Source organism: Micromonospora sp. PTRAS2, assembly GCF_054052245.1.
The window spans coordinates 568,423-625,622 of record NZ_JBSWBU010000004.1; the positions used below are offsets into that span (position 1 = coordinate 568,423).

A 57,200-nucleotide genomic window follows, 5' to 3' on the forward strand; every position below is an offset into this window, starting at 1 on the left:
CCCGCCGGTCGACGAGCCGGCGCTCGCGTGCCGCACCGTCGACACCGAGGAACTGCTGCTGGCCCTGCCGGCGGGGCATCCGCTGGCGACCGGCCGCCGCCGGATCAGCCGGGCCGAGGTGGTGGACCTGCCGGCCGTCATGTGGCCCCGCGACAACGGCCCCGGGATGTTCGACCGGACCATCGCCCAGGTCTGGCCGCGCGGCGGCTTCCGGCTGGTCCGGCAGGAGCCCGACGACGAGCAGTTGCTGCGCGCGGTGGCGCAGGGCGACGTGATCGCGGCCGTGCCCGCCGGTCGCGCGCGGGCGCTGAAGGTGCCGGGGGTACGGCTGCGCCGGTTCACCGCGCCGACCCCCACGGTGGACGTCGGCCTCGCCTGGCCCCACCTCACCACCAACCCGGCCGTCCACGCCCTCGTGGCGCTCCTGGGCTGACTGTGCCGCCCCTTGTCGTCCCGTGGCCGCCGGGATCTTGGACAGTGGTCGTCCGTTGTGGACGATAGGTGTCCAGGATTCCGGCGCGGGGTCGGGTCGGGCGAGGGGGAGGCGGCGATGAGCGAGGACCTGGGCGGGTTCATGATCGGGTACGTGCCGGCGGGGGTCGACGGGGAGGTGTCCGACTTCGCCAGCGAGTGGGAGGGGGTGCGCTTCCGCACCCGGGTGTGGGAGCGGCAGGTGGCGGAGGGCTGGCGGGTCGACCTGCGGGTGCACGTCCTGCGCGGGAGCCGGCTGGGCACGCTCGACGCGCTGCGTGAATTCCTCGCCGACTATCACGAGCGGGACGCCGCGGCGTGGCCGCTCACCGAGTTCACCGAGGGCGACGTGACCGGCCTCGTCGGCGGCGGCGAGGCGTTCCGGCTGGTCGAGCCCGGGGTGGCCGTCGACGTGCGCGCCGAGCCGGAGCGGGTGCCCGAGTCGGAGCTGCGGGCCGTGGCGGCGGGGGTCCGACCCGTTGCCGCCGCCCCCGAGCCTGCCGCAGACTGACCACCGTCCGTGAGGTGGCCGGCGACGTGTGTGCGACGCCGGCCCGAGGTCACCCTTCGTGATGCCCCCGCGACCCCGCCAGACTTCCCGCTGTCCCTTTGCTCTGCACCCATATGCGCATCACGGTGGCCTGGCTCGACACATAGACGCAAGCGAGTCGGTGCGGGCGGGGCTGGTGGGTTACCGTGCGTGGCTGTTGCGTATCCGGGTGCAGAGCAAAGGGCTTGCGCGGGGTGTGGCCGCCGGGCGGTCGCGGCAGCGCAGCGTGACGCCCTGAGGTCGTCCCGTCCCGACGTCGTCGGCATGGGCCGCCGCTCGTGGGTCGGTGGCCGACACCGACGACGAGGGGCGTCCCGGTCGGGTGGTCGTCACCCGGGTGGGCGGGGTCAGCCGGGCAGGTCGGCCAGGCAGGTCAGCCAGAGCTGGTAGCTCACGGGCGCGCTGCCGGCGGCCTCCCGGGTCAGCCGCAGCTCCTCCAGCGCCCGGTCGGCGTCACCGCGCTCCGCCGCCGCGCGGGCCAGGTCGAACCGGTCGGTGACGAAGACCGACAGCCGCCGGAGGTGGTCCGCTGCGGACGCGACCAGGGCCCGCAGCTCGTCGGTCGAGCGCTCGTCCGCGTCGCCCCGCCCGGTGGCGACGGGTACTCCCTCGGTGGGCAGCGTGGGGATCGCGTGGACGCTGTCGTCGTCCCGTTGCGGGGGATGGCCGTGGCGGATCGCGCCGAGCCCGGCCAGGGCCGTCAGGTCGCTGAGCGCCTGGTCGCCCAGGAGCGCGGCGACCCGGTCGAGGGTGTGCCCGACCTGTTCGGGGCTGCCCTCGGCGAGCTGGTCGTCGAGCTCGGTGGTCAGGCAGGTGAGCTGTTCGGACACGCCGGCCAGGCCCTCCGCCAGGAAGGCGATCTCGTCTTCGAGCCGCTCCAACACCTCGTCGGCGGTGCTGAGAAGGCTGTCCCGCATGGCTCTCCCGGTCGTGTCGGTCCACAGTGATCGCGAAGAATCTTGACCCATCAACGGATGAAGATCGTCGATAGTATCTGTGAACTTCTGTCGGATACCCGATACGCCCAGGGTGGGTGGATGTGGGCACTCCTTCATATCCTGTCGTGTTCACCGTCGAGCAGCTCAACTCCGTGCAGCACGTCGCCTCGCGCGCCACCCGGCATGTCACCCTCAAGCAGAACCCGTTGCGCCGCGAACACCTCCAGGGCTTCGTGGGCTGCTACCTGCCGGGCAAGGACCGGTCGGAGCGCGTCGAGACCGGACGCGGCCATGGAAGTGACGGACAAGGCGCTCAAGACAGGAGCGGAGGGCGTCGATGCCGCCAAGTGCCTCGGCAACGCGACCTTCGACCTGGTCAGGAAGGCGGCAGGCAAGACTTCCAGCCTGATCACCGATCGAGCGTCCGGTCAGCGCGGGGGCGACGAGGGCTGAGCCGGCCGACCGCCGGCCTCGTGAACCACCACCGCAACCGTCATCATTGAGCCTTTTCCAGGCTGACGGCCACGAGCGGCGGCTGCCGTAAGAGCGTCCGCATGGTCAAATCGATGGCGGACACGGCATCGCAATATCCATGGTTGTCGGATTATCATGTGGCGGACCGGCGAGCCGGTCCCGCGCCGTAGCAAAATCCGAAGGGGCTCGAATGACGGCAATCGCCAACCGCCTGGATAAAGCGGTAGCTGACGTGGAAAACGCCAACATCGCACGGATTTACGATTACTATCTGGGAGGACTCTACAACTTCACCATCGACCGGCAGAAGGCGGAGCGCATCAAGCTGACGCTGCCCAGCGTCGACCTGCTGGCTCGCGGTAACCGGGAGTGGCTGCGCCGGTCCGTGCGATATCTGGTGGCGCAGGGGGTGGAGCAGTTCATCGATATCGCGGCGGGTCTGCCGACGGCCAACAATACACACGAAGTGGCGCACGCCCTCAACCCCCGCGCGCGGGTGATTTATGTGGACAACGACCCGTCGGCCGTCATCCACGGCGAGGAAATTCTTGCGAAGGAGCCGCTTGCCGCCATGGCGGAAGCCGACGGGAGGCACCCCGAGCAGGTATGGGCACACCCGGCAATCCGCGATTTGATTGATTTGTCTCAGCCGGTGGGGATCATCCTGGGTGGGCTGCTCGTGTTCGTTCCCGACGAGGATGATCCGAAGGGGCTCGTCGCGGCGTACCGGGACGCCCTGGCGCCTGGCAGTTACCTCGCGATCTCCCACCTCACCGCCGACACGGTGGACGCGGAAACAAGAGCACAGGTAGACCGGATGGTCGCCGCCTACCAAGCCGGGGTCGGCGCGACCCTCCACGTGCGGGACAAGGCGACGTTCGCGTCCTGGTTCGAAGGTATGGAACTGGTTGATCCGGGGGTGACCCTGATGGCGGACTGGCGTCCGGACCCGGGTCTGGACGTGGATGCCCAGACGCCGTCGCGGCAGCTCGGCTACGGCGCGATGGGCCGGATCGCCAGCTGATCCGTGACAGCGCGCCCGCGTTCGGCATGCTCACAGGCCGGGTAGGCGGCTTTGCGGGATGGGCCGCGCCGCCTACCCGGTCGGCGTCCGGGCCGGGACAACTCCTGGCCGTACGGAGTGCTCGCGGCGGCCCCGGAACGGCTCCGGCGAGGCGCGGAGGCCATCACTCGCGGGTGTCGTCGTCGGACAGTCGAACCTTTCACCTCGCCGTCGTCAACGCGCTCTGCGGTCTCGTAGGGCCCCATCGGGAGCACCGAGCCACGACCCATGCGCCGACGATAGGGCGATCGTCGCTGTCCGATCGGCAGTAGCCAATTGACCGGTTGGCCTGCCGCAAAGGTGGCCGTATGCCACGACGAGTGTCCTACAAGGAGTACCTGCTCGCCACCGCTCTGACCCTGGTCTGTCGGCACAAGCCCGTGTGGTCGTGGATTCGGTGGCGGTACGTCTGCGCGTGCGGCGGAGCGGATGGGAAGCCGTGAGCGCCACGCGTGATGTCGCCGATGACTCAGCTCCCTATGCGCCGACAGAAGCCTGCTGCGGGCGGGGACGCTGCTGTACGTGACCCGGGCGGCGAGCCCGCAGTTCGTCCAGCCGATCTTCTTTCGGCTGATCCGGGTGCACGCCGACCGGATCACCTACCACGGCTGGACCTGGCTCGACGGGTATCAACTCGACGCGCGGGGCGACGCGGTCGCGCGCCGGTCGATCTTCGTGCAGCCTGCCGGGCTGCGGGCGAGCAGGGAGAACGCGTTCGGCAGCCGCCCCGTCCAGGCCGCCGCCGTGACTCCGCCCGGCCGCCAGAACGGTTCGGGGTGTTCGGCCAGGTGCAGCGGTTCCAGGCCGGCAGCGAGCACCGCGTTGACGATTTCCCCGAGGGTCCACTGCCATTCCATCGCCCCGTTCCCCGGGAACGTGTCGTTGACGAAGCAATCACCGAAGTAACTCCGGTCGGCCCGGATCCGGGGCTCGTCGGCGTCCCAGCTCCACAGGGCGGCCGCCGGGTGCGCCTCGTACACGAACAGGTGACCCGCCGGCCGCAGCAGGCCGGGCGACGTCGCGCGCCCAGGCAGCCAGGTCCCGCATCCAGATCAGCGCGCCCTTGCCCGTGTAGACCAGGTCCGCGCAGCCGTCGCGCAGTGGAGCGCCGGGGAGTTCGGCCACCACGTACCGGCAGGCCAGCCCCAGTGCGGCGGCGCGCCGGTTCGCCGCGCCGGTCGTCACCGCGCTGTAGTCGACCCCGATCACCGTACGCGCGCCGGCCTCGACGATGGCCACGTCGTCGAGGCCGTGGCCGCTCTGCAGGTGCACCACCGTCGGTGCGGCGCGCAGCAGCGGTTGCGTCGTACGGCGTCGTCCACGATGGGGAGTGTCGATGCCTGCCTCAGAAATGGCGAGTGGTCTTCACCTCCTGTGAATTCCATTGCCGCCCACCCTGACTGGAGTCATGAGCCATTGTCGGAATTCCGCTGGCGAGATCCACTGTGGACGGGTAACGTGCAGCGTCGTCGTCGACTCCCGTGGATGGGATCGGTGGCATTTATCGTACCTGCGCAATTCCTCCGACGGTCGGCCGAGCCGCCCGTCCGAAACGCCGTGCCCTTATCCGTTCCCATTCGCCACCCTCTCCCGGTGGCGGTTGAGTCGAGGAGCCGCCGTGCGCGACCCGGACCCTGAACCGCAGGTCAGACCTGCCGCAGCCGACACACCGGCCGATTCCGCAACGCCCGCCGATCCCGCGTCCACCGGCGAGGGCGCGTCCCGCCTCGCGCAGCGCTTCGCCGCCCGGCCTCCCGGATATCCGAGCGTGCTGGTCTGGCTGCGCGCCGGGGTGGTGCGTGACTGGCGCGGGGTGCTGGGCGCGTTCCTGGCCACCTGGTTCTACGTGCCCGCCGCGTTGTTCCTCGGGGTGGGCGGCGCGATCGTGTTCGGCGTGGCCGGCATCATCAACGGGGGCGGCAACCTCGGCGAGGTGCTGCCGGAGCCGGTGCGGGACGCCCCGCTGGTCGGCTCGCTGCTCGACGCCTTCCTCGACCGCTCCGGCGGGGTGCTCGGCAGCTTCGTGGGCGTCGCGTTCGGCTTCCTCGCCGGCTCCCTGCTCGTGCTGGCGCTGCCCTGGCGCGAGGCGTTCGACGAGCCGGCGAACCTGTTCACCGGCCTGGCCGGGATGGTGGGCGCCGCCGCGCTGATCGGCGTGCTCTACACCCTCTACCGGGTCATGTGGGAGCCGCGCCTGCTGGCCATCTCGGGCGCACGCCGGCTCAGCCGCCGCGAGGCCGAACGGCTGCAACCCATCCTGTACGACTGCGCGCACGCCCTCGGCCTGCCCACCGTGCCCCGGCTGCTCATCGAGGACGACCCGGTGCTCACCAACGCCCGCGCGTACGCCCGGCACGTGGTCGTCACCACCGGTCTGCTCGACGAACCGAACGAGAACATCGCGGCGCTGCTCAGCCACGAACTGGTGCACTGGCGCACCGGCGACGAGGTGACCAGCGCGTTCGTCCGTGGCGTGGCGCTGCCTCTGGTGCTGGTGCACGCCGTGCCGACGTGGCTGATGCGGACCTTCCCGCACCCGGCGACCAACTTCGTGGTGTTCGTCTTCTTCTGGCCCGTGCTGCTCACCATGAAGTACGTGGTGCTGCCGCTGCACTCCCGCGACGTGCGGGCCGCCGAGTACCGGGCCGACGCGGGCGCCGTGCTCGCCGGCCACGCCCAGGGCCTGCGGGACATGCTGGAGCGGCGCAAGTCGTTCGAGACCGGGCGCAGCGGCTGGGACGAGGCGGTCTGCGCCACGCACCCGGCGTCCGAGCTGCGGCTGGACCGGCTGGAGGCGCTCACCCCGGCGGCTGCCGACGGCGTCGTCGCCGCCCCGGTGACCGCCGAGGGTCTGTTCGGGCGGCCGGGGGCGGTCGCCTCCCCACGGGCGATGCTGGTCGCCGGCGCGCTGGCCCTGGCCTGTGCCTTCGGCGGCATTCTGCTCGGGGTGACGCAGTGGGCCCTGTTCCGCCCGGCGCAGGCCGTCGACGGCTACTTCTCGGCGCTGGCCGACCACGACGCCCGGGCGGCCCTGGAGCTGCTGACCCCCGACGCGCGGTCGGCGGCCGGCGACGTCGACCGGCTCGCCGCGCTGGTCGAGGCGAAGGGCTACCAGCCGCCCGACGACGTCGACGTGCTCTCGGTCGACCGGGACGACGACGAGGCCACGGCGAAGGTGGAGTTCACCCTCGCCGGCCAGCGGGTGCCGGCCGAGCTGTCGCTGCGCCGGGAGGAGTCGGCGACCCTGGGCCTGTTCCACGGGTGGCGGCTCGTCGGCGGGCCGGTCACGCTGGGCGTCCCCGGTGGGCAGGCGGGCCTGACGGTCAACGGGGTGCCGGTCGAGACGCCCCCGGAGGGGGACACCCTCGCGCTGCTGCCCGGCGTCTACACGGTCGGCGGGCAGAGCACGGTGCTCGCGGAGACCCCGGCGCAGGCCGTCGCAGTCGTCCCCGGGATGGACAGCGCGGGTCAGGTGCGGCTGGAGCCGGTGCTGGCCCCGGGCGCGCGGGAGGCGGCCGAGGCGGAGGTGCGCCGGCACCTGGACGCCTGCGCGGCGCAGAAGGTGGCCGCCCCGGCGGGCTGCCCCTTCCGCTACTACAACGGCAGCGCGGTGAAGAAGATCGCCTGGAAGATCACCGAGTACCCGCGGATCGCGGTGGAGCTGACCGGCCCCGCCACGGCCCGGGTGTCGACCCCGTACGACGCGCAGGGGGCGGTGCTGGCGACCGGCACCACCGACGGCTACTTCGGAGCCACCCCGTTCAGCGACGACGACTCGTTCGGCGTCGAGGGCGTCCTGTCGGTGGTCGACGGCAGGATCACCTTCCTGCCCAGCGGCGAGTGAAGGAGAGCCGCCACGTGACGGAGACCTCGACGGGGGCGTCGGCGGGGGCGCGGCAGCCGGTGCGGCTGGTGCTGACGCCGCGCGCCGCCCGGCCTCCCCGGGTGCCGCTGCTGACCTGGATCCACCAGCGCCCGGAGTTCCGCGCCGGGGTGCGCGACGCCGGGGGCGGCCGGTCCGGCGGGCGGCCCGGGTTCAGCGACGCGGTGATCATCGCGGTGGTGGCGCAGGCGCTGCTGCCGGGGCTGTTCCACCTGTTGCAGAGCTGGGTCGACCAGCAGCGCACCGAGGTGAGCGTCCGGGTGCAGGCGGGGGAGTCCGAGGTGGAGATCCAGTTCAACGGCCGCACGGACGCCACGAAGCTCATCGACCAGGCCACCCGGGCGCTCCGCGAGGCGATCGAGTCCGGCGGCGGCCCCGACGCGGCGGCCTGACCGCCGGGTCGGGGCCGACAAGATCATGTCGGGGAGGTGGCGGTATCCGGGTGCCGTGGATACCGCCACCTCCCCGACATGGAGTCGATCATGAGCCCGGGTCGCCGGAATTCGCGCTGGGCGCGACATCCTGTTACTCGCGCGTAACTTTCCATTGACGTCGCTGGATCGGCGGCCCCATCATCTTTCCACGATCGATCGGAACGCCCCTCGCCTCCGCCCGGCCCGGCCGGGACACCCCCACCAGGAGGGTGCAGCCATGCTGCTCCGAACGATCCTCGCCGTCCTCGCCGCGTCCACCGCCACCGCCGCCGCCGTGCTGGCCGGACCCTCCCCGGCCGCAGCCAAGGCCGCCACCATGGGCGGGCCCGCCGCCGCAGCCCGGGCCGCCGGGCCCGCCAGCACCGCCGCGCCGGCCGGGACCCGGGCCGCCGGGCCCGCAAGCACCGCCGCCCGGGTCGCCGCTGCCGCCAACCCCGTCATCGTCGTCGCCGGGCTCAGCACCCCCGCCCTCGGCTACGAGCCGCTCGCCGCCCGGCTGCGCGCCGACGGCTTCCGGGTGTCGATCTTCCAGCTCCCCGGCCTCGGCTTCGGCGACATCGCCGACTCCGCCCGGGCCTTCTCCGCGTACGTCGACCAGGTGCGCGCCGCCACCGGAGCGGCCCGCGTCGACCTCGTCGCCCACTCCGAGGGCGGCCTGGTCTCCCGCTACCTCATCCGCAACCTCGGCGGCGGCACCAAGGTGGGCCGGTACGTTAGCCTCGGCACCCCGCACTACGGCACCTACGTCGCCGACATCGCCAAGTTCCTCGGCCTCGGCAGCTGCCTCGGCATCGTCGCCTGCCAGCAGATGGCCATCGGATCGAGCTTCCTCACCGCCCTCAACGACGGCGACGACACCCCGGGCGACGTGCGCTGGACGGCCGTGCGCACCCTCCAGGACGAGCTGGTCCGGCCCGTCGACAACGCGACCCTCGCCGACGGGGCCACCAACGTGCTCATCCAGTCGTGGTGCCCGCTGCGGCTCGTCGGGCACCTCGGCCTCGTCCTCGACGGCACCACGTACACCGTCGTCCGGGGCGCGCTCACCGACTCCCCGGTGCGCCCCGACTGCTACGCCCTCTGACCCGCCGGCGTCGGGCGCGTCCGACCACGACGGTGGGCTCAGGCGGCCTTCGCGAGGGCCGCGTACTCGTCGTCGGTGAGCTGCACCTGCGCGGCGGCCACGTTCTCCTCCAGGTGCGCCACCGACGACGTACCCGGGATGGGGAGCACGACCGGCGAGCGCCGCAACAGCCAGGCGAGCGCGAGCTGCGCGGGCGTCGCGCCGTGGTCGGTGGAGATCGCGTCCAGCGGGCCGCCCGGCTTCGCCAGGTTGCCGGTGGCGATCGGGAACCACGGGATGAACGCCAGGTCGTTGCGCTCGCAGTGGTCGAGCACGTCCTCGGCGCTGCGGTCGGCCAGGTTGTAGAGGTTCTGCACCGACACGATCGGCGTGATCTGGCGGGCCTGCTCGATCTGCGCGACGGTCACCTCGGACAGCCCGATGTGCCGGATCTTGCCCTCCTGCTTGAGCAGCGCCAGCTCGCCGAGCTGGTCGGCCAGCGGCACCAACGAGTCGATGCGGTGCAGCTGGTAGAGCCCGATGGACTCCAGGCCCAGGTGGCGCAGGCTCAGCTCGCACTGCTGGCGCAGGTACTCCGGCCGGCCCACCGGCCGCCAGTCGCCCGGCCCGGAGCGGGTCAGCCCGGCCTTGGTCGCGATGACCAGGTCGTCGGCGTACGGGTGCAGCGCCTGCCGGATCAGCAGCTCGGAGACGAACGGCCCGTACGAGTCGGCGGTGTCGATGAACGTCACGCCCAGCTCGTACGCCCGGCGCAGCACCCGCACCGCCTCCGCCGGGTCCCTCGGGTCGCCCCACACGCCCGGCCCGGTGAGCTGCATCGCCCCGTAGCCGAGTCGGTCGACCTGGAGGTCGCCGCCGATCCGGTAGGTGCCGGAGGCCTTCGCGGGCTGCCTGCCAGCGTCGTCACCCATGAGTCGAACCCCAATCCTGTGCGTGTCGTCCGGTCGATTGTGCTCCCGTACCCCGCCCGTCCGGAGTCAGTCGGCGAGGATCAGGTCGGCCGCCCGCCAGGCCAGCGCCATCACCGGCGCGTTGAGGTACCCGGACACCAGCACCGGCAGCACCGAGGCGTCCACCACCCGCAGCGTGTCGACGCCGCGTACCCGCAGCCGGGCGTCGACGACGTGCTCGTCGGACGGGCCCATGCCGCAGGTGCCGACGGCGTGGTAGCCGCAGTAGCCCAGCGCCAGCGCCGCCTCGACGATCTCCCGGTCGCCGCGCACGGCCGGGCCGGGCACCGTCTCGGCGGCGATCCGCCCGGCGATCGGCGCGGTGGCGAACAGCTCCCGCATCCGGCGGAACGCGTCCACGAGGACCCGCCGGTCGTGCGAGGTGGCGAAGTAGTTGGCCACGATCCGCGGCGGCGTGCCCGGGTCGGCCGAGGAGATGGCGAGGCTGCCCTCGCTGTCCGGCCGGGTGACCGTGCACAGCCCCATCATCCCCGCCTCGGTCTCCAGCTCCAGCGCGTGGCCCGGCCGGGGCGGGGCCGCCGAGAACGGCGCGATCAGCAACTGGGCGTCCGGGTGGTCGACCTGCGGCGTGGACCGGATGTGCGCCCCCACGTCGTGCACCGGCAGGCTCAGCGGGCCCCGCCGGGTCAGCGCGTACCGCAGCGTGGCCAGGCCCTGCCCGAGCAGGCTGCCCAGCATGTGGTTGTAACCGCCGTCGCCGACCAGCCGGAACTGCGCCGGCACCGACCGGTGCTCGCGCAGCCCGAGGCCCACCCGGGGCCGGTCGAGCAGCACGTCGACGCCGGCCCGGCGCAGCGTGTCGGCGGGCCCGATGCCCGACACCTGCAACAGTTGCGGGCTGGCGATCGCCCCGGCGGCGAGGATCACCTCCGCCGAGGCCGCGTAGTCGACGGTGCGACCGCCGCTGCCGGCCCGTACGCCGACCGCCCGGCCGCCGCGCACGAGGATCCGCCGCACGGCCGTGCCCACCGCGACGGTCAGGTTCGGCCGGTCCCGCACCGGGTGCAGGAACGCGTCGGCGGCGCTGACCCGACGGCCGTCGCGGATGGTCGCCGTGACGTACCCGATCCGCTCGTCCTCGGTGGCGTTGAGGTCGTCGGACCGGCGCCAGCCCAGCGCCTGGCCGGCGGCGATCACGTCCTCGCAGAGCGCGTCGGTGCCGGTCGCCGACGACAGCCGCAGCGGCCCGCCGGCCCCGCGCGTGGGCGACGCGCCCAGCGGATGGTCCTCCAGCCGCCGGAAGATCGGCAGCATGGTGTCCCACCCCCAGCCCGGGTTGCCGAGGCGCTCCAGGCCGTCCCAGTCGAGGCGGTCGCCCCGGCCGTAGACCATGCCGTTGACGGAGCTGGACCCGCCGACCAGCCGGCCGCGCTGCCACACCTCCCGCCGCCCCGGCGCCGCCTCGGCCGGGTAGTGCCAGGCGGTGCGCCGGTCGTCCATCAGCCTGCTGAACGCCTTGGGGATGCGCACGAACGGGCTGCGGTCCCACCCGCCGGCCTCGACCAGCAGCACCCGGGTCGCCGGGTCCGCGCTGAGCCGGTGGGCCAGCACGCATCCGGCCGCGCCCGCGCCCACCACGACGTAGTCGAACTCCTCCACGCGATCCCTCACTCACCACCGGTTACGAGAATCCCTCAGAAGGTAGTGGGTTGATCACTGTGGGGGAAGGGGCCTCCGTGGGCCGGCGTGCCGCAGCACCACCAGCGCCTGGTCGTCCTCGGAGCCAGCCCGCCCGTCCAGCAGCGCGTCGGCGACCGCCTCCACCGGGGCGTCGCGGGCCGCGTCGACCGCGCCGCACAGCGCCGCGAGCCCCGCGTCGTACGTCCGCCCGCGCCGCTCCACCAGCCCGTCGGTGTACGCCACCAGCAGGTCACCGGGCCGGAACGGCACCGTCGTCACCGCCACCGGCTCCCGCACCATGCCCAGCGGCAGCGAGCTGGCCGTCTCGACCGGCTCCGGGGCGCTGCCGGGACGCGCCAGCACCGGGTGCGGGTGGCCGACCCGGGCCACCGCCACCTCACCGGCGGCCGGGTCGACGACCAGCGCCAGGCAGGTGCCGAGGAAGCCGACGCCGATCAGGTCGGTCAGCCGGGGGAAGACCTCGCCCAGCGGCACCCCGAGCCGGATCAGCGTGTTCACGACGGTGCGCAGCTGCGCCATGTCGGCGGCGGCCTCGACCTGGTGGCCGACCACGTCGCCGACGACCACGGCCAGCCGGTCGCCGTCGAGCCGGATCAGGTCGAACCAGTCGCCGCCGAGGTGCATGCCGGTGACCGCGGGCCGGTAGCGGGTGGCGACGTCCAGGGTCGGCGGCGCGGCCCGCGCCGAGGTGCGCAGCCGCCCGGCCAGCCGGGTCACCAGGTCGTGCTCGGTGGCGGCCAGCCGGGTCCGTTCCAGGGTCTGCTCGGACAGGTCGGCGACGGTGTCCAGCAGGGCCACGTCGCTCTCGTGCAGCGGGCGTCGCCGGGGCCAGCCGAACCCGAGCGCGGCGATCGGCCGGCGCTGGGCGTCGAACAGGGGCAGCGCGACCGTGGTGACCAGGCCGTGCGCCCCCGCCATGTCGGGGCCGCCCGGGAACCGGTCGGCGAACTCGGTCCGGTCGTGGAGCACCACCCGCTCCCCGGTGCGCAGCGCGGTGGCCAGCGGACGCGGGTCGTCGACCGTCATCCCGTCGTACGCGGCGCGCAGCCCCGCCGGCACGTCCCCGCCGGCCCACAGCCGCAGCCGACGCCCCCGGCCGGGCACCGCCAGCCCCGGCAGCCGCGCCCCGAGCACGACCGGCGCTCCGGCGAGGACGACCTCGATCGCCTCCGCGGTGGAGCGGGTGGCGCTGAGCCGTGCGGCGAAGTCGGCCATCAACTGCGCCGACCCGGTCAGCTCGGCCCGCTGCAACGCCTGGCTGACCAGCCCGGCGACCGCGTCCAGCAGCGTGCGCGGCTCCTCGTCGGCGGCCACCGGGCGGGCCCAGCGCGCGTCCAGCGCGCCGAGCGCGCCGCCGTCGGCGTAGCGCAGCGGGAGGGCGACGCCGCCGTCCGCGCCCGCCCCGGCGGCCACGTCGACCGGCACGTTGTGCCGGACCGCGCGGGCCAGTGGGTCGTCGTCGGCCAGGTCCAGCCGGCCGGGCCCGCCGTCGCCGGTCACCGCCACCACGACCGCGCCCGGGTCGGCCGTCGCCACGCGCAGCCCGCTGGCCCCGAGCAGCGTCGGGACGGTGCGGTAGACCACGTCCACGATCCCCGCCCGGCCCCGGGCGAAGCTCAACGCGCCCGCCAGCCGGGCGAACGCCTCCGCCTGCCGCAGCGCGCGCCTGCGGTCGCCGCGCTCCCCGGCCACCGGGGCGTCGGGCGGCGGCTCGGCGCCGGCTGGCCGGGGCGACGGCACCGCCGGGCGTCCGCTGACCGGCGTGTTCGCGGTGACCGTCGTGAGGACCCCGCCGGGCGTGCCCGACTCGTCGATGACCGGGCTGTGGCAGAAGGTGAGCCGCCGCCTCCCGGCGCTGCCCGCGCCGTCCGGCGGCGTCCGTTGCTCCGAGCGGGTGACTGCCGCTCCGGCCAGCACGTCACGCAGCGCCGGGCCCAGCACGTCCCACGCGCCCGGCCAGACCTCCGCGCCCGGTCGGCCGAGCGCCGTGGGCCCGGCGTCGCCCAGCACCGGCAGGTACGCGTCGTTGTGCAGCACCACCAGCTTCTCGCCCCAGCACAGCATCATGGGCGCGGGGAAGCGCAGGCAGCTGGCCACGGCGGTGCGCAGGCTCTGTGGCCAGGTGTGCACGGGGCCCAGCGGGGTGGCCGCCCAGTCGTGGCCGGCGACGCGGGCGCCCGTCTCCCCGGCGGCGGCGAAGACGGCCCGCCAGTGCGCGTCGGTTCGCCGGTGCGCGTCGTCCGCCCGCCGGTCCGGTGCGGCGGCCCGTCGGGGCGCGTCGTGGTGCGGCGGCCCGACGGGTGGGGACGTCGTCCCCCCACGGCCCCCGCTCGCTGCCCCCGGCGCCTTTGCCATCTCCTCGGACCGTACCAGCGGGCCCGACCCGCCGCCCCGGGGTGATCTCGCGGCTGTCGACCGGGGCAGTTGCGCCGAGCGGCCCCGGCGGTGGGCCGGCGCGTGCGAGGCTGGCCGGGGCGGGTCCGCGGGCGGGGCGTGGGCCGGCAGCGCGGGAGGGGACGCCGTGACCGGGATGCCGCAGGTCGACTTCGCGCTCGACACGTACGAGTGCATCGTGCTCTACCCGGGCCCGTCCGGGCGGGCCCTGCCCGCCGAGACGGTCCAGCGGTTGCAGGCCGAGCACACCGAGCACATGCGCGCGTTGCAGCGGCGGGGGATCGTCCTGGTCGCCGGGTCGATCGACGGCCCCGGGCGCGAGCCCGACCCACCGATCGGCTTCGGCCTGGCCCGCACCGGCTCCGTGGACGACGTGCGCAGCGTCATGGAGGCCGACCCGGCGGTGCAGGCGGGGCTCTACGCCGTCGACGTGATGACGTTCCTCTGCCCGGCCGGCTCGGTGGAGTTCCCCCTCGCCCGCACGCAGAGCTGAACGGCGCCCCGGGCCGGCCGCTGTCGCGATCGTGACGGCGGTCACCGGCCGCGCGCTGCTAGCGTCGGCCACGGCGGCGGGGAGCGTGCCCATGGGAGGTGACACCGGGCGGTAGGATTCCCGGCGCGCGGTCGCCGATGCCCGCCGACACACGACGACTCCGGACGATGCTTCCGGTGCGGTTCCGTCCGTTTTGCTGCGCGGGCGTGACGCGTCGTCGGAAACTGTTCCGCAGTCCGAAAGGGGTCGGCCCGCAGACCGACCCGGAGGAGAGACTAGCCTGATGGGCGTGACACGCCGCGCGAAGATCGTCTGCACCCTTGGTCCCGCCACCTCGTCACCGGAGCGAATCCGGGGGCTCGTCGAAGCGGGCATGAACGTGGCGAGACTCAACTTCAGCCACGGCAGCCACGCGGACCACGAGGCGGTCTACCGACTCGTCCGCGAGGCCGCCGACGCCGCCGGCCGGCCGGTGGCCGTGCTCGCCGACCTCCAGGGTCCGAAGATCCGGCTCGGCCGGTTCGCCGACGGCCCGCACGAGTGGCGCACCGGCGACTCGGTCGTGATCACCGGGGACGACATCCTCGGCACGAAGGAGCGGGTCTCCTGCACCTACCGCAAGCTGCCGCAGGAGGTGAAGGCCGGCGACCGGCTGCTCATCGACGACGGTCGGGTGGCCGTCGAGGTCAGCGAGGTCGTCGGCAACGACATCCGCTGCCTGGTCACCGAGGGCGGCCCGGTCTCCAACAACAAGGGCGTCTCGCTGCCCAACGTGGCGGTCAGCGTCCCGGCCCTGTCGGACAAGGACGCCGAGGACCTGCGCTTCGCCCTCGGCCTGGGCGTCGACATGATCGCGTTGTCCTTCGTCCGCTCGGCGGAGGACATCAAGCTCGTCCACAACATCATGGACGAGGAGGGCGTCCGCCGCCCGGTGCTGGCCAAGGTCGAGAAGCCGGAGGCGGTCGACCACCTGGAGGCGATCGTGCTGGCCTTCGACGGCGTCATGGTCGCCCGTGGCGACCTCGGCGTCGAGCTGCCGCTGGACCAGGTCCCCCTGGTGCAGAAGCGCGCCGTGCAGCTGTGCCGGGAGAACGCCAAGCCGGTCATCGTGGCCACCCAGATGCTCGACTCCATGATCGAGAATTCGCGGCCGACCCGCGCCGAGGCGTCCGACGTGGCCAACGCGGTGCTCGACGGCGCGGACGCGGTCATGCTCTCGGGCGAGACCAGCGTCGGCAAGTACCCGGTGCTCACGGTCAGCACCATGGCCAAGATCATCACGACGACCGAGGCCGGCTCGATCGGGGTGCCCCGGCTCCAGCACGACCCGCGCACCCACGGCGGGGCGCTCACCGTCGCCGCGTCGTCGATCGCCCGGGCCATCGGCGCGAAGGCCCTCGTCGCCTTCTCGCAGACCGGCGACACCGTCAAGCGGCTCAGCCGGCTGCACTGCGACCTCCCGCTGTGGGCGTTCACCCCGGTGCCCGAGGTGCGCAGCCAGCTCGCCCTCTGCTGGGGCGTCGAGACGTTCCTGATGCCGTTCGTCGAGCACACCGACGACATGTTCCGCCAGGTCGACCAGGCGCTGCTCGGCCTCGACCGGGCCAACCCCGGCGACTACGTGGTCATCGTCGCCGGCAGCCCGCCGGGCACCCCCGGCTCCACCAACACCCTGCGCGTGCACCAGCTCGGCTCGCTGGTCGACGCGGCCTCCGCGCGGGCGTTGCAGTGACCGACGGGGCGACCGTCGGCCAGGCGGCCGTCGACCAGCTGCTGGAGGTCCTCGACCTCGAACACACCGGCGCGATGGCCTTCCGGGGGATGAGCCCCCCGGTCGGCCCGCAACGGGTGTACGGGGGTCAGGTCGCCGGTCAGGCCCTGGTCGCCGCCGGCCGCACGGTCGCCCCCGAACGGTTCGTCCACTCCCTGCACGGCTACTTCGTCCGCCCCGGCGACCCGGCCGAGCCGATCGCATACCAGGTGGAGAACGTCCGCGACGGCCGGTCGTTCTCCGTACGCCGGTCGGTGGCGCTCCAGCACGACAAGCCGATCTTCTTCATGTCGGCGTCGTTCCAGCGGCACGAGGAGGAGGGGCTCGACCACCACGCCCCCACCCCGCCCGACGTGCCGGCCCCCGACGACGTGCCCACCATGAGCGACCGCCTCGCCCGCTACCCCGAGCGGCTCGGCATCTGGGGGCAGATCCCCCGCCCCATCGACGTGCGCTACGTCGGCGAGCCCGGCTGGGTCCGCCCCGGCGACCGCCCCGCCGACCCCCACCAGCGGGTGTGGATGCGCATCGACGGCAAGCTCCCCGACGACCCGCTGCTGCACGCCTGCGCCCTGACGTACGCCTCCGACCTGACCCTGCTGGACTCGGTGCTGTCGGTGCACGGCGAGGTCTGGGGCCCCGGCGGCGTGGTCGGCGCGAGCCTCGACCACGCCCTGTGGTTCCACCGGCCGTTCCGGGCCGACGAGTGGTTCCTCTACGACTGCTGGAGCCCGTCGGCCTCCGGCGCCCGCGGGCTGGCCACCGGCCGGATGTTCACCACCGACGGCCGGCACATCGCCAGCGCCGTGCAGGAGGGCCTGCTGCGCCGCGTCGGCGGCTGAACAGAGGCGGCGGCTGACCGGGGAGGCCCCGGCCGCCGGCCTCAGAAGCTGCTGACCAGCTTCACGAACGCCTCGTCGATCGTCGCCGGGTCGGTGGCGTCGAACGCCTTGCCGGCGCTGGCCCCGGCGATCCGGTCCAGCGCGGCCAGGTCGGACTCCCGGTCGAACGCCACGCAGAAGACCTTCACCGGCCGGTCCGGGTCCAGCTCGATGTCGGCGAGCAGCCGGCCGAGGTCGTTGTCCTTCGGATACTCGTTCTTGCCGTCGGTGAGCACCACCACCGCGTTGATCCGGTCGGGGTCGTAGTCGGCGAGCAGCCGGCGGTGCGCGGCGCGGACCGTCGCGTACAACGCGGTGTTGCCGCCCACCCGCAGCCCGGTGAGCCGGCGCGCGAACGCGGCCCGGTCGTACGGGCCCAGCCGGACCTCCTCGCTGTACGGCTTCCCCGGCCGCTGCGGCGTCTCCGACGAGAACGACCACAGCGCCACCCGGTCGGCGGAGTTGAGCAGGCCGACGCCCCGGTCGACGGCGGTGGTGGCCACCTGGAACCGGGTGCGGCTGCCCACCTTGGCGTTCATCGAGCCGGAGGTGTCCACGGCGAGCAGGATGTTCGCCTTCTTGCGCAGCGTGCCCCAGCCGCGCAGGATCGCGTCGACCACCTCGGGCGCCGGCGGGTCGAAGTAGGTCAGCTGCCCGTCCGTGCCGCCCCGGACGGCGGCGACCAGCGCGTCCGACGCCCGCCGCTCGTGGTCGCGGAAGCCGAGGTCGGCGAAGCTGCGCTGCTGCGGGTCGTCCTGGAGGAAGGCCAGGAAGTCCTGGGCCGCCGCCTGCTGCGCCGCATCGGCCGAGGGCAGCACGACGTACGGGTGGTCGAGGTTGAACGTGCCCTCGCTCGGGTGCACCGCCACCAGCGGCACCCGCGGCTTCTGCCCCGGGGTGGGGCTGAGCTGCCCCTCGTTGTACTGGTAGACCAGCTCCTCCTGGACCACGACCGCGCTCATGTCCCGGGCCCGCGCGTCCCCGGCCGCGCCCGCAGCGGCCCCACCCAGGTCCGCCTCGGCGAGGTCGCGCAGCAGGTCCACCGAGTCGTCGCTGTAGTGCGAGACGTTCGCCTCGATCCGGCGCACGAACTGGGTCACCGCGGGCTTCGCCAGGTCGGCCTTCGTCAGGTCGCTGGAACGCCGCACCGCCGCGTAGTAGGTGGCGATGGTGGCCGCCAGCCCCGACGTGGACAGGTTCGGGTTGTCCTTGCCGAAGGTGAACCGGCCCCACTCGGGCCGCCCGAAGGCCGCCCAGCCGGCGTCGCCGGAGAGCCCGAGGACGTCCGCCCAGCCGAGCTTGCCGCGCTGGCGCACCAGCTCGCCCTTCTCCAGGGGCATCGCGATGACCAGCGGGCTGTTGGCGATCGACGGGTACCGGTCGGGGGTCTGCGCCGCCCGGCCCGCCTGCTCGTCGAGCAGCCGCAGCCGGCCCGTCCACAGCGACGACGTGGGCAGCCACACCTGCGGAGCCGGGACGCCCGGCTGCCGGCCGGACCAGTTCCCCGCCGCCAGGGCCTCCATCGCCTTGCCCGAGTTGAGCCCGTGCACGGTCACCTCGGCGCAGCGCCCGCCGAAGCGCCGATCGGCGGCGTTGTACCGGGCGGCTAGCTGGGCGACCAGGTCGGCCTTCTCCGTCGAGGAGTTCACCTCCAGCGCCACGCACCCGGAGCGGTCCGGGCCGGGGGCCGGCCGCACGATCACGTACGCCGCGGCGATGACCGCGAGCCCGGCGACGACGGCCACGGTGTACGGTAGCCACGGCCGGGCGGAACGCTGGCCGGCGGTCATCGGCTCCTCCAGGGGTGCGGGTCGGGCGGGGACATCGGCGTCGCGCCGGTGCCCTCCCCAGGCGGGGCGGCCGGCGGCAGCGCCGTGGCGAGCAGCAGGCGCACGCCGTAGACCACGACGAACGTGACCGCCCCGACGCCGGCGGCGGTGCCCACGGCGGTGGACGCGACGTACCCCACGGCGCCGCCGGTCGCGCCGAGGAAGATCGCCGCCGAGACGCCCCACGCGTCGGTGGCCTCCCGGCGCAGCCGCCGCGGCCAGCGCTCGGGCCGCACCCCGTGCGCCACCGGCGGGTACGCCGCCGCGGGCCCACCCGGCGGCTGGACCGGCTGCCACGCCGTCGCGGGCGGTGCCTGCCACGCCGTCGGGGGCGGTGGCTGCCAGGCCGTCGGGGCGGGCGCCGCCGGCTGGCGGGGGACCGGCTGGGTGGCCGCCGCGTCGGTGCCCTGCTGCAGGGCCGCCCGGATCGGCACGGGCGCGCCGCCGCGCGGGCCGTGCCCCAGCAGCCGCAGCAGGACCTGTTCGGCCGGCGGCCGGGCCCGGTGGTCCTTGGCCAGGCATTCGGCGACCAGCTCCGCCAGCGGGCCGGAGAAGCCGGTCAGGTCCGGCGGGTCGTGCAGCACCCGGTGCAGCACCGCCGCGACCGCCCCGGTGCCGAACGGCGGGCGGCCCGTCGCCGCGTACGCGACGGTGGCGGCCCAGGCGAACACGTCACTGGCGGGGCCCACCTCGTCGTCGCGGAACCGCTCCGGCGCCATGTACGCGGCGGTGCCCATGACCCCGCCGGTCACCGTGCCGGTGACGTCGAGCGCCCGGGCGATGCCGAAGTCGATCACCCGGGGGCCGTCCGCGCCGAGGACCACGTTGTCCGGCTTGAGGTCGCAGTGCACCACGCCGGCCTGGTGGATCGCGGTGAGCGCGGTGGCGGTGCCCACGGCCAGCCGGTGCAGCACGTTGTCGGCGACCGGGCCCCGCTCGTGGACGTACCGGTGCAGGGTCGGGCCCTCGATGTACTCGCTCACCACGTACGGCGGGTCGTCGTCGACGTCGGCGAAGATGATCTGCGCGGTGCAGAACGGCGCGACCCGGCGGGCGGCGTCGATCTCCTTGGCGAACCGGGCCCGGGCGCGCGGGTCGGGTGGCGCGGAGAGGTCGAGCATCTTGACGGCGACCAGCCGGCCCTGCCGGTCGCGGCCCAGGTAGACCACGCCCTGGCCGCCCGAGCCGAGCCGGCCGAGCAGCTCGTAGGGGCCGGCCCGATCCGGGTCCCGTGGGCCGAGCGGAGTGGTCTCCGGCATCGCTGTTGCTGCCCCCATCGCCCCTGGCGGTCCCGACCGCGGGGTGACCCCGGCGGCCGGCGTCGATCCGTCGACACCGGTATGGTGCCACGCCCGCGCCAGCGTGGAGCCCGGCCGGTCGGTCGGCGGCCCGGCCCGTGGGACAGCCCCGGCGGGCCCGGTTCCCCCGTTCGGCTGAGGGCCGGCAGCCCGGCCGGTCGGGCGGGCGACTAACCTGACCGGCATGCGTCTCTCCGCCCGGGTCGACTACGCCCTCCGCGCGGCTGCCGAGCTGGCGGCGGTCGCCGACGGTGCGGGGGCCGCGCGGTCCCGCCCGGTGACCGCCGAGCAGATCGCCAAGTCCCAGGAGATCCCGCCCAAGTTCCTGGAGAGCATCCTGTTGCAGCTGCGCCGGGGCGGCATCGTGCACGCCCAGCGTGGCCCCGAGGGCGGCTACTGGCTGGCCCGGCCCGCCGCCGAGATCTCCCTCGCCGAGGTGATCCGGGTGATCGACGGGCCGCTGGCGCACGTGCGCGGGCAGCGCCCGGAGCAGCTCGGCTACCGGGGGGCCGCCCGCGCGTTGCAGGACGTGTGGATCGCCCTGCGGGCCAGCGAGCGGGAGATCCTCGAACTGGTCACCGTCGCCGACGTGGCCAACGGCACCCTGCCCGAGCGGGTCAGCGAACTGGCCGCCGACCCGGGCGCCTGGAGCTGACCCGCAACCCCACCCGCCGCAAGCGTCCCGACATTTAACCGATAGGGACTTGACCCGAGGCCGTCTCGTGCCGCATTGTCGACCAAGTCGATAGGAGATGCCGAAAAGTCAGGGGGCGCTCGTGCGCAAGCTGTTGGTCCTCGCCCTCGTCGGGCTCGTCGCGCAACTGGTCGACGGCTCGCTCGGCATGGCCTACGGGTTGACCTCGTCGACCCTGCTGCTGGTGGCCGGGGTCGCCCCGGCCGCCGCGTCGGCGTCGGTGCACCTCGCCGAGATCGGCACCACGCTCGCCGCCGGGGTGGCCCACTGGCGGTTCGGCAACGTCGACTGGCGGGTGGTCGCCCGCATCGCGCTGCCCGGCGCGGTGGGCGCGTTCGCCGGCGCCACCTTCCTCAGCTCGATCTCCACCGAGGCCGCGGCGCCCTGGATGGCCGCGATCCTGTTCACCCTCGGCGCGTACCTGCTGGTGCGCTTCTCCCGGCCGCTGCGCGCCAGCCGCGCCGCCGGGCCGCTGCGCGCCCGCTTCCTCGGCCCGCTCGGCCTGGTCGCCGGCTTCGTCGACGCCACCGGCGGCGGCGGGTGGGGCCCGGTCGCCACCCCGGCGCTGCTGGTCTCCGGCCGGATGGAACCCCGCAAGGTCATCGGCTCGGTCGACACCTCCGAGTTCGTCGTCGCGGGCGCGGCCAGCGCCGGCTTCCTGATCGGCCTCGGCACCGAGGGCTTCCTGCTGCCGACCGTCGCCGCGCTGCTCATCGGCGGCCTCATCGCCGCACCGATCGCCGCCTGGCTGGTCCGCATCGTCCCCGCCCAGCTGCTCGGCGCCGTCATCGGCGGCGTCATCGTGCTCACCAACGCCCGCACCCTGGTGCGCGCTGGCGGGCTGCCCGGCGGCGCCCAGTGGACGGTCTACGCGTTGCTGGCGGCCGGCTGGATCGCCGCCGTCGTGTTGGCCGTCCGCGCGCTGCGCCGCACCCGCCGCGCCCGCGCCACGGTCGAGGCGGCCCTCGCCGACCAGCCCGCCACGGCTCAGCCGGCTCAGTCGACCCCCGACCAGCCCGCCCCCGACGAGCCCGCCGCCGCCCCGGTGGCCGGCTGACCGCTCACCCCGCCGCCGACGCGACCAGCTCCCAGGCGTCGTCCACGTGGGCCTGCGTGGTCAGCGGCGAGCCGATCGCCAGGCGCAGGGTGAACCGGCCGGCGACCCGGGTGTGGGTGAGGAACACCCGGCCGGTGGCGTTGACCCGCTCCAGCAGCCCGGCGCTCGCCTCGTCGCCGGCGGCGAGGCGGAAACAGACCAGCGAGAACGGGTGCGGCGCGGCGAGGACGAACCGGTCGTCGGCGCGGACCCGGGCGGCGAACCGGTCGGCGAGCGCCACGTGCGAGCGGACGTGCGCCCGTAGCCCCTCCACCCCGTACCAGCGCAGCACGAACCACAGCTTCAGGGCACGGAACCGGCGGCCCAGCGGCACCTGCCAGTCCCGGTAGTCGACGACCGCCCCGGAGTCGCTCGCCGCGTTGCGCAGGAACTCCGGCAGCACCGTCAACGCCTCCACCAGCTCCGCCGAGTCGGCCACCCAGAACGCGTCGCAGTCGAAGCCGGTGAGCAGCCACTTGTGCGGGTCGAAGCAGTACGAGTCGGCGTACTCCAGGCCGGCGTGCGACCAGCGCAGCTCCGGGCAGACCGCCGCCGCGCCCGCGTACGCGGCGTCGACGTGCAGCCAGACGCCGTACTCCGCGCAGATCGCCCCGATCTGCGGCACGGGGTCGACGGCGGTGGTGGAGGTGGTGCCGATCGTGGCCACCACGATCGCCGGCACGTCGCCGGCCGCGACGTCGGCCCGGATCGCCGCCCGCAGCGCGTCGGGGTCCATGGCGAGGGTCTGCGGGTCGGCGGCGACAACCCGCACCCCGTCGCGGCCCAGCCCCGCGATGCGGGCCGCCTTCTCGATCGACGAGTGCCCCTCGGTGGAGGTGTACGCCCGGTAGCGGCGGTCGACGCCCACCTGTCGCCAGCGGCCCCCGCTGGCCCGGTGCAGCGCGGCGAGGGTGGCCACCAGCGTCGCCGACGACGCCGAGTCCTGGATCACCCCGCCGCCGGGACCGGTGGAGCGGAACCGCTCGGGCAGGCCGAGCAGCCCCGCCAGCCAGTCCAGCATCACCGTCTCCAGCTCGGTGCAGGCCGGCGCGGAGGCCCAGAGCATGCCCTGCACCCCCAGCCCCGAGCTGACCAGGTCGCCCAGGACGCTGGGGCCGGAGGTGTTGGCGGGGAAGTAGCCGAAGAAGCCCGGGTGCTGCCAGTGGGTCAGCCGGGGCGCGACCAGCGCGTCCAGGTCGGCCAGCAGCGCGGCGACCGGCTCGCCGTGCGCGGTCGGCCCGGCCGGCAGCGCGGCGGCCAGCGCGCCGGGCGGGTCCTGCGAGGTCACCGGGCGCTGCCCGAGGGTGGCCCAGTAGTCCGCGATCCAGTCGACCACCGCGTGCCCGGCGCGGCGGAACTCCTCGGGGCCCATGTGCTCAGCCATCCGACGAGTCGACCAAGTCAGCCGGGTGGGCGCAAGGGACCGGGACGTTGTTGCGGTGGGGAAAGCGGTGTCCTAGCATCCCAGGGGCGCGAAGCCGAACCATGGACGTCGATGCGATGTCCGATCACCGCCGCCAGCGCGGCGGACGCAACCCGGCGGCCAAGGGCAGGCCACCGGGGCCGACGCGTCGCCGCGCCCGCCCGACCTCCCCCGGAGGCACCCTCGTGCACCTGACCGCATCCCGCCGCACCCTCCTGGCCGCCGCCGTCGCGGCCACCACCCTCGCCGCCGGCGCCCTCGGCACCGTGGCCGCCTCGGCCGCCGCCGCCGGCTGCCGCGTCGACTACAAGATCAGCAGCCAGTGGGGCGGCGGCTTCGGCGCCGACGTCACCGTCACCAACCTCGGCGACCCGATCAACGGCTGGGCCCTCACCTGGTCCTACACCGCCGGCCAGCAGGTCACCCAGGCGTGGAACGCCACCGTCACCCAGTCCGGCACCCAGGTCACCGCCCGCGACGCCGGCTACAACGCGGCGCTCGGCACCAACGGCACCGCGAACTTCGGCTTCAACGCCTCCTGGAACGACAGCAGCAACCCCGTGCCGGCGAGCTTCGCCCTCAACGGTACGACCTGCACCGGCGGCACCACCCCCACCACCGCGCCCCCGACGAGCGCCCCACCCACGACCCCGCCCCCGACCACGCCGCCACCCACCACCCCGCCGCCCACGACCCCGCCCGCCGGGGCCAAGCAGATGGAGAACCTCGACCGGGGGCTGATCAGCGTCCGCTCCGGCAGCGGCAACCTCGTCTCCTGGCGGCTGCTGGGCACCGAGACCTCCGGGGTGTCGTTCAACCTCTACCGCGGCTCCACCAAGGTCAACGCCAGCCCGATCACCGGCGCCACCAACTACCTCGACGCCGGGGCAGCGGCCGGCTCCGCGTACACCGTGCGGGCCGTCGTCGGCGGCGCCGAGCAGGCGGCGTCCGCGCCCGCGCTCCAGTTCGCCAACGGCTACCTCGACGTGCCCCTGCAGGTCCCGCCGGGTGGCACCACCCCCACCGGGGAGGCCTACACCTACTCGGCCAACGACGCCAGCGTCGGCGACCTCGACGGCGACGGCGACTACGAGATCGTCCTCAAGTGGGACCCGTCCAACAGCAAGGACAACTCGCAGTCCGGCTACACCGGCAACGTCTACGTCGACGCGTACACCCTCACCGGCACCCGGCTGTGGCGCGTCGACCTCGGCCGCAACATCCGCGCCGGCGCCCACTACACCCAGTTCCAGGTGTACGACTACGACGGCGACGGCGACGCCGAGGTGGCCATGAAGACCGCCGACGGCACCCGCTCCGGCACCGGCCAGGTCATCGGCTCGTCGTCGGCCGACTACCGCAACTCCAGCGGGTACGTCCTGTCCGGCCCCGAGTTCCTCACCATGTTCGACGGCCGCACCGGCGCCGCGGTGTCCACCGTCAACTACGACCCGCCGCGCGGCACCGTCTCCTCCTGGGGCGACAGCTACGGCAACCGCGTCGACCGGTTCCTCGCCGCGACCGCGTACCTCGACGGCCAGCGCCCCTCGCTGATCATGGCCCGGGGCTACTACACCCGCGCCGTCATCGCCGCCTGGGACTTCCGCAACGGCGCCCTCACCAAGCGGTGGACGTTCGACTCCAACGCCTCCGGCAACTCCGCCGCCGCCGGGCAGGGCAACCACAACCTGTCCGTCGCCGACGTCGACGCCGACGGCCGGCAGGAGATCGTCTACGGGGCCGCCACCATCGACGACAACGGCCGCCTGCTGCACTCCACCAACAACGGCCACGGCGACGCCCTGCACGTCGGCGACCTCGACCCGAGCCGCTCCGGCCTGGAGGTCTTCAAGGTCGACGAGGACGGCAGCAAGCCCAGCTCCTACTTCGCCGACGCCCGCACCGGCCAGGTCATCTGGTCCACCCCCGCCTCCGGCGACAACGGCCGCGGCGTCTCCGGCGACATCTGGGCCGGCAGCCCCGGCGCCGAGTCCTGGTCGTCGGCGGTGAGCTACCTGGCCAACACCAAGGGCCAGAACGTCGGCCGCAAGCCGTCGTCGGCGAACTTCCTCGCCTGGTGGGACGCCGACCCGGTGCGCGAGCTCCTCGACGGCACGAAGATCGACAAGTACGGCACCTCCGGCGACACCCGGCTGCTCACCGGCAGCGACGTCGCCTCCAACAACAGCACCAAGTCCACCCCGGCGCTCTCCGGCGACATCCTCGGCGACTGGCGGGAAGAAGTGATCTGGCGCACCAGCGACAGCCGCGCCCTGCGCATCTACAGCACCCCGACCCAGACCAGCACCCGGATCCACACCCTCATGCACGACCCGCAGTACCGCGCCGCGATCGCCTGGCAGAACACGGCCTACAACCAGCCGCCGCACCCGGGCTTCTTCATCGGAGACGGCATGGGGACCCCGCCCACGCCCAACATCTACCTGCGCTGACCGCGCTTAGGTAAGGTGGCAGGCACCGGGCCGCAGCCGCGGAATCCGCACAGCTCCGGCCCGGTGCACCACACCGCAGCACCCCCGACCCGTCCCGACCGGGGAGTGCCGTACCACCACCGGAACCAAAGTTACGCGGCGACCGCAACGCACCGGTGACGCCGGTATGAAGATCGTGTTTCGGGCGTTTCCAACCGGGTTCGGGTCGCCGGGTTCACCCCTGCCGGCGCAACCCGCCCGCCACCTTCTCGGCGACCAGTTCGAACGAGCGCACCCGGTCCGCCCCGTCGTACACCATCGACGTCAGCATCAACTCGTCCGCGCCGGTCCGCGCCAGCAACTCCGTCAACTGCCGGCCCACCGTCTCCGGCGAGCCCATCGCCTGCCCCTCCCGCCGCTGCACGACGAACTCCCGCTCCGCCGCCGTGTACGGGTACGCCGCCGCCTCCTCCGGCGACGCCAGCGGCTGCGGCCGCCCCGAGCGCAGCTTCAGGAACGCCAGCGCCGACGGCCCCGCCAGCCACTGCGCCCGCTCGTCGGTCTCCGCGCAGATCGCGTTCACCGCCACCATCGCGTACGGCTCCGACAGCCACCGCGACGGCCGGAAGTGCTGCCGGTACAGCGCCAACGCCGGCAGCGTGTGCTGCGCGCTGAAGTGATGCGCGAACGAGAACGGCAACCCCAGCAGCCCCGCGAGCTGCGCGCTGAACCCGCTGGAGCCCAGCAGCCACACCTGCGGCTGCTCGCCCCGCCCCGGCGTCGCCACGATCGGCCCCGCATGCTCGCCGGTGAAGTAGCCCATCAGGTCCGCCAGCTCCCGGGGGAACCCCTCGGCCGACAGCCCCTCCATCGTCCGGCGCAACGCCAGCGCCGTCACCTGGTCGGTCCCCGGCGCCCGGCCGATGCCCAGGTCGATCCGGCCCGGATGCAGCGCCTCCAGCGTGCCGAACTGCTCGGCCACCACCAGCGGCGCGTGGTTGGGCAGCATCACCCCGCCCGAGCCCAGCCGGATGGTGCTCGTGTGCGCGGCCAGGTGCGCGATCAGCACCGCCGGCGCGGAGCTCGCGATCGCCGGCATGTTGTGGTGCTCGGCCACCCAGAACCGCCGGTAGCCCAGCTCCTCGGCCCGCCGGGCCAGGTCGGTGGTGTGCCGCAGGGCCTCGCCGGCCGTGGAGCCGGCCGCGACCGGGGCGACATCAAGGACTGACAGGGGTACGTCGATCACGCGAGGAACCAACCCCGCCGGCACCCGGTTTGTTCCCGCCCGCCCCGTCGCCCGGTCGGTCCCCACCCGCCCCGGCACCCGGAATCCGCCCACCCGCCCCGGCCCGCAGCAGCCCGAGCACGAGCAGACCCGCGCCGATCCCCACCCCGGCCGCCACCGCGAAGCTCGCCCGCAGCCCGCCCACCGCCGCCGCCCGCGTCGCCCCCGCCAGCAGCTCCCGCCCCTCCGGCGGCACCGCACCCAGCAGGCCCGACACGCGCCCGCCGGCGACGGCGTGCGCGACCCCCGCCGCGTCGGCGACCCCCCGCGCCTGCAGGACGCCCCGCGCCCCCGCCGCGAAGACGCTGCCCAGCGCGGCGATGCCGAAGGCGAACCCGAGCTGCCGGCAGGTGTTCACCGCGCCGGCCGCCATCCCGCCCCGCGCCGCCGGCACCAGCGACATCGCCACCGCGCCCAGCGCCGGCGTCGCCAGCCCCACCCCCACGCCGATCACCGCCCCGCCCGGCACCAGCGCCGGCCAGCCCGCCGCCCCGCGCACCAGCACCGCCGTCACCGCGCTGCCCACCCCCACGCACAACAGCCCGCCGCCGATCACCAGGCCCGGACGCCGGCCGTGCAGCGCCCGCCCCGACACCGCCGACACCACGAACGCCACCACCGACATCGGCAGCCCGGTCAGGCCCGCGCCGACCGGACCCAGCCCCAGCACCGACTGCAACCAGATCATCGAGTACGCCAACGGCGCGAACGCCGCGAACGTCAACAGCAGCCCCGCCAGCAGCACCGCCACGAACGCCCGGTCCCGCAGCAACGCCAGGTCGAACATCGGCTGCCGGACCCGCCACTCCACCACGGCGAACCCCGCCAGCAGCACCGCCGCCGCGCCCGCCGCCGCCCACACCACGGCATCCGACCAGCCCGCCTCGGCCGCGCGGATCAGCGCGTACGTCGCGCAGCCCGCCGCCACGGCGAACACCACCACCCCGCCGACGTCCACCCGCCCACCCACCGCCGGACGGCCCGCCGGGAGCGTCCGCGCCCCCAGCCCGAGCGCCACCGCGCTGACCGGCAGGTTCACGAAGAAGATCCAGTGCCACGACACGCCCTCGGTGAGCAGCCCACCCAGCACCGGCCCCACCGCCGCCGACGCCCCCGACACCGCCCCCCACACCCCGTACGCGGCACCCCGGTCCCGGCCCGCGTAGGCCCCGTCCAACAGCGCGAACGTCGTGGCGAACATGGCCGCCGCGCCGAGGCCCTGCGCCGCCCGCGCCGCGACCAGCCCCTGCGCGCCGGGCGCGAGCCCGCACGCCAGCGACGACAGCGCGAACACCACCACCCCCACCAGGTACGTCACCCGGTGCCCCACCCGGTCGGCCACCGCCCCCGCCCCGAGCACCAGCGCCGCCAGGGCCAGCGCATACGCGTCGACCACCCACTGCACCGCGCCGAACGACGCGTCCAGGTCCCGCACCATGTCCGGCAGCGCGACCGTCACCACCGTCACGTCGACCAGCAGCATGAACGTGCCCAGGCAGACCGCCGTCAGGGGAAACCATCTGCGCATGCCGACACCCGCGTCTCTCCCGGCCCCGCGCGACCGCCGGTGGGCCGGTGCGCCTCACCCCGTACAACGCGGCTGGCCCGGTGGCGTCACCGGCCCGCCGGCCGGTTGCCGCACCGACCTGCCGGCCTGTTGCCGCGCCGGCCTGCCGGCCTGTTGCCGCGCCGGCCTGCCCGACTGTTGCCGTGCCGGCCCGCCGGCCCGCCCCGGCCGGTCCCGTCCTCAGCCCGTGCCGCGCACCTGCTCGAAGATCAGGCTCGTCTGGGTGTGCTGCACCGCCGGATCCACCGCCAGATGATCGAGCACGAAGTCCCGCAACGCGTCCCCGGACGCGGCCCGCACGTGCAGCACGTAGTCCTCCGCGCCCGCCACGTGGAACACCGACACCACCCCCGGCAGCCGCACCGAGCGGGCCCGGAACGCGTCCACCGCCGCCCGCTCGTGCGCCGTCAACCGCACCGACACCAGCGCCTGCAACGGCAGGCCCACCGCCGCCGGATCCACCTCCGCGTGGAACCCCCGGATCGCCCCGCACTCCCGCAACGCCCTCGTGCGCGTCAGGCAGGTCGACGCCGCCACCCCGACCCGCTCGGCGAGGGCGTTGTTCGGCAGCCGGCCGTCCGCGGCCAACTCGGTCAGGATCGCGCGGTCGACGTCGTCCAGGGCGGCGAAGGGCCGCACATCATTCGGTGCAAGGGGCATCCACCCATCCTGCTCCGAATCTCCGCGTAACTGAAGCCTCACTCGCAGAATCTTCTACGGTTCTCTTGCCCGGCATCACTGCGATGTTCGACGCTTCCCGCCATGAGCAGCACCGTGGACACCCGATCCGTCGACACCGCCGCGGTGCACGCCGGCCGCGCCGACCTCACCGCCCTCGGCGTCCACGCCCCACCCATCGACCTGTCCACCACCAACCCGCTGCCGTCGGTCACCGACGGCGGCGAAGCCTACGAAACCCTCGCCACCGGCGGCACCCTCCCGCCCGGCGGCAGCGCCGTCTACCAGCGGCTCTGGAACCCCACCGTCGCCCGCTTCGAAACCGCCCTCGCCGAACTCGAAGGCACCCCCGCCGCCGTCGCCTTCGCCAGCGGCATGGCCGCCCTCACCGCCACCCTGCTCGCCGCCACCCGCGACGGCAACCGCCACGTCGTCGCCGTCCGCCCCCTCTACGGCGGCACCGACCACGTCCTCGCCACCGGCCTGCTCGGCACCGACGTCACCTGGGCCCGCCCCGACCAGGTCGCCGCCGCGATCCGCCCCGACACCGCCCTCGTCGTCGTCGAGACCCCCGCCAACCCCACCCTCGACCTCGTCGACATCACCGCCCTCGCCGCCGCAGCCGGCGACACCCCGCTGCTCGTCGACAACACCGTCGCCACCCCCGTGCTCCAGCGACCCGCCCGGCACGGCGCCGCCCTCGTCCTGCACAGCGCCACCAAGAGCATCGGCGGCCACGGCGACGTCCTCGCCGGCGTCGTCGCCTGCGACGAGGACTGGGCCGCCCGGCTGCGCCAGGTCCGCGCCCTCACCGGCGCGATCCTGCACCCCCTCGGCGCGTACCTGCTGCACCGCGGCCTGCAGACCCTGCCCCTGCGCGTCCGCGCCCAGTCCGCCGGGGCCGAGAAACTCGCCGCCTGGCTCGCCCGCCACCCCGCCGTCGACCGTGTGCACCACCCCGGCCTCGACGACCCCGCCGGGCTCGTCGGCCGGCAGATGACCGGCACCGGCAGCCTGCTCGCCTTCGAGGTACGCGGCGGCGCGCCCGCCGCCGCCACCGTCGCCGCCGCCTGCCGGCTGATCACCCACGCCGTCTCCCTCGGCGGCGTCGACACCCTCGTCCAGCACCCCGCCTCGCTCACCCACCGGCCCGTCACCGGCGACGCCCGACCCGCCGGCGGGCTGCTGCGCCTCTCAGTCGGCCTGGAGGACCCGGAGGACCTGCGGGCAGACCTGGAACAGGCGCTCGCCGCGCTCGGCTGACCGCTGCCGCTGCCGGACGACGACGCCCCGCCCGGCCGGTCAGGACTTCGGGCCGACGTGCCGGTCCAGCACCGCGACCGCCTCGCGCCGGGCCACGGACAGCGAGTTGGGGCGGTTCATCCGCCAGGCGACGCCGAGCAGGCCCAGCGCCCACTGGCAGAGCCCCATGATGTCGGCGGACTCGTTGCTGAACAGGTAGCGCGGGTACACGTAGCCCCTGCCGCGCATGGTCACCCGGTTGGTCACCCGGCAGCCGTCGGAGTGGAACAGGCCGCGCGCGAAGTCCCCGGGGCGGGCGGCGACGATCTCGCGTTGCCAGCCGGCCAGGACGATCGGCCGCTCGTGTTTCTTGCCCGGCCCGTGCTGCGGCAACAGGCACGGCCAGTGCAGGCCGTAGCTCTGGACCGCCACGCAGCCCTGCTTCCGGACCCGCTGCACGCTGTTGGCCAGGACCGCCCTCATGGCGGTCTCGCAGGCGTCGATCAGTCCCGGCCAGGACGTCGTGCAGTAGACGCGCAGCACCGGGATCCGCGCGGTGGTGACGAGGTGGCCGTCGCCGAGATAGAGGCCGAGGAGGTAGGCGTAGGCACCCGGATCTGTCGGATTGTCGACGCCCGGGCGGCAGCGGAAACACCGCAGGGCGCTGGCCTGCTGCCTGCTCTCGGGCCGATCCCTGCACCAGTGGCGGACCGTCGTGTAAGGCAACCCGACGCTGCGGGCGGCCTCGGCGATGCTCCAGCCGGACAGGTGGAGCGCGCGGACGCGGGCGCGGATCTCAGGCGGGTGCACCCGCTTATCTTCGAACGCCTGTATGACAATTTTTGTGCCCTCGGTGGGATTCGAACCCACACTGTATGCAGTTTGAGTGCATTGCCTGCTGCCGGTTGGGCTACGAGGGCCTTCCATGATTCGACCCTGACAGACTACCCACTACGCTAGGGACGGCGACACCCGGCACGGCGGGTGTCGGGCGCAGACTGGTGGGAGTGGCTCGTGGCCGAGACGCAGACGGATGCCGAGCGCAGGCGGGTGTTGATCGCCGAGGACGAGGCGCTCATCCGGCTCGACCTGGCCGAGATGCTCGTCGAGGAGGGCTACGAGGTCGTCGGGGAGGCCGGCGACGGCGAGACGGCCGTCCGGCTCGCCGAGGAGCTGAAGCCCGATCTGGTGATCCTCGACATCAAGATGCCGATCATGGACGGGCTGGCCGCCGCCGAGCGGATCGCCGGCGCCCGGATCGCCCCGGTGATCATCCTGACCGCGTTCAGCCAGCGGGACCTCGTGGAGCGGGCGCGGGCGGCCGGCGCGATGGCGTACCTCGTGAAGCCCTTCCAGAAGAGCGACCTGGTGCCGGCCGTGGAGATCGCCCTGTCGCGCTACTCGGAGATCGCCGCGCTGGAGGCCGAGGTCGCGGGCCTGACCGACCGGCTAGAGATCCGCAAGACGGTGGAGCGCGCCAAGGGTGCGCTGATGACGACGTACGGCATGACGGAGCCGCAGGCGTTCAAGTGGATCCAGCGCACGGCGATGGACCACCGGATGACCATGAAGGAGGTCGCCGAGCGGATCCTCGCCGAGACGGCCGGCGGCGAGGTGGCACAGCCGGCCTCCTGAGGCCCCTGATTCTTGGACGGTTGCTGTTCGCCGCGAGCGGTAACCGTCCAAGATTCGCGGCCCGTGCGGGCGTTCCCCGGCGGCGCGGGGTCCCCGGTGCTCCGGTTGATCGATACGATCGGATGCATGCCTCGTCACCGCCCGCGTCGGGCGTCGGGACCGTTGCGGGCGCTGCTCGGCGTGGTCGCCGGCCTCGCGGTGCTGCTGGCGGGCTGCCGGTCGTCCGAGCGTGCCGCGCCCGAGCCGGATGGTGCCACGCCGGCCCCGGGGAGTGCCGCGCCCGACCCGGGTTCCCTGCGCCCCGACTGGCGGGCGCTGACCCTGCCGGCGCCTCCGGGGGCCCCGGGCCGGCTGCTGTTGCGGGACGCGGCGGCGTGCGGCGGGCGCTGGTTCGTGGTGGGCGCCGTCGCCGACGCGGCGGGCGTGACCCGGCCGGCGGCGTGGTCCAGCCCGGCTCCGGCGTCGTCCCCGGCGGCACCGTCCCCGGCTGCGTCGACCGCGCAGGGCGGTGCCGGGTTCGCGTGGTCGCCGCTGCGGCTGACGCCGCGCACCGCGTACGGCGCGGAGAACGTGCTCACGGCGGTCGGCTGCCGCGACGGCCGGCTCGCGGCCGTGGGTGCGAAGAGCGGCGGGGTGCACGGCAATCCCCGGATCAGCACGTGGCGGCAGCACGCCGACGGCTCGGTGGTGGAGGTGCCGGCCGAGTTCGAGGTGTTCGGCGGCCCCGACGCGGTGAACGTGGGGCGGATCGTGGGCGGCCCGGCGGGGTGGGTGATCGCCGGCAACCGGGGCACCGGCGCGGCGGCCTGGTCGTCGGCCGACGCGGGGGAGTTCCGCCTGGTCAGCGGCGTGCCCGAGTTGGCGTCGGGCGCGGCGGGGCGCACGTGGGCGGCGGACGTGACGGCGGTGGCGTCGGGGTGGGTGCTGGTGGGGTCGGTGCGTGCCCCGGGGCGGCCGGGCGGTGACCCGGCGGTGTGGACCTCGCCGGACGGTCTCGGCTGGCGGCGGCAGGTCCTCCCGGCCGGGGACGCGCCGGGCGATCTCCAGCGGGTGGTCCGGGCGGGGGAGCGGCTGGTCGCGGTGGGCCGGCGCGGCGATGCCCTGGCGGCGTGGGTACGGGACGTGGCGGGGTGGCGACCGGGCGGGGCGTTGGGGCCGTCGGCGGCGGGCGGGTCGGGGCAGGTGGCGGGCCTGGCGGCGGTCGACGGCGGGGTGCTGGCGGTGGCGGTGGCCGCCGCGGGCTCCTCGGCGTGGTTCTCCACGGACGGTGGGGGTTGGGCGCCGGTGCGGCTGCCGGTGGCGCTGGCGGCGACGCCGGACCGGTCGGTCGCGGTGGCCGGGGCGGGTGGCGAGGTGTTGCTGCTGGTGGACGGCGGTGCCGAGGGGGCCCGGTTGTGGTCGGCGCGGCTGCCGGGCAGGCCCGGCTGAGCGTGCCACCGGTGTGTTACCGGCCGGTGTCGGATGTCCGATTTCGCCCGTGCCCCGCGGTGTGTGTTACAGCACTCCGGCGGATCTGGCCACTCAACGTAACGGTTAGGTCAACCCCGCTTTCTAGGTCTTACGGCGTGCCCTGCCTGTGGGATAACGTCCCGGCCCAGACCGGGTACGCGGTCGGTTCGTCCACCCCCCACAAGGTCCAATTCGCAAGTCGCGGCGGGTGGTTCGGGCCTTCGGACTGAGGAGGGTACGAGCCGTGAGGCAGAAGCTCGCACGGGTGCTGGGTGGCGTGGCCATCAGCGCGCTCGTTATCAGTGGCGCGGCCGCGTGTAAGGCCGACAGTGGCACGGAGGGTGGCAGCGGCGACAAGGCGGCCTGCGACCTCAAGATCGGCTTCTTCGGCCCGCTGACCGGCGACGCCGCGGGTCTCGGTATCCACATGCGCAACGGCACGAAGCTGGCGATCGACCAGTACAACAAGGACAACGCGGACTGCAAGGTCAACCTCGCGGAGTACGACTCGCAGGGCGACCCGGCCAAGGCCCCGGCGCTGGCCCAGCAGGCGGTGGGCGACACCAAGGTCGTCGGCATCGTCGGCCCGGCGTTCTCCGGCGAGTCCGAGGTGGCCGACCCGATCTTCGACGAGGCCGGCCTGCCGATCATCACCCCGTCGGCGACCCGTCCGAGCCTGAGCACCAAGAGCTGGAAGATCTTCCACCGGGGCGTCGGCAACGACACCTCGCAGGGCCCGGCCGCCGGCCGCTACATCAAGAACGTGCTGAAGGCCGAGAAGGTCTACGTCGTCGACGACCAGTCGGCGTACGGCGCGGGCCTGGTGGACGAGGTCAAGAAGGTCCTCGGCGCGGTCGCGGGCGAGGACAAGGTCCAGGTCAAGCAGACCAACTTCTCCGCGGTCGTCACCAAGATCGTCGGCAGCGGCGCGACGGTGCTGTTCTTCGGTGGCTACTACACCGAGGCGGGCCTGCTGCTCAAGCAGCTCAAGGGTGCCGGCTGGAAGGGCACGATGGTCGCCGGCGACGGCGTCAACGACGCCAACTTCATCAAGGTCGCCGGCCAGCAGGTCGCCGAGGGCACCGTGCTGACCTGCCCCTGCGCCCCGGCCACCGCGGCCAAGGGCACCTTCGTGACCGACTACAAGGCGGCCTTCGAGAACGCCGAGCCGGGCACCTACGCCGACGTGTCGTACGACATCACCAAGATCTTCCTCGAGGGCATCAAGGCCGGTAAGTCCACCCGGGCCGACCTGCTCGCCTTCGTGAAGTCCTACAACAAGGCGGGCACCGCCACCGGTGTGACGTACAAGTTCGAGTCCAACGGCGAGTTGGACCCGGCCCAGGTGCTGGTCTGGGCGTTCAAGGTCAACGCGGGCCAGGTCGTCCCGGACATCGAGATCCCGAAGGCCTGACCGGTTCGCCGGTCCCGCCAGGGACACAGACGATGCGGCCGGGAGTGGTTCCTCCCGGCCGCGTCGTTTGACCGCACAGTTGGAGCCCCCACTTGAACTTCGATGAACTGTTCGGGAACTTCCCGGCCCTGACCATCACCGGGCTGGAACAGGGCGCGATCTACGCGCTCGTCGCCCTCGGGTACACCCTCGTCTACGGCGTTCTCCGCCTGATCAACTTTGCCCACTCCGAGGTCTTCATGGTCGGTACGTTCACCGCCCTGTGGACCTGGGAGGCCCTCGGCTACGACCAGAATTCCCCCTCGCCCGCCATCGGCCCGCTGATTCTCGCGCTGGTGGCCGGCCTGGTCGTGGCGGCGGTCGCCTCGGCGGCGACCGCGGTGACCGTGGAACTGGTCGCCTACCGGCCGCTGCGCCGGCGCAACGCGCCTCCGCTGGCCTTCCTCATCACCGCGATCGGCGCGTCGTTCGTGCTGGCCGAGTCCTTCGGCATCGGCACCTCCCGGGCGCCGTTCGGCATGCCCGTGCTGGTCCCCTCGGAGACGGTCTTCACCGTGTTCGGCGCGGCCGTCACCAACATCCAGCTGCTCATCCTCGGCGTCACGCTGGTGATGATGGTCAGCCTGGACCAGTTCGTGAACCGCAGCCGGCTGGGCCGCGGCATCCGGGCCGTGGCTCAGGACGCCGACACGGCCGCCCTGATGGGCGTGAACAAGAACCGGGTGATCCTGCTGGTCTTCGTGCTCGGCGGCCTGATGGCCGGCGTCGCGGCGCTGCTGTGGAACGTCCGCTACGGCTACACGAAGTTCAACGTGGGCTTCCTGATCGGGCTCAAGGCGTTCGCGGCGGCGGTGCTCGGCGGCATCGGCAACCTGCGCGGCGCGTTGCTCGGCGGCCTGCTGCTCGGGGTGGCGGAGAACTACGCCGCCGGCCTGTTCGGCGGAGACTGGAAGGACTTCACCGGCTTCGTGCTGCTGATCGTGCTGCTGATGTTCCGGCCCACCGGCCTGCTCGGCGAATCTCTCGGGAGGGCGCGCGCATGACCGCCACCGTGGACAAGGGCCGCTCCCCGGCCCTCAAGGGCCGCTGGGCGGCGATGCCGAAGCAGGTCCGCTGGGCCGCGATCGCGGCGCTGATCGTCCTGCTCTACATCCTGCCGAACCGGTGGTTCTACGAGTACCTCGGCTTCCCCATCGGCAGCGAGTACTTCGCCTTCTACACCACCCGCTCGGACTTCGCGGGCGTGCTGTTCGACACCGCCGTGTTCGTGCTGCTGGCCGTCGGGCTCAACGTGGTGGTCGGTTTCGCCGGCCTGCTCGACCTGGGCTACTTCGGCTTCTACGCGCTCGGCGCGTACACGGTGGCGTTGCTGACCTCGCCGGAGAGCCGGCTGGGGACGAACTGGCCGTGGCTGGCGGCGGTGCCGGTCGCGGTGATGGTCGCGATGGTCTCCGGCGTCATCCTCGGCGGGCCGACGCTGCGCCTGCGCGGCGACTACCTGGCCATCGTGACCCTCGGCTTCGCCGAGATGATCCGGCTCTACGCCGCCCGCAACGAGGGCGTGATGCAGGGGCAGCGGGGCATCCCGGCGATCCCGCACCCACCGGGCACCGGCTCCGACGGCAAGCCGCTGTTCGGCGTGGTCGACGCCCGGCCCTACTACTGGCTGCTGCTGACCCTGATCCTGCTGGTGATCGTGCTGGTGCGGAACCTGGCCAACAGCCGGGTCGGCCGGGCCTGGGTGGCCACCCGCGAGGACGAGGACGCCGCCGAGGTCATGGGCGTGCCCACGTTCAAGTACAAGCTGTGGGCGTTCGCGATCGGGGCGGCGGTGGCCGGCCTCACCGGCGCGGTCTTCGCCGGCAAGCAGACGTTCATCAACTCGGACCAGTTCGTGCTGGAAAGTTCCATCCTGGTGCTCGCGGCGGTCATCCTGGGCGGCGCGGGCAACATCAAGGGCGCGATCGTCGGCGGCGCGATCACCTGGTACCTGCCGGAGTGGCTGCGCGGCGCCGGCGACCTGGTCGGGGTGGAGTTCGACGCGGCCGAATACCGCATCCTCGTGTTCGGGGTGGTCATCATCGTCATGATGATCTTCCGTCCGCAGGGCATCGTGCCCAACCGGCGGCGGGCGGCGGAGTTCGCCGACCGGCGGCAGGAGGCGGTTCCGCAGGAGAAGGTGCCCAGTGAGTGATCCGCAGATGAAGAGCGAGCGCGACGCGAGCAGCGACCGCGACATCACCGCCGACGGCCGCAGCACGGTCGGCGTGCCACCGGAGCCCGGCTCCGGCGCGCCGACGGCGGCCACCCCGGCCGGGCCCGACGCGGCGGGGCGGGAACCGCTGCTGGAGGTCGATGACGTGACGCTGCGCTTCGGTGGCGTGGTCGCCCTCGACAAGGTCAACTTCACCCTCTACAAGGGGGAGATCCTCGGCCTGATCGGCCCGAACGGCGCCGGCAAGACGACCTGCTTCAACGCGATGACGGGCGTCTACCGGCCCACCGAGGGCGAGATCCGGTTCAAGGGGCAGCGCACCAACGGCAAGCGGCGGTCGTGGATCACCAAGGCCGGCATCGCCCGGACGTTCCAGAACATCCGGCTCTTCCCCGAGATGACGGCGCTGGAGAACGTCATGGTGGGCGCGGACGTCCACCACAAGACCAGCGTCATCTCGGCCATGCTGCGGCTGCCGCGGCACTTCCGGGAGGAGCGGGAGGGCCGGGAGAAGGCGCGCGAGCTGCTGCGGTTCGTCGGCATCGAGCGGCGCGCGAACGACCTGGCCCGCAACCTGTCGTACGGCGAGCAGCGCCGCCTGGAGATCGCCCGCGCGCTGGCCACCGACCCGGCCCTGCTCTGCCTGGACGAGCCGGCCGCCGGCTTCACCCCGGCGGAGAAGGAGGAACTGCTCGGCCTGATCCGCGAGATCCGGGACAAGGGCACGACCGTGCTGCTGATCGAGCACGACATGCGGCTGGTGATGGGCGTGACCGACCGGATCGTCGTGCTGGAGTTCGGCAAGAAGATCGCCGAGGGGCTGCCGGCCGAGGTCCGGGACGACCCGAAGGTGATCGCCGCGTACCTGGGGGTGCCGACCGATGCTGCTTGAGATCAAGGACCTGACCCTGCTCTACGGCCGCATCCAGGCCCTGCACGGGATCAGCCTGGTGGTCAACGAGGGCGAGGTGGTGGCGCTCATCGGCGCCAACGGCGCCGGCAAGACGACCACGATGCGGGCGATCTCCGGGCTGCGCCCGGTGGCCCAGGGCTCGATCGTCTTCGACGGCACCGACGTCACCCGGATGCGGGCTGACCTGCGGGTCACCCGGGGCATCGGGCAGGCGCCGGAGGGCCGGGGCGTGTTCCCGGGGATGACGGTGCTGGAGAACCTGGAGATGGGGGCGTACACCCGCCGGGACAAGGCGGAGATCGCCAAGGACATGGCCATGGTGCTGGACCTGTTCCCCCGGCTGGCCGAGCGGCGCAAGCAGGCCGGCGGCACCCTGTCCGGCGGCGAGCAGCAGATGCTCGCCGTGGGGCGGGCGCTGATGGCCCGGCCCCGGCTGCTGCTGCTCGACGAGCCGTCGATGGGGCTCGCGCCGAAGCTGATCCAGCAGATCTTCGAGATCATCACCCGGATCAACGAGCAGGGCACCACGATCCTGCTGGTGGAGCAGAACGCCCAGCAGGCGCTGTCCCGCGCCCACCGGGGCTACGTGCTGGAGACCGGCCGGATCGTCAAGGAGGGCACCGGCCAGGAGCTGCTGCACGACCCGGCGGTCAAGGAGGCGTACCTCGGCGTGGCCTGACCCGCGCCGCCGGCGGCCGGTCGTCCCCCTCGCGGGCGGCCGGCCGTCGGCGTTGCCGGCCGTGCCGGGGCTGTCGTCGTCGTGTGCCGCGCGGCGGGGATGTCAGCCGTACGGGCTAGAGTCGCTGCCGTGACAGCTACGACGCCGCGCCTGCTCCTCGTCGACGGACACTCCATGGCATACCGGGCGTTCTTCGCCCTGCCGGTGGAGAACTTCTCCACCACGACGGGGCAGCCGACAAACGCCGTCTACGGCTTCACCTCGATGCTGATCAACGTGCTGCGCGACGAGCAGCCCACCCACATCGTCGTGGCCTTCGACGTCTCCCGGCAGTCCTTCCGCACGGAGAAATACGCGGAATACAAGGCGGGCCGCAGCGAGACCCCGGCCGACTTCAAGGGCCAGGTCAGCCTCGTCAAGGAGGTCCTCGCGGCGCTGCGCATCCCGGTGGTGGAGAAGGAGGGCTACGAGGCCGACGACGTCATCGCCACCCTCGCCTGCCAGGCCCGCGACCAGGGCATGTCGGTGCTGATCTCCAGCGGCGACCGGGACGCCTTCCAACTCGTCGACGACCACATCACCGTGCTCTACCCGCGCAAGGGCGTCTCCGACCTGGCCCGGATGGACGCCGCCGCGATCGAGGCGAAGTACGGCGTGGGCCCGCAGCGCTACCGCGACCTGGCGGCGCTGGTCGGCGAGACCAGCGACAACCTGCCCGGCGTGCCGGGGGTCGGCCCGAAGACCGCCGCTAAGTGGATCAACCTCTACGACGGGCTCGACGGCGTGGTGGCCCGCGCCGACGAGATCAAGGGCAAGGCCGGCGACAGCCTGCGCGAGCGGCTCGCCGACGTGATCCGCAACTACGAGATCAACTGCCTGGTCTCCGACCTGGAGCTGCCGGTCCGCCCCGAGGACGCCCGCTGGGCCGGCTGGGACCGCGAGGCCGTGCACCAGGTCTTCGACACCCTGGAGTTCCGCATCCTGCGCGACCGCCTCTACCAGTACCTGGAGGCCGTCGAGCCGGAGGCCGAGGCCGGGTTCGACCTGGCCGCCGAGCGGCTCACCGAGCCCGGGGCGGTGGTCGCCTGGCTGGAGGCACACGCCCCCGCCGGCACCCAGGTCGGCGTGGCGGTGAAGACCCCGGCCAAGCCGACCGCCCCCCGCGAGCGCTACGAGCCGCAGCTCGACGCCCTGGCCCTCGCGCTGGCCACCGGCCCGGCGGCGTGGCTCGACCCGACGGCGCTGGCCGAGGCCGACGAGCGGGCCCTCGCGGCCTGGCTGGCCGACCCGGCCCGGCCGAAGGTCCTGCACGACAGCAAGCACGCCCGGCTGGCGTTCGCCGCCCGGGGCTGGTCCCTGGCCGGCGTCGCCCGGGACACCGAGCTGGCCGCCTACCTGGCCCGCCCCGACCAGCGCTCCTACGACCTGACCGACCTGGCGCTGCGCTACCTGCACCGCGAGCTGCGGGTCGACGCCCCCGAGACCGGGCAGCTCACCTTCGAGGGGCTCGGCGACGACGGCGAGGCCGAGCAGAACCTGATGCTCCAGGCCCGGGCCACCCTCGACCTGGCCGACGCGATCGACGCCGAGCTGTCCCGCGACGGCGAGCAGTCCGCCCGGCTGATGGCGGAGGTGGAGCTGCCGCTGGCGGAGGTGCTCGCCGCGCTGCAGCGGGTCGGCATCGCCGCCGACCTGGACTACCTGCACGAGCTGGAGGCGCACTTCGCGGGCGAGGTGAAGTCCGCCGCTCAGGGCGCGTACGCCGCCGTCGGGCGGGAGTTCAACCTGGGCTCGCCCAAGCAGCTCCAGGAGCTGCTCTTCGGCGAGCTGGGGCTGCCGAAGACCAAGAAGATCAAGACCGGCTACACCACCGACGCCGACGCCCTGCAGTGGCTCTACGCGCAGAACCCGCTGCCCGTGCTGGAGCACCTGCTGCGCCACCGGGACGTGGCGAAGCTGAAGACGACCGTCGACGGCCTGCTCAAGTCGGTCTCCGAGGACGGCCGCATCCACACCACGTTCAAGCAGACCGTGGCGGCCACCGGCCGGCTCTCCTCCACCGACCCCAACCTGCAGAACATCCCGATCCGCACCGAGGAGGGCCGGCGGATCCGCCGCGCGTTCGTCGTGGGGGAGGGCTTCGAGTGCCTGCTCACCGCCGACTACAGCCAGATCGAGATGCGGATCATGGCGCACCTGTCGTCGGACGCCAAGCTGATCGAGGCGTTCAACTCCGGCCACGACTTCCACGCGGCCACCGCCTCGTCGGTGTTCGCGGTGCCGGTCGCCGAGGTCACCGCCGACCAGCGGCGCAAGATCAAGGCGATGAACTACGGCCTGGCGTACGGGCTGAGCGCGTTCGGCCTGTCCCAGCAGCTCGGCATCACCGCCGAGGAGGCGCGCGGGCTGATGGACAACTACTTCGCCGGGTTCGGCGGGGTCCGCGACTACCTCCAGGAGGTGGTGGCCCGGGCCCGGCACGACGGCTACACCTCCACCATCCTGGGCCGCCGCCGCTACCTGCCCGACCTGGTCAGCGACAACCGGCAGCGGCGGGACATGGCCGAGCGGATGGCGCTCAACGCCCCCATCCAGGGCTCGGCGGCCGACATCATCAAGGTCGCCATGCTGCGCGTCGACGCCGGCCTGCGCGAGGCCGGGCTGCGCTCGCGGATGCTGCTCCAGGTGCACGACGAGCTGGTCTTCGAGGTCGCCCCCGGCGAACGCGACGCCCTGGAGGCGCTGGTGCGCGGCCAGATGGGCGGGGCGTACCCGCTGTCGGTGCCGCTGGAGGTCTCCGTCGGCGAGGGCCGGGACTGGAACAGCGCCGACCACTGACCGGCGTCGGGCCCGGGTGGGGCCGCCTGCCGGGGCGGTCGGGCGCGGGCCCGCACACGGGCGGGTCACGGCGGCCGTGGGCGTCGTGGCAGCCGTGGGCGCGGCCCGCTCACCGGAGCGGGTCGTGGCCCCAGTTCATCAGCGACCAACGCCACTTCGTGTCCCGCACGTCGCCTGCGGGGCGCTGCGCCAGGTGCCGGTGCACGTAGCCGACGACCTTGCGCATGTGCCGGTAGTCGGCCTCCGTCAGCTCGGCGCGCTTGCGGCGCAGCAGCTCGACGATCCGCCGGCCGGACGAGTGTCCCACCGACTCCCCACCGGCCGTGCCCTTCTTCCGCCAGCCGACGTGCTTCGACTCGTCGCTCTCCAGCCATGCCGACAGCTCGCCGGGCCGCATGTTGACCGCCTCGGTGAACTCCCGGTACGTCTCTCCGTGCCGGTCCCCCTCACTCCCGCTCACGGCGCAGCACCTCCGGCCGGTGGGCGACGTCCCGCCCCGAGTCGTCGTTGCGGATGCGGTACTGCGGCTGCTCGGGGGACGCGTTCACGGCGCGCCCCCGCACGTGCGTGCGTTCGGTGAGCTTCTCCCGGACGACCCCGTACGCCCGGCCGCTGTGGCTGGCCCAGGACACGTGGTCGCCCGCGCGGAATTCCCTCTGCTCGGCCATGCGGCCTGGCTACCCGGGGCGGGTGCGGCGAAACGGGCCGGGTCAGCCGGTGAGCTCGGCGACCGGCAGCTTGATCTCGAACGGCTCGGCCAGCGCGATCAGCTCCGCGCTGTCGGCGACCAGCTCGTACTGCCGCTCGCCGCCGAGGCTGAGCCGGTCGCTGAGCCGGTACGCGTACACGTGCACCGGGTCCTGCTCGATGCGCCAGTAGAACGGGATGCCGGCGGCGGCGTACTCGGCGGGCTTGGCGAAACGATCGATCCGCCGGGTGCCGGGGGACACCACCTCCACCGCGAGGACCACGTCCTCGGGCTGGAGCAGGGACCGGTCGGCGCGTACGTCGGCGCGGCGCAGCAGCACGTCCGGCTGCCGGGTGTTCTTCGCGTCGAGCGCGACCCCGACGGCCTGCGTGACCCGCAGGTGCTCGGGGGTGTGCTGCAGGAACCATCGGGCGAGGAACAGGGAGATGTCCTGGTGGCCCAGAGTGGGGAAGGGTGTCACTCGGAGGACTCCGTCGACGAGTTCGACGCGGGGGGCGTCGTCCGGCAGGTGGGGCAGGTCTTCCAGCGTGTAGTCGGCACGCTGTTGCCGGATCGGGTCCGGGCACCAGGGGCCAGGTGGTGTCGGGATCGGCTCGGCGCTCACCCGGTCAGCGTAACGCCGCCCGTCGGTCGGGACGTCGCACCGACGGTGCGATCCGCCGGCCGGTCCTGCGGCTCGACGCGTCGGCCCCGACGAGGGCTCAGCCCGCCGGCTTCTCGGCGACGAAGATGGCGGTGCCGGGGAAGAGCCGGCCGCGCAGCGGGCTCCACTGCCCCCAGATCCCCTCGTGCCCCTCGGGCCACTCCGGCTCCACCAGGTCCACCAGCCGGAACCCGGCGCCGACCAGCTCCCTGATCCGGTCGCCGAGGGTGCGGTGCTGCTCCACGTACGTCGCCGCGCCCGTGCGGTCCTGCTCCACGTACGGGGAGCGGTCGAAGTACGAGTGCACCGCGGTGAGCCCGCCCTGCCCCGGGTCGTCCAGGAAGATCCACCGCATCGGGTGGGTCACCGAGAACACCCAGCGCCCCCCGGGGCGCAGCACCCGGAACACCTCGCGCATCACCGCCGCCGAGTCGGCCACGAACGGGATCGCCCCGAAGGCCGTGAACGCGGTGTCGAACGCCGCGTCGGCGAAGGGCAACGCGAGCGCGTCGGCCTGCACCAGCGGGATCCGTACGCCGCTGCGCCGGGCGGCGTCCGTCGCGTGCCGCAGCATGCCGGCGGAGAGGTCCAGGGCGACCGGGTGGGCCCCCTGGGTGGCCAGCCACCGGGCGGCGGCGGCCGCCCCCGCGCCCACCTCCAGCACCCGGCGCCCGGCGAGGTCGCCGAGCAGCCGCGCGTCGGCCTCGCGCAACCCCTCGGGGCACCAGACGAAGTCCACGTCGCCGAGGAACGCGCCGTGCTCCGCCTGGTAGTCGTCGGCGTCGGAGTCCCACCAGCCGCGACTGGCCCGCCGGGCGTCGGCGTCGGTCACCGGCCGACGCAGCACCCCCGGCGCCGCGTCGGGCTCCGCGCTCACGGGGAGATCGGCCAGGTCGTCGGTCACCGCGGCAGTCTAGTGGCGACCCCGACCGTCGGCCCGGCGCGGCGTGGGGCGGGCCCGGCGTGGCGCCCGGTGGGGGGCGGGGCAGGCGGCGGAGAGGCCGGGTCCCTCGCCCGTAAACCGCCGCTTCGGGTACGAAAGGTGCAGTCCGTCGCGAAAGCGGGCTGGATCACTTCTCCCGGGGCTTGCACGCTGTGGTAATGCGCACGGTAGGCTAGACGATGCGCTCGCGGGTCGCGTGCCTCGGCAGGGAGAAGGCGCGCGGTCGCGGAGTTCCAGACGGAGCCACATCAGGACCTCACTAGTGATCTTCGGTGTGCCCGGCGACGGATCCGCTGGCGCGAACAGGTCACCGCGACACCAGCCTGCTGTGACAACCCATCCGACCGGAGCAACCGCCCACATGACGAGCAGCATCGAGGCCCCCTCGAGCGCCACCCGGGTCACCCACGACGATCTCGGTTCCGAGGAGGCTTTCCTCGCCGCGATCGACGAGACCATCAAGTACTTCAACGACGGCGACATTGTCGAAGGCACCGTCGTCAAGGTCGATCGGGACGAGGTCCTGCTCGACATCGGCTACAAGACCGAGGGTGTCATCCCCTCTCGGGAGTTGTCGATCAAGCACGACGTGGACCCCGCCGAGGTCGTCTCGGTCGGTGACCACATCGAGGCCCTGGTCCTCCAGAAGGAGGACAAGGAGGGTCGTCTGATCCTCTCCAAGAAGCGGGCGCAGTACGAGCGGGCCTGGGGCACGATCGAGAAGATCAAGGACGAGGACGGCGTCGTCCGCGGCTCGGTCATCGAGGTGGTCAAGGGTGGTCTCATCCTCGACATCGGGCTGCGGGGCTTCCTGCCCGCGTCCCTGGTCGAGATGCGGCGGGTGCGTGACCTGCAGCCGTACGTCGGCCGTGAGCTCGAGGCCAAGATCATCGAGCTGGACAAGAACCGCAACAACGTGGTCCTGTCCCGCCGGGCCTGGCTGGAGCAGACGCAGTCCGAGGTGCGCACCGAGTTCCTCAACAAGCTGCAGAAGGGCCAGGTCCGCAAGGGCGTCGTGTCCTCGATCGTCAACTTCGGCGCGTTCGTCGACCTGGGCGGCGTGGACGGCCTGGTGCACGTCTCCGAGCTGTCCTGGAAGCACATCGACCACCCGTCCGAGGTCGTCGAGGTCGGCCAGGAGGTCGAGGTCGAGGTCCTGGACGTCGACCTGGACCGCGAGCGGGTCTCGCTGTCGCTGAAGGCGACCCAGGAGGACCCGTGGCGGCAGTTCGCCCGCACCCACGCGATCCAGCAGATCGTGCCGGGTAAGGTCACCAAGCTGGTGCCGTTCGGCGCCTTCGTCCGGGTGGACGACGGCATCGAGGGCCTGGTCCACATCTCCGAGCTGGCCGAGCGCCACGTGGAGATCCCGGAGCAGGTCGTCCAGGTCGGCTCCGAGGTCATGGTCAAGGTCATCGACATCGACCTGGAGCGCCGCCGGATCTCGCTGTCGCTCAAGCAGGCCAACGAGGGCTTCGTCGAGGGCGAGGAGCACTTCGACCCGACCCTCTACGGCATGGCCGCGACGTACGACGCCGAGGGCAACTACATCTACCCGGAGGGCTTCGACCCGGAGACGGGCGAGTGGCTCGAGGGGTACGACAAGCAGCGCGAGACCTGGGAGAACCAGTACGCCGAGGCCCGTCAGCGCTGGGAGGCCCACACCAAGCAGGTGCAGACCTCCCGGGCCGCCGACGCCGAGGCCGCTGCCAACCCGGCTCCGGCCGTGTCGACCGGCGGCACCACCACCTCGACCAGCACGGCCCCGAGCCGGCAGGCCGAGGAGCCGGCCGGCACCCTGGCCACCGACGAGGCGCTCGCCGCGCTGCGGGAGAAGCTCGCCGGCGGCAAGTGACCCCGTGACGACTCCCCGCCGGGTGCGTGCGACGACGCATCCGAGCCGGAGCCGCCGCTGACGACGACGGGCCCTGTCCCCGCGATCCGGTTTCCACCGGGCCGCAGGGGCGGGGCCCGTCGTCGTTTCGGCCCCACCACCCGCGCCCACCCTTCGCCAGAGGAGACGCCGACCAGAGTCGACGCTGGTCGGCCGGTGCCCCGAACGGCCCGGCATCGAGCGGGCGGGCCAGGATCCGAGCGGGCGGCTCAGTGCCCGACCGGCTCAGTGTCCGGGCGGGCGGGAGTCGGCCCGTTGGTCCGGCACCGGCCGGTTTGGCGGTGCGGGTGCCGATCCGGTTGACTGTTGCGGTGCTGATGGTGGGACTGACCGGCGGGATCGGCTCCGGCAAGAGCGCCGTCGCGGCGCGGCTGGCCGCGCTCGGCGCGGTGGTGATCGACTCCGACCGGATCGCCCGCGAGGTGGTCGCCCCGGGCAGCGAGGGGCTCAGGGAGATCGTCGCCGCCTTCGGTGACCGCGTCGTCGGCCCCGACGGTGCCCTGGACCGGGCCGCGTTGGGCGGGTTGGTCTTCGCCGACGAGGCGGCCCGCCGCCGGCTGGAGGCGATCACCCACCCCCGGGTCCGCGCGCGGACCGCCGAGCTGGCCGCCGCGGCGGCGCCCGACGCCGTCGTGGTCAACGATGTGCCGCTGCTGGTCGAGGTCGGGCTCGCTCCGACGTACCACCTGGTGGTCGTGGTGCAGACGGAGGTCGCCGTCCGGTTGGGCCGGTTGGCGCGGGACCGGGGGATGAGCCGGGCGGAGGCCGAGCGGCGGATCGCCGCGCAGGCCGACGACGCCCGCCGGGATGCGGTCGCGGACGTGGTGCTGCACAACGACGGCACCCTCGACGAGCTGCACGCCGAGGTGGACGGGCTGTGGCGTGACCGGCTGCTGCCGTACGAGGAGAACGTCCGGCTCCGCCGGGTGGCCGAATCCGACGAGACCGCCCTGACCGGCCCCGATCCGACCTGGCCGCAGCAGTACGCCCGGCTGGCCGCCCGGCTGCGGCACGTGCTCGCCCCGGCCGATCCGCGGCTCGACCACGTCGGCTCGACGGCCGTCGCCGGCCTCGCCGCCCGGGACGTCATCGACATCCAGGTGACCGTGCCGAGCCTCGCGGAGGCCGACGGCGTCCTCGCCGAGCGCCTCGCCGCGGCCGGTTTCCCGCGCATGCCCGGCCAGTGGTGGGACAGCCCCCGCCCGGCGGGCAGCGATCGGTGGGAGAAGCGGCTGCACGGCAGCGCCGACCCGGGCCGCCCGGTGCGCCTGCACCTGCGGCCGGAGGGCTCGCCCGGCTGGCGGTACGCGCTGCTGATGCGCGATCACCTGCGCGCCGACCCTGACCGGCGGGCCGCGTACCTGACGCTCAAGGGCGACCTGGCGGCCAGTGCGCCGGACGGGGGCTCCCGCAACACCACGGCCCGGGATCCGTGGTTCGACGAGGAGCACCACCGCGCCGAGGAGTGGGCCGCGCGCACCGGCTGGCGACCCTGAGCCCGCTGCCGGTGTCGCCGCTCCGGCGGCGTCAGCGTGGGGCGCGCGGCCTCGCCGGCGACGGGGACACCGGCGGCAGCGCCGGCACCGGGCCCGGCGCCAGGTCGAGCTGGGCGTACGTGCCGAGCCGGGTGCGCAGCTCCAGCCGGCGCAGCAGCCCGGACCGGTCGATCCAGCAGCGCAGCGTGCCGCGCTCCGCGTCCACCTCGATCACGTCGACCGCCCGGTCGGCGAGGCGGTCCCCGCGGATCCGGGTCGCCGGGCGGGCCGTCCGCTCCGTCGCCGCGCCGACGTGCAGCGCGGCGACCAGCAGCAGGTCGACGTCGTCCGCGTCGTCCGCGTCGTCCGCGTCGGGTGGGCGGTGTTGCCAGGCGTACCCGGTGCGCGGCGGTGGCAGCGGCGGCGGGGCGGCCGGGTCGCCGGTCGCCGGGGCCGACCAGACCCCGGCGGCGTCGTAGCGGCGTAGCGTCCGGCCGGGCCACGCGCCGGTGCCGCCGACCGACAGGTACGCCGCCTGCGCCGTCCAGCTGAGCCAGCCGGTGCCGGCCACGGCGCGGCCCGGGGCGACGGGCGCGGTGAGCGTGGCGACGGCACCGCCCTGGGCCCGCATCCGGGTCGCCAGCCGGGCCAGCCGGTCCTCCTCGGGGCCGGTGAGCGCCCGGGGCAGCCCCGCGCGGCCACCGAGCGCGGCCACCGGCCACAGCACCGGCCGGTTGGCCCGCTGCAACTCCAGCGTCACCGGTGCGCCGTCCCGCAGGCGTCCCTCCAGCCGGTGCAGCCGGGCGTCCTGGTCGACCCACCAGCGGGCGGCCCCGTCGAGCGGCGGCCCGGCTGGCGGGACCGCGGTCGGCAGGCTGATCGTGGGCGCGGACCAGGTGCCGGCCGGCGCCGCCGTGCCCGGGGCCGACGCGCTCGCCCCCGACCTGGCTGGCCTCGGCGTCGCCGGCGCACCCGGTGCCGCCCTCTCCGGCGTCGACCTGCTCGGCTCCGGTTCGCGCGGCGTCGACCCGGGCGGCCCGGCGGGATCCTCCGGGCCTGCCGCGGCGGGCCGGCCGGTCGGGGCGCTCCGGCTCGCCGTGCCGCCGGGGCGGGCCCCGCCGCTCGGCCCCGCAGGGGCCGGAAGCGCTCTGCCGGCGGCATCGCCGGGCAGGCGGGACCGGAACACGTCCGCCGGCAGCCCGCCGGCCTCGGCCGGGGCCAGCCACCGGGCGTCGTCGGCCGGGAAGCGCCCGGCCCGCTCGGGTCGGGGCGCGGCGAGCGCGAAGAGCAGGTCGACCGCGGGACGCAGGGAGCGGGCGGCGGCCGCGTCGCCCACCCGCCAGCCGTCGGTCGGCGGCACCAGCGGCGGATACGCGGGGGCGGGCACCGCGGTCGGGTCGGGCCGGGTCAGCAGCAGCTCGGGGGTCGCCTGGAGGAGCCCTCGGTCCGGGCCGGCGCCGGGCCCGCCCACGTCCAGGTAGGCCAGCGGGCGGGACCAGTCGACCCAGCCCACGACGTCGGTGCGGGCGCCGGCCTCGCCGAGGGTCAGGCGCACGCCGGAGCGTACGTCCCGGTGGTTGGTGACCCGCACGGCCGCGAGGCGCTCCGCCTCCGCCGGCGTCAGCGGCCGGGACGGCTCCGGTGCCGCCGGCACCCAGGTGAGCAGCCCGACGACCAGGCCCGCCGCCGCAGCGGCGGCGACCACGCCCAGCGCGACCACGGCGGCGCGCCGGCGCCCGCCCCCGCTGCCGCCTCCGCCCCGGCCCGCGCCGCCGCGTCCGCCGCCCGGCCGGGCGCGGTGCGCTGCGGGCCCCCGGTCGCCGCGCCGGCCCCGGGCGGGGGCGACCACGAGGGGGAGCGTCGCCGTGGGCCGGGCCGGGCCCTCGGCAAGCGGGTGCGTCGGCCGGATCGGCCGGGCGGGGCGGGGTGTCGGCCCGGGGGAGTTCTCCACGCGAGGATGAACGTGTGGCGTGCGGGACAGGTGACGCGCGCCTCGGGCGGCTGGGGGCGCTCGCGGCGGCCGGTCTGCGCCTGTGCGCGACCACGTCGGGTGCGCACGCCGGTGATGTCCGGGTGCTGCGACCCCTGTGCCGGGGGCGTGTCGACCGTCGAGGGCCGAGCCGCCGGCCCGGACGGCCGCCGCGAGCGGCCTACGGCCATACCCTAGCGCGGTGAAATCCGCCACACAATGCGAATATCGAAGCCGATCACGGACCGACGGTAGTCGTCCCGCCTTGTCGGACCCCGGGCGTACGGTGGGGTCATGGCGCTCGACATTCCCCGGCTCGACGGCCGTTTCCAGGTCGTCAGCGAGTTCCAGCCGGCCGGCGACCAGCCGGCCGCCATCGACGACCTGGAGCGCCGGGTGCGGCGCGGCGACCGCAACACCGTGCTGCTCGGCGCGACCGGCACGGGCAAGAGCGCCACCACGGCCTGGCTCGTCGAGCGGTTGCAGCGGCCCACCCTGGTGCTGGCGCCCAACAAGACGCTCTGCGCGCAGCTGGCGAAGGAGTTCGGCGAGCTGCTGCCGCACAACGCGGTGGAATACTTCGTCTCCTACTACGACTACTACCAGCCCGAGGCCTACATCCCGCAGACCGACACCTACATCGAGAAGGACTCCTCGATCAACGAGGAGGTCGAGCGGCTGCGGCACTCGGCGACCATGTCGCTGCTGACCCGTCGGGACGTGGTGGTGGTGGCCACCGTCTCGGCGATCTACGGTCTGGGCACCCCGGAGGAATACCTCGACCGCGCCGTCCGGGTCGCCGTCGGGCAGGAGCTCGACCGCGACCAGCTGCTGCGCCGCCTCGTCGACATCCAGTACACCCGCAACGACATGGCGTTCCAGCGGGGCACGTTCCGGGTCCGCGGCGACACGCTGGAGATCATCCCGGCCTACGAGGAGCTCGCCGTGCGGGTGGAGCTGTTCGGCGACGAGGTGGAGAAGCTCTACTACCTCAACCCGCTCACCGGCGACGTGGTCCGCGAGGTCGACAGCCTGATGATCTTCCCGGCCACCCACTACGCCGCCGGGCCGGAGCGGATGGAGCGGGCCACCCGCGACATCGAAACGGAGCTGGCCGAGCGCCTCGCGGAGCTGGAGCGGCAGGGCAAGCTGCTGGAGGCCCAGCGGCTGCGGATGCGCACCACCTACGACCTGGAGATGATGCGGCAGGTCGGGTTCTGCTCCGGCATCGAGAACTACTCGATGCACATCGACGGCCGGCTGCCCGGCAGCCCGCCGCACTGTCTGCTCGACTACTTCCCCGACGACTTCCTCACCGTCATCGACGAGTCGCACGTGACGATCCCGCAGATCGGCGGCATGTACGAGGGCGACGCCTCCCGCAAGCGGATGCTCATCGACCACGGCTTCCGGCTGCCCAGCGCCGCCGACAACCGGCCGCTGCGGTTCGACGAGTTCCTGGAGCGGGTGGGCCAGATGGTCTTCCTCTCCGCCACCCCCGGCTCCTGGGAGCTGGAGCAGGCCCAGGGCGAGTTCGTCGAGCAGGTGATCCGCCCCACGGGTCTGATCGACCCCGAGGTGGTGGTGAAGCCCACCAAGGGGCAGATCGACGACCTGATGCACGAGATCAAGCTGCGCACCGAGCGCGACGAGCGGGTCCTGGTCACCACGCTGACCAAGAAGATGGCCGAGGACCTCTCCGACTACCTGCTGGAGAACGGCATCCGGGTGCGGTATCTGCACTCCGAGGTCGACACGCTGCGCCGGGTCGAGCTGCTGCGCGAGCTGCGCAAGGGCGAGTACGACGTGCTGGTGGGCATCAACCTGCTCCGCGAGGGTCTGGACCTGCCCGAGGTGTCCCTCGTGGCGATCCTGGACGCCGACAAGGAGGGCTTCCTGCGCAGCGGCCGGTCGCTGATCCAGACCATCGGCCGGGCGGCCCGCAACGTCTCCGGTCAGGTGCACATGTACGCCGACAAGATCACCCCGTCGATGGCGGAGGCGATCGACGAGACCAACCGGCGCCGGGCCAAGCAGGTGGCCCACAACGAGGCGCACGGGATCAGCCCCGAGCCGCTGCGCAAGAAGATCCACGACATTCTCGACGACATCTACCGGGAGGCGGAGGACACCGAGAGTTCCCGGGTCGGTGGCGCGGCGCGGCAGCTGTCGCGGGGCAAGGCGCCGGTCAAGGAGACCCGCAGCCGCAGCCGGGCCGGCGCGGCCGGTCCGTCGCGGGAGGGGATGGCGCGGGCCGATCTGGCCCAGCTCATCCAGGAGCTCAACGACCAGATGCTGGCCGCCGCGCGGGAGTTGCAGTTCGAGTTGGCCGCCCGGATCCGCGACGAGGTCGCCGACCTCAAGAAGGAGTTGCGGGGGATGGACGCGGCCGGCGTGAAGTGACCGTCGGGCCCTTCCTGGGCCCCGGATTCCGTTGCCGTAAGCAAGCGAGGTATTGCAGCGAGTGATCGATCTGCGTACTCTCCGTCCTGGGGAGGCGGGGATGCCGTTGCCAACGAGTCCGGTGATTCGACGGGCGCGACTCGGAGCCGAGTTGCGCCAGCTACGCAGGCGGGAGGAGCTGACGCTGGAGCAGGTCTGTGACCGGCTGGGTTGGGCGTCCACCTCCAAGCTGTCCCGCATCGAGCTGGGGCAGAGCCGGCCGGATCTCGCCGACGTGCTCGACCTGCTGGACGTCTACCGGGTCGCGCCGGACGAGCGTGACGCGCTGATCGTCATCGCCCGGGACGCGGCGACGGGCCGCGGCTGGTGGAAGACGCTCGGCGGGATGGGGGAGCGGCAACGCGCCTACGCCGAGCTGGAGGCCGGGGCCGCCACCGTGGTGGAATACCAGCCCGCCGTGGTGCCCGGGCTGTTGCAGACCCCGGCGTACGCGCGGCTGCGGCTCGGGGTCGCCCGGCTGCTGCATCCCGACGTGGACGTGGAGGCCGACGTGCGGGCCCGGCTGGTCCGGCAGGAGGTGCTGCACCGGGCGGAGCCGCCCCGCTACACGGCGCTGCTGGAGCTAGCGGCCTGTGATCCGGGCGGCGTGCCCGACGGCATCTGGCGTGAGCAGCTGCGCCACCTGGTCACCCTGGCGGGCCGGCCGAACGTGACGATCCGGGTGGTCCCGCCCGGCGTGACGGCCGGCGGCGCGCACCCGCTGACCCCGTTCACCCGATACTCGTTCCCCGACCCGGCCGACCCGCGCACGGTGATGCTGGAAGCCCTGACCACCGACGTGCGGCTCGTCTCCCCGTCGGACCTCGGCTGGTACGACGCGGTGATCGACCGGCTGCTCGACGCCGCGCTCCCGGCGACGGAGACGGCGGCGTTGCTGGCCCGGCTCGCCGACGACCCGTCGTTGCCGGCCGCGGCCGACCTCGGCGGTCAGCCGTCGGTCAGGGCCCGGCCGGAGGGCGCCGTGTTGCCCCGTCCCCGCCTGCCGCAGGACTGATCGCCCCCGGGGCCGACCCGCCGCACCGCGCCGGCCGGTGCCCGCACCCCGAGCGGCGGGCGGGGTCACCGGTGCCGGTTGAAGCCACCCTCGGAGTCGATGACCTGACCGGTGATCCACCGGGCGTCGGCGGAGCACAGGAAGCGGACGAGCCGGGCGGCGTCCTCGGGGGTCCCCCAGCGGCCGCTGGGGAAGAGCCGCGCCACGAGAGCATGGTCGCCGGGCTCGGCGTACCCGGTGTCGGTGGGGCCGGGGTTGACGCAGTTGACCGTGATGCCCTTCGGCATGAGCAGCGGGCTGAGCTGGACGGTCAGGTTCTCCAGGGCCGCCTTGCTCGCCGCGTACGCGAGCTCGGTGGGCATCGGGCCCAGCCGCTGCCCGCTGGAGAAGAGCACCAGGCGGCCGCCGTCGGTGTCGCTACGGGCGGCGAACCCGGCGGCGAACGCCTCCGCCAGCAGCAGGGTGGCCCGGACGTTGACCAGCAGGTGCCGGTCGATCTCGGTGGCGTCGAGGCCGCCCAGCGGGGTCTGCGTCGAGTACGTGTGCGCCGCCACCACCGTGTCGAGGCGGCCGAACCGGTGGACGGCCTCGCCGACGAGGGCGGCCGGTGCGGCCGGGTCGAGCAGGTCGGCCCGGATGTGGGCCGCGCGGTCGCCCAGCTCGGCGAGCAGCGCCGGCACGCCCTCCGGGTCGCCGCCGTAGGGCTGCGTGTCGTCGTAGTCGGGCAGGCCGGTCAGCAGCAGCCGGTGGCCTGCCGAGGCCAGGGCGCGGGCGACCGCGGCGCCGATGCCGGCGCGCCGGCTGACGCCGGTCACGAGAGCGATGCGTTCCGTCATGGCTGACAAGCCAAGCCCGCCGAGGTGAGGACCGCCAGCGATTATCGCCGCGCGGCCACCGGGCCCGGCAACCCCGAGCCCGCCGGGACCGGTGGCCGCGCGCGCGAGCGCACCGTAGCCGGGGGGTACGACATTCTCGGCACGACGGGGCGGGGACCGGCCGGGGCTCGGGCGTCGACCGAGGCGGCGACGCCGGCTCGGACGTGCCGGTTCAGGGGCGCCGGCTCAGGCGGCCCTGGTGCCGCCGGCCACCCGGCCCGACGCCCTCCTGGTCAGGCCGGGACGTCGACGAAGTGCTCGACCAGCGGCGGGCCGGCGAAGTGCGGGCCGATCAGCCCCCGCCACTGCTGGAACCGCTCGGTCTCGCGGAAGTTCTCCTCGTGGGCGGCGACGGAATCCCACTCGACCAGCAGCACGAACCGCGTCGGCGACTCGACGCCCCGGGTCATCCGCACGGAGCGGCAGCCGGGCGTGCCGGCCAGGATCTCGTGCCCCCGCGCGTACGCGGCGGCGAAGTCGTCCTCGTGTCCGGGCGTCACGTCGATGAGCGCAACCTCAAGCACCATGCCCAGAGCCTCGCACGGTGCCGGCTGAGGCCGGGCCGCCGGGGTGGCCGTGTCCACCGCCGACGTGGAGATCCGCGCCGGCACGACTGCGGGATGGTCTCCTAGGACGCCGTACGCGCGGAGAGATCCGTCACTGGAAACCCGCTGAGAGCCCCCCGGGTGAAAGCAGGAGATGCGCGCCGGCCTCGCGATGGTGAACAATGGGTCGCGAAGGAGGGGAGTATTCCCCCGCGACGGAGTCGTCAGCACGGTCGACCGCCCCCGGCGGCGCGACCCGGCTCCGTAGGTTGTCGGCCCGCCCGCGGGTCGGCGACGGAAGAGACCTCCGACAGCCACCAGTGTCCGCGTCGCCACACCCACCCGCCCCGGCGGGCGTACGGTGTGCCCGACGCCGTGTGTCTGCCGGAGGATGGGATTGAACGTGTCCGGATTGGTGTGGGCGGGGACCCTCGTCGCACTGACAGCGGTTCTCGTCGTCGACCTGCTGATCATCGGCCGACGACCACACGAGCCGAGCGTCCGTGAGTCGAGCCTGTGGGTCGGCTTCTACGTCGGGCTGGCCCTGCTCTTCGGCGCCGGGTTGTGGGTCTTCTCCGGCCCCGGGGTGGCCGGTGAGTTCTATACCGGCTGGCTCACCGAGTACAGCCTCTCGGTGGACAACCTGTTCGTTTTCGTGATCATCATGGCCCGCTTCGGGGTGCCTCGGCAGTACCAGCAGAAGGTGCTGCTGATCGGCATCGTGCTGGCGCTGCTCATGCGCGGCGGGTTCATCGCCGCCGGTGCGGCCCTGATCACCCAGTTCTCCTGGGTCTTCTACATCTTCGGCGCGTTCCTCATCTACACGGCGGTCAACCTGGCCCGCCAGGGCGAGCCGGACGAGGACGAGTTCAGCGAGAACCTGCTGATCCGGTGGAGCCGCAAGGCGCTGCCGATCTCCAGGGACTACGACGGCGCGAAGATGACCACACACGAGGCCGGCCGCCGGCTGTTCACCCCGATGCTGATCGTCATGATCGCCATCGGCACCACCGACCTGATCTTCGCGCTGGACTCGATCCCGGCGATCTTCGGCATCACCCAGGAGCCGTACCTGGTCTTCACCGCGAACGTCTTCGCGCTGATGGGCCTGCGCCAGCTCTACTTCCTGCTCGGCGGGCTGCTGGACCGGCTGATCTACCTCAGCTACGGCCTGGCGGTGGTGCTCGGCTTCATCGGCGTCAAGCTGGTGCTGGAGGCCCTGGCCGACAACAACCTGCCGTTCGTCAACGGCGGCGAGCCGGTGGCCTGGGCCCCGCACATCCCGATCTGGCTGTCCCTGACCGTCATCCTCGGCACCCTCTCGGTGGCGACCGTGGCCAGCCTGATCAAGTCGGCCCGGGACCGGCGGCGAGAGTTGGCGTCGGCGCGCGGCTGAGCCGATCGCGGCAACGGGGGCGCTTCCGGCACCGGGAGCGCCCCCGTTGCCGTGTCGGGCGGCTCAGACCCGGTGCGCGCCGACCAGGGTGGCGGTCCGGTCGGCCGGCATCGCCTCCTCCAGGACCCGACGGTGCCGGTAGCAGGCGTGCAGGATGCGCCGGTCGGCGTCGCCGTCCGGGGCGGCGCTGACGAAGCCGATGTGGTGGATCTGTCGGCCCGGCCGGGCGAAGAAGTAGAGGTCGCCGACGCGTTCGGTGCCCAGGGGCAGCGGGGTGGTCGCGCCGGCCTGGTCGGCGGCGTCGCGGGGCAGCACCACGCCGAACCGCCGCCAGGCCAGGTGCACCAGGCCGGAGCAGTCGATCCCGTACGCCGACACCCCGCCCCACACGTAGGCCACGTCGCGCAGCCGGGCGGCGACGGTCAGCACGTCCGCCGGGGACGGGGGCGCGGTGGGCGGCGGCACGAGGTGCGCGTCGGGCAGCCAGAGCGGCCGGTCCTGGCCGGGGGCGTGCACCGGCCGCCAGCCGTCCACCGGCGGGCCGGCCGGGGTCAGTCGGGTGCTGAGGATGACCCCGGCGACGACCGGCTCGCCGGCCGGGGCGGCGTGCAGGACGGTGACGGTCGCATCGACGACCCAGGGGCCGACCGGGCCCTCCTGGCTGTCGGCCGGGGCCGGGGCGGTGTCGGCCGGGGCGGGCGCGGCGTGGGCCGGGGTGGGCGCGGCATGGGCCGGGCGCGGGGTGAGCTGGGCTGCCGGGAGCCAGCCGGGGTAGCCGCGCGGGTCGAGCCGGGCCGCCGGTTGCTCGACGGCCACGACGTGCGCCCAGCCGTCCGGGCGCAGGGCGGTGACCAGCACGCGCTCGCCGAGCAGCAGTTGACTCAGCACGCACTCGCCGACCTGCTGGTCGGCGTCCATGCCGGAGATCCAGGCGGCGACGTCGGCGGGCGCGTCGAGGGCGGGACGGTCGACGGGGCGTACCGCCTCAGGGCCGGACCAGAGGGTCGCGACCGCGACCCGGACGACGGCCTCGCGGCCCGGTTGCAGCTTCACGTCCACCCCCAGTTCGCGGCGTCCCTGTCGCGACCCTATGAAAGAAAGCGCCGCCTATCAACCGGTCGGCTGAATCTTTGCTTCAGACACGGAGTCGATGCCGAGGCCGGGCGCGTCCGGCAGCACGACGGTCGCCCCGTCGTACCGGATGCCACCCCGCACCGGCGACCAGGCCAGCCACCAGGCGGCGTCGAGGTCGGAGACGGCGCTGGTTCCGTGGGCGGCGACCAGGCTGGCCGCGGCGCCGAGCCCGACCTGACTCTCCATCATCGAGCCGACGACCGTGCCGACGCCGTGCTCGGCGGCGAGGTCCAGCAGCGTGCGGGCGGCGTGCAGGCCGCCGCACTTGGCCAGCTTGACGTTGACCATGTCGGCGGCCCGGCGGCGGATCACCTCGACCAGGTCACGCACGCCGAAGACCGACTCGTCGGCGAGGACCGGCAGGCCCACTCGGTCGCTGACCCAGGCCAGCCCGTCGAGGTCCCAGTGGGACACCGGCTGCTCCA

The 57,200-nt window shown here is 73.8% G+C and carries 47 protein-coding genes, 1 tRNA gene and 2 pseudogenes (2 of these 50 only partly in view); 28 read left to right on the forward strand and 22 right to left on the reverse strand.

From position 1 onward, the window contains the following. Both ACVMYR_RS17540 and ACVMYR_RS17545 read left to right on the forward strand, forming a co-directional pair. A protein-coding gene (locus ACVMYR_RS17540; protein ID WP_228986826.1) for a LysR family transcriptional regulator crosses the window boundary here: on the forward strand, window positions 1–433 show its 3' end. It extends 452 nt beyond the left edge of the window; only the last 433 of its 885 coding nucleotides appear in the window; the start codon falls outside the window, past its left edge; its stop codon occupies window positions 431–433. A gap of 117 nt (window positions 434–550) precedes the next feature. After that, window positions 551–982 carry a hypothetical protein gene (locus ACVMYR_RS17545; RefSeq protein ID WP_077939102.1) on the forward strand — a complete coding sequence of 144 codons (432 nt, stop codon included), beginning with the start codon at window positions 551–553 and terminating at the stop codon, window positions 980–982. A 386-nt stretch (window positions 983–1,368) separates the two neighbouring features. Here the strand turns inward: ACVMYR_RS17545 and ACVMYR_RS17550 are convergent, their stop codons facing one another. After that, entirely contained in the window at window positions 1,369–1,938 is a 570-nt protein-coding gene (locus ACVMYR_RS17550; protein ID WP_077939103.1) for a hypothetical protein, read from the reverse strand. A gap of 312 nt (window positions 1,939–2,250) precedes the next feature. On the opposite strand from ACVMYR_RS17550, the gene ACVMYR_RS17555 reads away from it, so the two are divergent. From ACVMYR_RS17555 to ACVMYR_RS17565, 3 genes and pseudogenes are all read left to right on the forward strand, one after another. Continuing rightward, window positions 2,251–2,412, forward strand: a complete 162-nt coding sequence (locus ACVMYR_RS17555) for a hypothetical protein (RefSeq protein ID WP_158229449.1) — start codon at window positions 2,251–2,253, stop codon at window positions 2,410–2,412. A gap of 211 nt (window positions 2,413–2,623) precedes the next feature. Then, window positions 2,624–3,457, forward strand: coding sequence for an SAM-dependent methyltransferase (locus ACVMYR_RS17560; RefSeq protein ID WP_158229450.1), 834 nt, complete (start codon window positions 2,624–2,626; stop codon window positions 3,455–3,457). Window positions 3,458–3,991: 534 nt separating this feature from the next. After that, window positions 3,992–4,249 (forward strand): annotated as a pseudogene (locus ACVMYR_RS17565) (hypothetical protein); the annotation flags it as partial. Window positions 4,250–4,390: 141 nt separating this feature from the next. Here the strand turns inward: ACVMYR_RS17565 and ACVMYR_RS17570 are convergent. Next, window positions 4,391–4,771, reverse strand: coding sequence for a methyltransferase domain-containing protein (locus ACVMYR_RS17570; RefSeq protein ID WP_457122228.1), 381 nt, complete (start codon window positions 4,769–4,771; stop codon window positions 4,391–4,393). A gap of 343 nt (window positions 4,772–5,114) precedes the next feature. Here ACVMYR_RS17570 and ACVMYR_RS17575 point away from each other — a divergent pair, with 343 nt between their 5' ends. From ACVMYR_RS17575 to ACVMYR_RS17585, 3 genes are all read left to right on the forward strand, one after another. Continuing rightward, window positions 5,115–7,340: a M48 family metalloprotease gene (locus ACVMYR_RS17575; RefSeq protein WP_457122229.1), complete on the forward strand. Its 2,226-nt coding sequence runs from the start codon at window positions 5,115–5,117 to the stop codon at window positions 7,338–7,340. A 14-nt stretch (window positions 7,341–7,354) separates the two neighbouring features. After that, the gene (locus tag ACVMYR_RS17580) at window positions 7,355–7,771 is read left to right on the forward strand and encodes an effector-associated constant component EACC1 (protein WP_431895173.1); all 417 of its coding nucleotides are present in this window, start codon (window positions 7,355–7,357) and stop codon (window positions 7,769–7,771) included. A 259-nt stretch (window positions 7,772–8,030) separates the two neighbouring features. Beyond that, a complete protein-coding gene (locus ACVMYR_RS17585; RefSeq protein WP_457122230.1) occupies window positions 8,031–8,897 on the forward strand; it encodes an esterase/lipase family protein in 867 nt (288 codons plus the stop codon). Window positions 8,898–8,935: 38 nt separating this feature from the next. Here the strand turns inward: ACVMYR_RS17585 and ACVMYR_RS17590 are convergent, their stop codons facing one another. The 3 genes from ACVMYR_RS17590 to ACVMYR_RS17600 all read right to left on the reverse strand — a co-directional run bounded on the left by ACVMYR_RS17590 (window position 8,936) and on the right by ACVMYR_RS17600 (window position 13,864). After that, window positions 8,936–9,808 (reverse strand): aldo/keto reductase, encoded by an 873-nt coding sequence (locus ACVMYR_RS17590; protein ID WP_077939111.1) that lies wholly within the window; start codon window positions 9,806–9,808, stop codon window positions 8,936–8,938. Between the two features lie 66 nt (window positions 9,809–9,874). After that, window positions 9,875–11,467, reverse strand: coding sequence for a GMC family oxidoreductase (locus ACVMYR_RS17595; protein ID WP_457122303.1), 1,593 nt, complete (start codon window positions 11,465–11,467; stop codon window positions 9,875–9,877). 54 nt (window positions 11,468–11,521) lie between these two features. Next, a complete protein-coding gene (locus ACVMYR_RS17600) occupies window positions 11,522–13,864 on the reverse strand; it encodes a PP2C family protein-serine/threonine phosphatase (RefSeq protein ID WP_457122231.1) in 2,343 nt (780 codons plus the stop codon). A gap of 175 nt (window positions 13,865–14,039) precedes the next feature. Here ACVMYR_RS17600 and ACVMYR_RS17605 point away from each other — a divergent pair, with 175 nt between their 5' ends. The 3 genes from ACVMYR_RS17605 (at window position 14,040) to ACVMYR_RS17615 (ending at window position 17,009) form a co-directional block, all read left to right on the forward strand. Continuing rightward, window positions 14,040–14,396 (forward strand): YciI family protein, encoded by a 357-nt coding sequence (locus ACVMYR_RS17605; RefSeq protein ID WP_043969319.1) that lies wholly within the window; start codon window positions 14,040–14,042, stop codon window positions 14,394–14,396. Between the two features lie 283 nt (window positions 14,397–14,679). Next, window positions 14,680–16,128, forward strand: a complete 1,449-nt coding sequence (gene pyk / locus ACVMYR_RS17610) for a pyruvate kinase (RefSeq protein ID WP_043967422.1) — start codon at window positions 14,680–14,682, stop codon at window positions 16,126–16,128. After that, a complete protein-coding gene (locus ACVMYR_RS17615; RefSeq protein WP_043967423.1) occupies window positions 16,125–17,009 on the forward strand; it encodes an acyl-CoA thioesterase in 885 nt (294 codons plus the stop codon). The genes pyk and ACVMYR_RS17615 overlap by 4 nt, the downstream gene beginning before the upstream one ends. A gap of 41 nt (window positions 17,010–17,050) precedes the next feature. On the opposite strand, the gene ACVMYR_RS17620 is transcribed toward ACVMYR_RS17615, so the two are convergent. Both ACVMYR_RS17620 and ACVMYR_RS17625 read right to left on the reverse strand, forming a co-directional pair. Further along, on the reverse strand, window positions 17,051–18,838 hold the full coding sequence (locus ACVMYR_RS17620; protein ID WP_396787887.1) for a vWA domain-containing protein: 1,788 nt from the start codon (window positions 18,836–18,838) through the stop codon (window positions 17,051–17,053). Continuing rightward, window positions 18,835–20,136, reverse strand: a complete 1,302-nt coding sequence (locus ACVMYR_RS17625) for a protein kinase domain-containing protein (RefSeq protein ID WP_457122232.1) — start codon at window positions 20,134–20,136, stop codon at window positions 18,835–18,837. The genes ACVMYR_RS17620 and ACVMYR_RS17625 overlap by 4 nt, the downstream gene beginning before the upstream one ends. Window positions 20,137–20,359: 223 nt before the next feature. Between ACVMYR_RS17625 and ACVMYR_RS17630 the strand changes: the two genes are divergently transcribed. Further along, on the forward strand, window positions 20,360–20,830 hold the full coding sequence (locus tag ACVMYR_RS17630) for an RrF2 family transcriptional regulator (RefSeq protein ID WP_043967425.1): 471 nt from the start codon (window positions 20,360–20,362) through the stop codon (window positions 20,828–20,830). Between the two features lie 121 nt (window positions 20,831–20,951). After that, window positions 20,952–21,926, forward strand: coding sequence for a sulfite exporter TauE/SafE family protein (locus ACVMYR_RS17635; RefSeq protein ID WP_091278255.1), 975 nt, complete (start codon window positions 20,952–20,954; stop codon window positions 21,924–21,926). A 4-nt stretch (window positions 21,927–21,930) separates the two neighbouring features. Here the strand turns inward: ACVMYR_RS17635 and ACVMYR_RS17640 are convergent, their stop codons facing one another. Further along, complete coding sequence (locus tag ACVMYR_RS17640) at window positions 21,931–23,349, reverse strand: pyridoxal-dependent decarboxylase (protein ID WP_457122233.1); 1,419 nt, start codon at window positions 23,347–23,349, stop codon at window positions 21,931–21,933. A 224-nt stretch (window positions 23,350–23,573) separates the two neighbouring features. Between ACVMYR_RS17640 and ACVMYR_RS17645 the strand changes: the two genes are divergently transcribed. Then, entirely contained in the window at window positions 23,574–25,841 is a 2,268-nt protein-coding gene (locus tag ACVMYR_RS17645) for a rhamnogalacturonan lyase family protein (protein WP_396788084.1), read from the forward strand. A gap of 214 nt (window positions 25,842–26,055) precedes the next feature. Here ACVMYR_RS17645 and ACVMYR_RS17650 read toward each other — a convergent pair whose 3' ends face one another. The 3 genes from ACVMYR_RS17650 to ACVMYR_RS17660 all read right to left on the reverse strand — a co-directional run bounded on the left by ACVMYR_RS17650 (window position 26,056) and on the right by ACVMYR_RS17660 (window position 29,332). Beyond that, window positions 26,056–27,066, reverse strand: coding sequence for an LLM class flavin-dependent oxidoreductase (locus ACVMYR_RS17650; protein ID WP_043967429.1), 1,011 nt, complete (start codon window positions 27,064–27,066; stop codon window positions 26,056–26,058). After that, window positions 27,038–28,633 carry an MFS transporter gene (locus ACVMYR_RS17655; protein WP_457122234.1) on the reverse strand — a complete coding sequence of 532 codons (1,596 nt, stop codon included), beginning with the start codon at window positions 28,631–28,633 and terminating at the stop codon, window positions 27,038–27,040. The genes ACVMYR_RS17650 and ACVMYR_RS17655 overlap by 29 nt, the downstream gene beginning before the upstream one ends. Before the next feature lie 219 nt (window positions 28,634–28,852). Continuing rightward, a complete protein-coding gene (locus ACVMYR_RS17660; protein WP_043967433.1) occupies window positions 28,853–29,332 on the reverse strand; it encodes an Lrp/AsnC family transcriptional regulator in 480 nt (159 codons plus the stop codon). Between the two features lie 102 nt (window positions 29,333–29,434). Between ACVMYR_RS17660 and ACVMYR_RS17665 the strand changes: the two genes are divergently transcribed. Next, window positions 29,435–30,613, forward strand: a complete 1,179-nt coding sequence (locus ACVMYR_RS17665; RefSeq protein ID WP_457122235.1) for a trans-sulfuration enzyme family protein — start codon at window positions 29,435–29,437, stop codon at window positions 30,611–30,613. Window positions 30,614–30,652: 39 nt separating this feature from the next. Here ACVMYR_RS17665 and ACVMYR_RS17670 read toward each other — a convergent pair whose 3' ends face one another. Together ACVMYR_RS17670 and ACVMYR_RS17675 are read right to left on the reverse strand one after the other, a co-directional pair. Beyond that, the gene (locus ACVMYR_RS17670; protein ID WP_457122236.1) at window positions 30,653–31,402 is read right to left on the reverse strand and encodes a transcriptional regulator; all 750 of its coding nucleotides are present in this window, start codon (window positions 31,400–31,402) and stop codon (window positions 30,653–30,655) included. Window positions 31,403–31,437: 35 nt separating this feature from the next. Continuing rightward, window positions 31,438–31,512, reverse strand: a tRNA-Leu gene (locus ACVMYR_RS17675). A gap of 94 nt (window positions 31,513–31,606) precedes the next feature. On the opposite strand from ACVMYR_RS17675, the gene ACVMYR_RS17680 reads away from it, so the two are divergent. The 8 genes from ACVMYR_RS17680 (at window position 31,607) to polA (ending at window position 41,735) form a co-directional block, all read left to right on the forward strand. Next, window positions 31,607–32,227 carry an ANTAR domain-containing response regulator gene (locus ACVMYR_RS17680; protein ID WP_043969321.1) on the forward strand — a complete coding sequence of 207 codons (621 nt, stop codon included), beginning with the start codon at window positions 31,607–31,609 and terminating at the stop codon, window positions 32,225–32,227. 126 nt (window positions 32,228–32,353) lie between these two features. Next, window positions 32,354–33,655, forward strand: a complete 1,302-nt coding sequence (locus ACVMYR_RS17685; protein WP_457122237.1) for a hypothetical protein — start codon at window positions 32,354–32,356, stop codon at window positions 33,653–33,655. Between the two features lie 265 nt (window positions 33,656–33,920). Beyond that, complete coding sequence (locus ACVMYR_RS17690) at window positions 33,921–35,090, forward strand: branched-chain amino acid ABC transporter substrate-binding protein (RefSeq protein WP_077939123.1); 1,170 nt, start codon at window positions 33,921–33,923, stop codon at window positions 35,088–35,090. 92 nt (window positions 35,091–35,182) lie between these two features. Next, the gene (locus ACVMYR_RS17695; RefSeq protein ID WP_077939124.1) at window positions 35,183–36,133 is read left to right on the forward strand and encodes a branched-chain amino acid ABC transporter permease; all 951 of its coding nucleotides are present in this window, start codon (window positions 35,183–35,185) and stop codon (window positions 36,131–36,133) included. Beyond that, window positions 36,130–37,284 carry a branched-chain amino acid ABC transporter permease gene (locus tag ACVMYR_RS17700; RefSeq protein ID WP_077939125.1) on the forward strand — a complete coding sequence of 385 codons (1,155 nt, stop codon included), beginning with the start codon at window positions 36,130–36,132 and terminating at the stop codon, window positions 37,282–37,284. Before ACVMYR_RS17695 ends, ACVMYR_RS17700 begins: the two co-directional genes overlap by 4 nt. Before the next feature lie 7 nt (window positions 37,285–37,291). Further along, the gene (locus tag ACVMYR_RS17705) at window positions 37,292–38,197 is read left to right on the forward strand and encodes an ABC transporter ATP-binding protein (RefSeq protein WP_377536953.1); all 906 of its coding nucleotides are present in this window, start codon (window positions 37,292–37,294) and stop codon (window positions 38,195–38,197) included. After that, window positions 38,187–38,897, forward strand: a complete 711-nt coding sequence (locus ACVMYR_RS17710) for an ABC transporter ATP-binding protein (protein WP_043967447.1) — start codon at window positions 38,187–38,189, stop codon at window positions 38,895–38,897. Before ACVMYR_RS17705 ends, ACVMYR_RS17710 begins: the two co-directional genes overlap by 11 nt. 129 nt (window positions 38,898–39,026) lie before the next feature. After that, window positions 39,027–41,735 (forward strand): DNA polymerase I, encoded by a 2,709-nt coding sequence (gene polA / locus ACVMYR_RS17715; protein ID WP_457122238.1) that lies wholly within the window; start codon window positions 39,027–39,029, stop codon window positions 41,733–41,735. Window positions 41,736–41,847: 112 nt separating this feature from the next. Here the strand turns inward: polA and ACVMYR_RS17720 are convergent. The 4 genes and pseudogenes from ACVMYR_RS17720 to ACVMYR_RS17735 form a co-directional block, all read right to left on the reverse strand. Continuing rightward, window positions 41,848–42,195, reverse strand: a pseudogene (locus ACVMYR_RS17720) (DUF3140 domain-containing protein); the annotation flags it as partial. Then, window positions 42,182–42,403 (reverse strand): hypervirulence associated TUDOR domain-containing protein, encoded by a 222-nt coding sequence (locus ACVMYR_RS17725; RefSeq protein WP_077939128.1) that lies wholly within the window; start codon window positions 42,401–42,403, stop codon window positions 42,182–42,184. The pseudogene ACVMYR_RS17720 and the gene ACVMYR_RS17725, both read right to left, overlap by 14 nt. Window positions 42,404–42,445: 42 nt before the next feature. Beyond that, window positions 42,446–43,048: a Uma2 family endonuclease gene (locus ACVMYR_RS17730; protein WP_457122239.1), complete on the reverse strand. Its 603-nt coding sequence runs from the start codon at window positions 43,046–43,048 to the stop codon at window positions 42,446–42,448. Between the two features lie 97 nt (window positions 43,049–43,145). Then, window positions 43,146–43,964 carry a class I SAM-dependent methyltransferase gene (locus tag ACVMYR_RS17735; RefSeq protein WP_396788085.1) on the reverse strand — a complete coding sequence of 273 codons (819 nt, stop codon included), beginning with the start codon at window positions 43,962–43,964 and terminating at the stop codon, window positions 43,146–43,148. Between the two features lie 427 nt (window positions 43,965–44,391). On the opposite strand from ACVMYR_RS17735, the gene rpsA reads away from it, so the two are divergent. Both rpsA and coaE read left to right on the forward strand, forming a co-directional pair. Beyond that, entirely contained in the window at window positions 44,392–45,885 is a 1,494-nt protein-coding gene (gene rpsA, locus ACVMYR_RS17740; protein ID WP_043967455.1) for a 30S ribosomal protein S1, read from the forward strand. A gap of 350 nt (window positions 45,886–46,235) precedes the next feature. Then, the gene (gene coaE, locus ACVMYR_RS17745) at window positions 46,236–47,420 is read left to right on the forward strand and encodes a dephospho-CoA kinase (protein WP_457122240.1); all 1,185 of its coding nucleotides are present in this window, start codon (window positions 46,236–46,238) and stop codon (window positions 47,418–47,420) included. A gap of 31 nt (window positions 47,421–47,451) precedes the next feature. Here coaE and ACVMYR_RS17750 read toward each other — a convergent pair whose 3' ends face one another. Beyond that, on the reverse strand, window positions 47,452–49,350 hold the full coding sequence (locus ACVMYR_RS17750; RefSeq protein WP_457122241.1) for a hypothetical protein: 1,899 nt from the start codon (window positions 49,348–49,350) through the stop codon (window positions 47,452–47,454). Between the two features lie 312 nt (window positions 49,351–49,662). Between ACVMYR_RS17750 and uvrB the strand changes: the two genes are divergently transcribed. Further along, complete coding sequence (uvrB, locus tag ACVMYR_RS17755; protein ID WP_077939133.1) at window positions 49,663–51,771, forward strand: excinuclease ABC subunit UvrB; 2,109 nt, start codon at window positions 49,663–49,665, stop codon at window positions 51,769–51,771. A gap of 100 nt (window positions 51,772–51,871) precedes the next feature. Beyond that, window positions 51,872–52,825 (forward strand): helix-turn-helix domain-containing protein, encoded by a 954-nt coding sequence (locus ACVMYR_RS17760; RefSeq protein WP_396787903.1) that lies wholly within the window; start codon window positions 51,872–51,874, stop codon window positions 52,823–52,825. A 65-nt stretch (window positions 52,826–52,890) separates the two neighbouring features. Here ACVMYR_RS17760 and ACVMYR_RS17765 read toward each other — a convergent pair whose 3' ends face one another. After that, on the reverse strand, window positions 52,891–53,661 hold the full coding sequence (locus ACVMYR_RS17765) for an SDR family oxidoreductase (protein WP_457122242.1): 771 nt from the start codon (window positions 53,659–53,661) through the stop codon (window positions 52,891–52,893). Between the two features lie 272 nt (window positions 53,662–53,933). Further along, window positions 53,934–54,227 carry an antibiotic biosynthesis monooxygenase family protein gene (locus tag ACVMYR_RS17770; protein ID WP_457122243.1) on the reverse strand — a complete coding sequence of 98 codons (294 nt, stop codon included), beginning with the start codon at window positions 54,225–54,227 and terminating at the stop codon, window positions 53,934–53,936. Window positions 54,228–54,642: 415 nt separating this feature from the next. Between ACVMYR_RS17770 and ACVMYR_RS17775 the strand changes: the two genes are divergently transcribed. Beyond that, complete coding sequence (locus tag ACVMYR_RS17775) at window positions 54,643–55,641, forward strand: TerC family protein (RefSeq protein WP_077939136.1); 999 nt, start codon at window positions 54,643–54,645, stop codon at window positions 55,639–55,641. Window positions 55,642–55,704: 63 nt separating this feature from the next. Here ACVMYR_RS17775 and ACVMYR_RS17780 read toward each other — a convergent pair whose 3' ends face one another. After that, on the reverse strand, window positions 55,705–56,694 hold the full coding sequence (locus tag ACVMYR_RS17780) for a C40 family peptidase (RefSeq protein WP_457122244.1): 990 nt from the start codon (window positions 56,692–56,694) through the stop codon (window positions 55,705–55,707). A 57-nt stretch (window positions 56,695–56,751) separates the two neighbouring features. After that, window positions 56,752–57,200, reverse strand: partial view of a mandelate racemase/muconate lactonizing enzyme family protein gene (locus ACVMYR_RS17785; RefSeq protein ID WP_396787905.1) — the 3' portion only. Its footprint extends 649 nt past the window's final position; 449 of the gene's 1,098 nt are visible here — the last part of the coding sequence; its start codon lies off the right edge, out of view — the gene reads right to left on this strand; it ends in the stop codon at window positions 56,752–56,754.

Coding starts and splice junctions, on each gene's coding strand:
- ACVMYR_RS17770 (WP_457122243.1), bottom strand. CDS start 54,227: ATGGTGCTTGAGGTTGCGCTCATCGACGTGACGCCCGGACACGAGGAC.
- ACVMYR_RS17660 (WP_043967433.1), bottom strand. CDS start 29,332: ATGCCCCTTGCACCGAATGATGTGCGGCCCTTCGCCGCCCTGGACGAC.
- ACVMYR_RS17625 (WP_457122232.1), bottom strand. CDS start 20,136: ATGCCGGAGACCACTCCGCTCGGCCCACGGGACCCGGATCGGGCCGGC.
- ACVMYR_RS17620 (WP_396787887.1), bottom strand. CDS start 18,838: ATGACCGCCGGCCAGCGTTCCGCCCGGCCGTGGCTACCGTACACCGTG.
- ACVMYR_RS17600 (WP_457122231.1), bottom strand. CDS start 13,864: ATGGCAAAGGCGCCGGGGGCAGCGAGCGGGGGCCGTGGGGGGACGACG.
- ACVMYR_RS17725 (WP_077939128.1), bottom strand. CDS start 42,403: ATGGCCGAGCAGAGGGAATTCCGCGCGGGCGACCACGTGTCCTGGGCC.
- uvrB (WP_077939133.1), top strand. CDS start 49,663: ATGGCGCTCGACATTCCCCGGCTCGACGGCCGTTTCCAGGTCGTCAGC.
- ACVMYR_RS17665 (WP_457122235.1), top strand. CDS start 29,435: ATGAGCAGCACCGTGGACACCCGATCCGTCGACACCGCCGCGGTGCAC.
- ACVMYR_RS17590 (WP_077939111.1), bottom strand. CDS start 9,808: ATGGGTGACGACGCTGGCAGGCAGCCCGCGAAGGCCTCCGGCACCTAC.
- ACVMYR_RS17640 (WP_457122233.1), bottom strand. CDS start 23,349: ATGGCTGAGCACATGGGCCCCGAGGAGTTCCGCCGCGCCGGGCACGCG.
- ACVMYR_RS17560 (WP_158229450.1), top strand. CDS start 2,624: ATGACGGCAATCGCCAACCGCCTGGATAAAGCGGTAGCTGACGTGGAA.
- pyk (WP_043967422.1), top strand. CDS start 14,680: ATGGGCGTGACACGCCGCGCGAAGATCGTCTGCACCCTTGGTCCCGCC.
- ACVMYR_RS17605 (WP_043969319.1), top strand. CDS start 14,040: ATGCCGCAGGTCGACTTCGCGCTCGACACGTACGAGTGCATCGTGCTC.
- ACVMYR_RS17630 (WP_043967425.1), top strand. CDS start 20,360: ATGCGTCTCTCCGCCCGGGTCGACTACGCCCTCCGCGCGGCTGCCGAG.
- ACVMYR_RS17555 (WP_158229449.1), top strand. CDS start 2,251: ATGGAAGTGACGGACAAGGCGCTCAAGACAGGAGCGGAGGGCGTCGAT.
- ACVMYR_RS17765 (WP_457122242.1), bottom strand. CDS start 53,661: ATGACGGAACGCATCGCTCTCGTGACCGGCGTCAGCCGGCGCGCCGGC.
- ACVMYR_RS17545 (WP_077939102.1), top strand. CDS start 551: ATGAGCGAGGACCTGGGCGGGTTCATGATCGGGTACGTGCCGGCGGGG.
- ACVMYR_RS17700 (WP_077939125.1), top strand. CDS start 36,130: ATGACCGCCACCGTGGACAAGGGCCGCTCCCCGGCCCTCAAGGGCCGC.
- ACVMYR_RS17655 (WP_457122234.1), bottom strand. CDS start 28,633: ATGCGCAGATGGTTTCCCCTGACGGCGGTCTGCCTGGGCACGTTCATG.
- ACVMYR_RS17550 (WP_077939103.1), bottom strand. CDS start 1,938: ATGCGGGACAGCCTTCTCAGCACCGCCGACGAGGTGTTGGAGCGGCTC.
- ACVMYR_RS17705 (WP_377536953.1), top strand. CDS start 37,292: ATGAAGAGCGAGCGCGACGCGAGCAGCGACCGCGACATCACCGCCGAC.
- ACVMYR_RS17685 (WP_457122237.1), top strand. CDS start 32,354: ATGCCTCGTCACCGCCCGCGTCGGGCGTCGGGACCGTTGCGGGCGCTG.
- ACVMYR_RS17585 (WP_457122230.1), top strand. CDS start 8,031: ATGCTGCTCCGAACGATCCTCGCCGTCCTCGCCGCGTCCACCGCCACC.
- rpsA (WP_043967455.1), top strand. CDS start 44,392: ATGACGAGCAGCATCGAGGCCCCCTCGAGCGCCACCCGGGTCACCCAC.
- ACVMYR_RS17710 (WP_043967447.1), top strand. CDS start 38,187: ATGCTGCTTGAGATCAAGGACCTGACCCTGCTCTACGGCCGCATCCAG.
- ACVMYR_RS17760 (WP_396787903.1), top strand. CDS start 51,872: ATGCCGTTGCCAACGAGTCCGGTGATTCGACGGGCGCGACTCGGAGCC.